The 57,671-nt window shown below is 62.6% G+C and carries 43 protein-coding genes and 1 tRNA gene; 21 read left to right on the plus strand and 23 right to left on the minus strand.

What is annotated here, in order from left to right:
• Positions 1–101 precede the first annotated feature (101 nt).
• The 4 genes from AC1DVS_RS11340 to AC1DVS_RS11355 all read left to right on the plus strand — a co-directional run bounded on the left by AC1DVS_RS11340 (position 102) and on the right by AC1DVS_RS11355 (position 15,928).
• Positions 102–13,961, plus strand: a complete 13,860-nt coding sequence (locus AC1DVS_RS11340) for a LysM peptidoglycan-binding domain-containing protein (RefSeq protein ID WP_478023032.1) — start codon at positions 102–104, stop codon at positions 13,959–13,961.
• Positions 13,961–14,482 (plus strand): hypothetical protein, encoded by a 522-nt coding sequence (locus AC1DVS_RS11345; RefSeq protein WP_478023034.1) that lies wholly within the window; start codon positions 13,961–13,963, stop codon positions 14,480–14,482. The genes AC1DVS_RS11340 and AC1DVS_RS11345 overlap by 1 nt, the downstream gene beginning before the upstream one ends.
• 299 nt (positions 14,483–14,781) lie before the next feature.
• Positions 14,782–15,456 carry a transposase gene (locus AC1DVS_RS11350; protein WP_478023036.1) on the plus strand — a complete coding sequence of 225 codons (675 nt, stop codon included), beginning with the start codon at positions 14,782–14,784 and terminating at the stop codon, positions 15,454–15,456.
• Positions 15,457–15,508: 52 nt separating this feature from the next.
• Positions 15,509–15,928, plus strand: a complete 420-nt coding sequence (locus AC1DVS_RS11355; protein ID WP_478023038.1) for a hypothetical protein — start codon at positions 15,509–15,511, stop codon at positions 15,926–15,928.
• A 78-nt stretch (positions 15,929–16,006) separates the two neighbouring features.
• Here AC1DVS_RS11355 and AC1DVS_RS11360 read toward each other — a convergent pair whose 3' ends face one another.
• From AC1DVS_RS11360 to AC1DVS_RS11385, 6 genes are all read right to left on the minus strand, one after another.
• Complete coding sequence (locus AC1DVS_RS11360) at positions 16,007–16,342, minus strand: hypothetical protein (RefSeq protein ID WP_478023040.1); 336 nt, start codon at positions 16,340–16,342, stop codon at positions 16,007–16,009.
• Positions 16,343–16,528: 186 nt separating this feature from the next.
• Entirely contained in the window at positions 16,529–16,897 is a 369-nt protein-coding gene (locus AC1DVS_RS11365) for a YybH family protein (RefSeq protein WP_478023042.1), read from the minus strand.
• Positions 16,898–16,950: 53 nt separating this feature from the next.
• Positions 16,951–17,709, minus strand: coding sequence for an SDR family oxidoreductase (locus AC1DVS_RS11370; protein WP_478023044.1), 759 nt, complete (start codon positions 17,707–17,709; stop codon positions 16,951–16,953).
• 169 nt (positions 17,710–17,878) lie between these two features.
• Entirely contained in the window at positions 17,879–18,367 is a 489-nt protein-coding gene (locus AC1DVS_RS11375; protein WP_478023046.1) for a GNAT family N-acetyltransferase, read from the minus strand.
• A gap of 41 nt (positions 18,368–18,408) precedes the next feature.
• Complete coding sequence (locus AC1DVS_RS11380; protein WP_478023048.1) at positions 18,409–19,209, minus strand: AraC family ligand binding domain-containing protein; 801 nt, start codon at positions 19,207–19,209, stop codon at positions 18,409–18,411.
• 46 nt (positions 19,210–19,255) lie between these two features.
• Positions 19,256–19,717: a hypothetical protein gene (locus AC1DVS_RS11385; RefSeq protein WP_478023050.1), complete on the minus strand. Its 462-nt coding sequence runs from the start codon at positions 19,715–19,717 to the stop codon at positions 19,256–19,258.
• Between the two features lie 207 nt (positions 19,718–19,924).
• Here AC1DVS_RS11385 and AC1DVS_RS11390 point away from each other — a divergent pair, with 207 nt between their 5' ends.
• Entirely contained in the window at positions 19,925–20,362 is a 438-nt protein-coding gene (locus tag AC1DVS_RS11390; protein ID WP_478023052.1) for a MarR family winged helix-turn-helix transcriptional regulator, read from the plus strand.
• Positions 20,363–20,737: 375 nt separating this feature from the next.
• Here AC1DVS_RS11390 and AC1DVS_RS11395 read toward each other — a convergent pair.
• Together AC1DVS_RS11395 and AC1DVS_RS11400 are read right to left on the minus strand one after the other, a co-directional pair.
• Positions 20,738–20,811 (minus strand) — tRNA-Gly (locus tag AC1DVS_RS11395).
• 192 nt (positions 20,812–21,003) lie between these two features.
• The gene (locus AC1DVS_RS11400) at positions 21,004–21,729 is read right to left on the minus strand and encodes a FadR/GntR family transcriptional regulator (protein WP_478023054.1); all 726 of its coding nucleotides are present in this window, start codon (positions 21,727–21,729) and stop codon (positions 21,004–21,006) included.
• A gap of 158 nt (positions 21,730–21,887) precedes the next feature.
• Between AC1DVS_RS11400 and AC1DVS_RS11405 the strand changes: the two genes are divergently transcribed.
• The 3 genes from AC1DVS_RS11405 to AC1DVS_RS11415 are packed head-to-tail and all read left to right on the plus strand — an operon-like array spanning position 21,888 to position 24,458.
• Positions 21,888–22,775 (plus strand): 2-dehydro-3-deoxygalactonokinase, encoded by an 888-nt coding sequence (locus tag AC1DVS_RS11405; RefSeq protein WP_478023737.1) that lies wholly within the window; start codon positions 21,888–21,890, stop codon positions 22,773–22,775.
• Positions 22,759–23,394 (plus strand): 2-dehydro-3-deoxy-6-phosphogalactonate aldolase, encoded by a 636-nt coding sequence (locus AC1DVS_RS11410; RefSeq protein WP_478023055.1) that lies wholly within the window; start codon positions 22,759–22,761, stop codon positions 23,392–23,394. The genes AC1DVS_RS11405 and AC1DVS_RS11410 overlap by 17 nt, the downstream gene beginning before the upstream one ends.
• Positions 23,391–24,458, plus strand: a complete 1,068-nt coding sequence (locus AC1DVS_RS11415) for a LacI family DNA-binding transcriptional regulator (protein ID WP_478023057.1) — start codon at positions 23,391–23,393, stop codon at positions 24,456–24,458. Before AC1DVS_RS11410 ends, AC1DVS_RS11415 begins: the two co-directional genes overlap by 4 nt.
• A 12-nt stretch (positions 24,459–24,470) precedes the next feature.
• Here the strand turns inward: AC1DVS_RS11415 and AC1DVS_RS11420 are convergent, their stop codons facing one another.
• Both AC1DVS_RS11420 and AC1DVS_RS11425 read right to left on the minus strand, forming a co-directional pair.
• Entirely contained in the window at positions 24,471–25,202 is a 732-nt protein-coding gene (locus tag AC1DVS_RS11420; RefSeq protein WP_478023059.1) for an SDR family oxidoreductase, read from the minus strand.
• 21 nt (positions 25,203–25,223) lie between these two features.
• Positions 25,224–26,204: an aldo/keto reductase gene (locus AC1DVS_RS11425; RefSeq protein WP_478023061.1), complete on the minus strand. Its 981-nt coding sequence runs from the start codon at positions 26,202–26,204 to the stop codon at positions 25,224–25,226.
• A gap of 257 nt (positions 26,205–26,461) precedes the next feature.
• On the opposite strand from AC1DVS_RS11425, the gene AC1DVS_RS11430 reads away from it, so the two are divergent.
• Positions 26,462–27,265, plus strand: a complete 804-nt coding sequence (locus tag AC1DVS_RS11430; RefSeq protein WP_478023063.1) for a GDSL-type esterase/lipase family protein — start codon at positions 26,462–26,464, stop codon at positions 27,263–27,265.
• 104 nt (positions 27,266–27,369) lie between these two features.
• The gene (locus AC1DVS_RS11435; RefSeq protein WP_478023064.1) at positions 27,370–27,933 is read left to right on the plus strand and encodes a hypothetical protein; all 564 of its coding nucleotides are present in this window, start codon (positions 27,370–27,372) and stop codon (positions 27,931–27,933) included.
• Between the two features lie 27 nt (positions 27,934–27,960).
• Here the strand turns inward: AC1DVS_RS11435 and AC1DVS_RS11440 are convergent, their stop codons facing one another.
• Positions 27,961–29,493 carry a tryptophan halogenase family protein gene (locus AC1DVS_RS11440; RefSeq protein ID WP_478023066.1) on the minus strand — a complete coding sequence of 511 codons (1,533 nt, stop codon included), beginning with the start codon at positions 29,491–29,493 and terminating at the stop codon, positions 27,961–27,963.
• Between the two features lie 77 nt (positions 29,494–29,570).
• Positions 29,571–32,513, minus strand: coding sequence for a TonB-dependent receptor (locus tag AC1DVS_RS11445; protein ID WP_478023068.1), 2,943 nt, complete (start codon positions 32,511–32,513; stop codon positions 29,571–29,573).
• Positions 32,514–32,818: 305 nt separating this feature from the next.
• On the opposite strand from AC1DVS_RS11445, the gene AC1DVS_RS11450 reads away from it, so the two are divergent.
• The 4 genes from AC1DVS_RS11450 (at position 32,819) to AC1DVS_RS11465 (ending at position 39,215) form a co-directional block, all read left to right on the plus strand.
• Entirely contained in the window at positions 32,819–33,607 is a 789-nt protein-coding gene (locus AC1DVS_RS11450; RefSeq protein ID WP_478023070.1) for an IclR family transcriptional regulator, read from the plus strand.
• A gap of 219 nt (positions 33,608–33,826) precedes the next feature.
• Positions 33,827–35,179, plus strand: a complete 1,353-nt coding sequence (locus tag AC1DVS_RS11455) for an L-fuconate dehydratase (protein WP_478023072.1) — start codon at positions 33,827–33,829, stop codon at positions 35,177–35,179.
• A gap of 178 nt (positions 35,180–35,357) precedes the next feature.
• Positions 35,358–37,580 carry a WD40/YVTN/BNR-like repeat-containing protein gene (locus AC1DVS_RS11460; protein ID WP_478023073.1) on the plus strand — a complete coding sequence of 741 codons (2,223 nt, stop codon included), beginning with the start codon at positions 35,358–35,360 and terminating at the stop codon, positions 37,578–37,580.
• Positions 37,581–37,592: 12 nt separating this feature from the next.
• Positions 37,593–39,215, plus strand: a complete 1,623-nt coding sequence (locus AC1DVS_RS11465) for an alpha-L-fucosidase (RefSeq protein WP_478023075.1) — start codon at positions 37,593–37,595, stop codon at positions 39,213–39,215.
• On the opposite strand, the gene AC1DVS_RS11470 is transcribed toward AC1DVS_RS11465, so the two are convergent.
• Positions 39,212–40,051 carry a helix-turn-helix domain-containing protein gene (locus AC1DVS_RS11470; RefSeq protein ID WP_478023077.1) on the minus strand — a complete coding sequence of 280 codons (840 nt, stop codon included), beginning with the start codon at positions 40,049–40,051 and terminating at the stop codon, positions 39,212–39,214. The genes AC1DVS_RS11465 and AC1DVS_RS11470 overlap by 4 nt on opposite strands.
• 178 nt (positions 40,052–40,229) lie before the next feature.
• Complete coding sequence (locus AC1DVS_RS11475; RefSeq protein ID WP_478023079.1) at positions 40,230–40,841, minus strand: glutathione S-transferase family protein; 612 nt, start codon at positions 40,839–40,841, stop codon at positions 40,230–40,232.
• A 105-nt stretch (positions 40,842–40,946) separates the two neighbouring features.
• Between AC1DVS_RS11475 and AC1DVS_RS11480 the strand changes: the two genes are divergently transcribed.
• Together AC1DVS_RS11480 and AC1DVS_RS11485 are read left to right on the plus strand one after the other, a co-directional pair.
• A complete protein-coding gene (locus tag AC1DVS_RS11480; protein WP_478023081.1) occupies positions 40,947–41,657 on the plus strand; it encodes a helix-turn-helix transcriptional regulator in 711 nt (236 codons plus the stop codon).
• Positions 41,658–41,771: 114 nt separating this feature from the next.
• Complete coding sequence (locus AC1DVS_RS11485) at positions 41,772–42,152, plus strand: hypothetical protein (RefSeq protein WP_478023082.1); 381 nt, start codon at positions 41,772–41,774, stop codon at positions 42,150–42,152.
• A 71-nt stretch (positions 42,153–42,223) separates the two neighbouring features.
• On the opposite strand, the gene AC1DVS_RS11490 is transcribed toward AC1DVS_RS11485, so the two are convergent.
• A complete protein-coding gene (locus AC1DVS_RS11490) occupies positions 42,224–43,192 on the minus strand; it encodes an alpha/beta fold hydrolase (RefSeq protein ID WP_478023084.1) in 969 nt (322 codons plus the stop codon).
• A 276-nt stretch (positions 43,193–43,468) separates the two neighbouring features.
• Positions 43,469–44,083: a TetR/AcrR family transcriptional regulator gene (locus AC1DVS_RS11495; protein WP_478023086.1), complete on the minus strand. Its 615-nt coding sequence runs from the start codon at positions 44,081–44,083 to the stop codon at positions 43,469–43,471.
• A gap of 109 nt (positions 44,084–44,192) precedes the next feature.
• On the opposite strand from AC1DVS_RS11495, the gene AC1DVS_RS11500 reads away from it, so the two are divergent.
• Entirely contained in the window at positions 44,193–44,870 is a 678-nt protein-coding gene (locus AC1DVS_RS11500; protein WP_478023088.1) for an SDR family NAD(P)-dependent oxidoreductase, read from the plus strand.
• Between the two features lie 78 nt (positions 44,871–44,948).
• Here the strand turns inward: AC1DVS_RS11500 and AC1DVS_RS11505 are convergent, their stop codons facing one another.
• Positions 44,949–45,263 carry an NTF2 fold immunity protein gene (locus tag AC1DVS_RS11505; protein WP_478023090.1) on the minus strand — a complete coding sequence of 105 codons (315 nt, stop codon included), beginning with the start codon at positions 45,261–45,263 and terminating at the stop codon, positions 44,949–44,951.
• A gap of 185 nt (positions 45,264–45,448) precedes the next feature.
• On the opposite strand from AC1DVS_RS11505, the gene AC1DVS_RS11510 reads away from it, so the two are divergent.
• Together AC1DVS_RS11510 and AC1DVS_RS11515 are read left to right on the plus strand one after the other, a co-directional pair.
• Positions 45,449–46,051, plus strand: a complete 603-nt coding sequence (locus tag AC1DVS_RS11510; protein ID WP_478023092.1) for a hypothetical protein — start codon at positions 45,449–45,451, stop codon at positions 46,049–46,051.
• 63 nt (positions 46,052–46,114) lie between these two features.
• Positions 46,115–47,077: a polysaccharide deacetylase family protein gene (locus tag AC1DVS_RS11515; protein ID WP_478023094.1), complete on the plus strand. Its 963-nt coding sequence runs from the start codon at positions 46,115–46,117 to the stop codon at positions 47,075–47,077.
• A 316-nt stretch (positions 47,078–47,393) separates the two neighbouring features.
• Here AC1DVS_RS11515 and AC1DVS_RS11520 read toward each other — a convergent pair whose 3' ends face one another.
• Together AC1DVS_RS11520 and AC1DVS_RS11525 are read right to left on the minus strand one after the other, a co-directional pair.
• Positions 47,394–48,908 carry a S8 family serine peptidase gene (locus tag AC1DVS_RS11520; RefSeq protein ID WP_478023096.1) on the minus strand — a complete coding sequence of 505 codons (1,515 nt, stop codon included), beginning with the start codon at positions 48,906–48,908 and terminating at the stop codon, positions 47,394–47,396.
• A 39-nt stretch (positions 48,909–48,947) separates the two neighbouring features.
• The gene (locus AC1DVS_RS11525; protein ID WP_478023098.1) at positions 48,948–50,579 is read right to left on the minus strand and encodes a hypothetical protein; all 1,632 of its coding nucleotides are present in this window, start codon (positions 50,577–50,579) and stop codon (positions 48,948–48,950) included.
• A 531-nt stretch (positions 50,580–51,110) separates the two neighbouring features.
• On the opposite strand from AC1DVS_RS11525, the gene AC1DVS_RS11530 reads away from it, so the two are divergent.
• Both AC1DVS_RS11530 and AC1DVS_RS11535 read left to right on the plus strand, forming a co-directional pair.
• Positions 51,111–51,698 carry an Imm42 family immunity protein gene (locus tag AC1DVS_RS11530; RefSeq protein ID WP_478023100.1) on the plus strand — a complete coding sequence of 196 codons (588 nt, stop codon included), beginning with the start codon at positions 51,111–51,113 and terminating at the stop codon, positions 51,696–51,698.
• A 98-nt stretch (positions 51,699–51,796) separates the two neighbouring features.
• Positions 51,797–52,312, plus strand: coding sequence for a hypothetical protein (locus AC1DVS_RS11535; RefSeq protein ID WP_478023102.1), 516 nt, complete (start codon positions 51,797–51,799; stop codon positions 52,310–52,312).
• Positions 52,313–52,340: 28 nt separating this feature from the next.
• On the opposite strand, the gene AC1DVS_RS11540 is transcribed toward AC1DVS_RS11535, so the two are convergent.
• The 4 genes from AC1DVS_RS11540 to AC1DVS_RS11555 form a co-directional block, all read right to left on the minus strand.
• Positions 52,341–52,772 carry a hypothetical protein gene (locus AC1DVS_RS11540; RefSeq protein WP_478023103.1) on the minus strand — a complete coding sequence of 144 codons (432 nt, stop codon included), beginning with the start codon at positions 52,770–52,772 and terminating at the stop codon, positions 52,341–52,343.
• A gap of 383 nt (positions 52,773–53,155) precedes the next feature.
• Positions 53,156–53,836 carry a transferrin-binding protein-like solute binding protein gene (locus AC1DVS_RS11545; RefSeq protein WP_478023105.1) on the minus strand — a complete coding sequence of 227 codons (681 nt, stop codon included), beginning with the start codon at positions 53,834–53,836 and terminating at the stop codon, positions 53,156–53,158.
• A gap of 97 nt (positions 53,837–53,933) precedes the next feature.
• On the minus strand, positions 53,934–54,218 hold the full coding sequence (locus tag AC1DVS_RS11550; protein WP_478023107.1) for a hypothetical protein: 285 nt from the start codon (positions 54,216–54,218) through the stop codon (positions 53,934–53,936).
• A gap of 465 nt (positions 54,219–54,683) precedes the next feature.
• The gene (locus tag AC1DVS_RS11555; RefSeq protein WP_478023109.1) at positions 54,684–57,557 is read right to left on the minus strand and encodes a TIM-barrel domain-containing protein; all 2,874 of its coding nucleotides are present in this window, start codon (positions 57,555–57,557) and stop codon (positions 54,684–54,686) included.
• Positions 57,558–57,671 lie beyond the last annotated feature (114 nt).

Here is a 57,671-nt window from a genome sequence, read left to right on the forward strand (position 1 = left end):
GCTGGTTTCGAGCGCGGGCTGGTTTCGAGCGCGGTTCGGGTTCGATCCTGGGGGGCGCGGGGCTGCTCGGCTCCGGGTCGCTCGGGCGCAACAAGGAGCAGGTGCTGCTGAACGCGGCGACCGGCAATCTGTTGATCAGCCAGCAGGACGAGTTCCTGGTGGGGCTGGGTCCGGATTCGACGATCGGCCGGACCTATAACAGCATCGAGAGCGTGTCGGACGGCGACAATGGCGACCATTGGCGCCAGAGCACGACGCGCGCCGTGCACGGGCTGACCGGCACGCTCAACACGGCCGGCAGCACGATCAAGCGAACCTCGGGCGACGGCTCCGACATCACCTATACCTATCAGACGATCAACGGCGTCAGCGCCTATTTCGCGACCGATGGCTCGGGTGCCTATGACAAGCTGGTCAATGCCAGTGGGGTGTGGACCTGGACTGACGGGGATACGCAATTCACCGAGACCTATGCCGCTTATGGCGCCGACAACTGGCGGATCACCGAAGCGGCGAATACGATCGGCCTGAAGCTGACCTTCGCCTATACGGGCGCGAACCTGACCCAGGTGACGACGCAGGACGGCAGCTATGAGCAATATAGCTGGTCGGGCAGCAATATCACCCAGGTGACCACGGGCTATACCGATCTCGTCACCTCGACCGCCAAGACGCTGACCCGTACGCGCTATGGCTATGACACCTCCAACCGGCTGACCGCGGTTACGATCGACCTGTCGCCGGGCGACAACAGCATCGCCGATGGCAAGGTCTATACCACCAGCTATACCTATATCGGGGCGACCAAAATGGTCGCAACAATCACCGAGACCGACGGCTCGTCGTTAACGATCGGCTATGACGGCTCGAACCGGGTTCATACACTGACCCAGGCAGTGGCGGGCACCACCACGCGTGTCACCACGATCGATTATTATTCGGGTTATTCGACCGTTACCGATGCAACCGGCCAGGTGACGCGGCTCGATTATGATGCGAGCGATAACCTCACGAAGATCACCGCGCCTGCGGCCTCCACCGGCCTCGCATCGCAGGTCACCAAGTTCACCTATGATGCGAACGGCAACGTCACCAGCGTCACCGATCCGCTCGGCAATATGACGGCCTATTCGAATTTCACAGCCTGGGGTCACGCACAAACCATCACCGATCCGCTCGGCAATGTCACCGCGCGCACTTATGGTTCGAAGAACGAACTCTTGACCGAGACGGTTACGGGCGACGACCAGTCCGGGACAGCGCAGTCGCACACGACTCGCTATGTCTATGATGCGAGCAATCGCCTGGCGTTCGAGGTCAGCCCCGACGGCAATGTCGTCGAGCATCGCTACGCTCAGACCGGCGAATGGCTGGCACTCACCTATGTCGGGCAGGTCTATGATACGAGTGGGCTGAGTTCCAGCACCATCAGCACCAACCTGAAGCCCGACCTCACGAACGCGAGCCAGTGGACGAAGGGCAACGTCACGATGGCCGCGGCCGGCACCATCGGGGGGGAGCCAGCGACGCAGTTCACGACCCAGACGACCGGTACCGGAGCATCGATCGGGAGCGCGTTTACGGTTGCAGCCGGCGACACCCTGACCTGGGAGGTCGCGATCAAGGGCTCAGGCACGACGCTTCAGGACGTGCTGGGCTTCTACGGCTCGGCAACCGGCTGGGGTGATACCATCAATACCACAGCGACGGTCCTCTCGGGGCCGGGCTCGTTCACGGGCCAATATAATTCGCTTTGGGTTATCGGGAATCTATCGACGGCCACTGAAACACGCGTCCGGATCACGCGCACCTTCACCCAGGCCGAGACGGTCTATGGCTTTTTCTACGTCAGGACCTCGGGTGGCGACGCAACGGCGGGCGACTCGGTGATCCTGGCCTCGCCCAATATCGTCAAGACGACAACTGGCCAGGCGCCGACGCTTGCCCAGATGAACGCCTGGGTGGCGGGGCTAAGTGATCCGACCGCAGTCAACCAGACCTACACCCAATATGATGCCCGGGGGAATGTCACAGGCGTATATGGCTACGCCGCGTCCACCAATCCGGGCACTGGGTCCACCGCCAACGGATATAGTTTTACCAGCTACGTCTACGATCAGGCCGGCCAGTTGCTGTCGCGGAAAGACGATCAGCATAACGCCGAGACCTATGTCTATGACGGCTTGGGACGCGTGGTCGCTTCGGTCGACCTGCAGGGTAGCACCACCAGCGTGCTATTCGATGACACCAACGGCCGGACCATCGTCACGCTGGCCAACGGGCTCACCCAGACCTCGACCTACAACAAGGCTGGGGATCTCATTTCCTACACGCAGTCGACGGCGTCCATCAGCGCCAATCTGAAGCCCGACCTCACGAACGCGAGCCAGTGGACGAAGGGCAACGTCACGATGGCCRCGGCCGGCACCATCGGGGGGGAGCCAGCGACGCAGTTCACGACCCAGACGACCGGTACCGCAGCATCGATCGGGAGCGGGCCGTTTACGGTTGCAGCCGGCGACACCCTGACCTGGGAGGTCGCGATCAAGGGCTCAGGCAMGACGCTTCAGGACGTGCTGGGCTTCTACGGCTCGGCAWCCGGCTGGGGTGATACCATCAATACCACRGCGACGGTCCTCTCGGGGCCGGGCTCGTTCACGGGCCAATATAATTCGCTTTGGGTKATCGGGAATCTGTCGACGACCACTGAAACACGCATCCGGATCACGCGCACCTTCACCCAGGCCGAGACGGTCTATGGCTTGTTCTACGTCAGGACCTCGGGTGGCGACGCAACGGCGGGCGACTCGGTGATCCTGGCCTCGCCCAATATCGTCAAGACGACGGCGGCTGACGCGCTGGTCACGGTCGCGACTTCGACTTATGGCTACGACCAGCTGGGCCGCTTGCGGATGGTGACCGATGCGACCCAGCACAACAGCTACATGATTTACGACAATGCCGGCCGAAAGGTCGGAGACGTCGATCATTATGGCGTGCTGACCGAGTATAAGTACGACGCAGACAATCGGGTCGTAGCGACGGTCCGATACGCGACCGCGCTCACGTCAACTCAGCTCGCGACGCTCCAGACTTTGACGGTCGCATTCGATCTTGCGACCAATCGCCCAGCCGGCAGTGCCAGCGATCTTTGGACGTTCAATGTTTATGACAAGGACGGCCGCACGATTCAGACGGTCGACGGTGCCGGCGATGCGACTGCCTACAGCTATGACGCCTCAGGCAAGCTCACCGGCACGACCGCTTATTTCAACAAGCTGACCGCAACGCAAATCGCCAACCTCAAGGCAGCGGTGTCGGTGATCAATCTCGAGCCGGATTTGTCGAACACGAATCAGTGGGGCCTAAGTGGTCTGACAAGAACCGGGACAGGGCCCTACACCTTCACCGCAACCGGCACAGCCGGCAATTTGTGGGCGGGCAACTTTACCGTGGCGGCCGGTGACACGCTGGTCTGGGACGTGACGGTGAGGGGCGCGGGCTCCACCCTGACAGACGCGCTCGGATTCTACTCGGAGACCGGCTGGGGCGACAGCAGCACGGTGACAGCCAGCATTCTGTCCGGCCCCGGCTCGATCACCGTGAACACCTCCGCCCCCGTGACGCTGACCGGCCTTCAGACAAACGCCGACACGCGTATCCGGATCACCCGCACCTTCGCCACGGCAGCCACGGCTAGCGCGTTCTTCTACGTTAAGGGTTGCAACACTGCGACCGCCGGCGACGCCGTCACCCTGTCCGCGCCGTCTATTGCATATCTACCGCGCTACACCAGCGCGAGTGAGGCGCTCAACCGGATCAGCAACAGTCAGTTTGACGGCACCACAGGGTGGATGACCGGTTATGATCCCCAGAACATCGTCAACAGCGGCTCCCCCTATACTGGGACATCGGGCGGACATTCGTACATCAAAACCGGATTCACCGCCACGGGCAGCGGGCAGGTGGCATCGATCTCTACCGGCGCCAGCGACTGGTTCAAGGTCGTGCCTGGAGAGCGATTGTCGGCTAGCGCCGGGTTTGAGGGCATTGGGCCGATCTCTTCGCTGAGGTTCGTTTTCAACTGGCGCGACGCCAACGGCAACGCGCTTCCGACCACTACCATCGGCCAGATCAGCGGAACTGCCACCTTCAACTCGAAGCTCTCCGGGTTCGCCACCGTGCCGGTCGGCGCGGTCGATGCGCGGCTCGAAGTCTATATGACAAGCTCGGCCGCGGGCACCGGTTCATTCTCGATGATCGAACCGATGGTGAGTACGGCAAGCGCTGCCCAAACCGACCAGCCGCCGTTCTTGCCGACACCGATATTCGATCCCGTCCACGACAAGACGTCTCGGATCTTCTACGACAAAACCGGGCGCGTGGTCGGTACGCTCGATGGCGAGGGCTATCTCTCGACGGCCACCTATGACGCCGGCGGTTTCAAGATCGCCGAGACGGCTTATGCCAGCCAGGTCGCCAGCGGCGACCGTGCGTCTGCGAGCCTGGTTACGATCCAGTCGCATCTTGGCACGAATTCGGCCAATCGCACGACGCACTATGTCTACGACAATGAAGGCCTGCTCACCTTCGTCGTCGATGCCCAGAATCACGTCACCGAATACGCCTATCCTGGCCAGAGCCTTGGTGACGTCATCGGCAGGCCGACCAAGACAATCCAATATGCCGGCACGGTCTCGTCGCCGAACGCCTGGACCGTTGCCGGCGTGCGCGCCGCGATCAATGCCGTGAGCGGCCTTGCATCGAACAGCGGCAACCGGATCAGCCAGGCCGTCTATGATGCCCATGAGAACCTAAGCTATGCGATCGATCCGGCAGGAGGTTTCACCGCGTTCGCCTACGACAATATGGGGCATGTCACCAGGACGGTGCGCTACGCCACCCTCTGGGATGGCTCGACGCCTGCAACCTTCGCTTCATCGCATATGTCCGACGCCGACAATCGTACGACGCGCTCTTATTATGATGCGCGCGGTGACCTGACCTTCACGATCGATGGTGTGGGGTATGTCACGCGGTACGATTACGACGCGGAAGACCGGCAGGTCGGGAGCGTCCGCTGGGACAATCCGATCTCGCTGGCCTCGGTCACCGACGCGACGCTGGTCACCGACATCCCGGCTTTGGTGTCGGGGATCTACACCGCGACCGCAACCAGCTATGATATGGACGGCCGCGTCGCGAGCATGACCGACGGCGAAGGGGTGGTCACCAGCTATGTCTACAACGCCAACGGCACGCTCAACACTAGGATCGACGCCTATGGCACGTCGGACGCGGTCCAGACCTATTACGTCTACGACACGGCCGGCCGGGTCGTCTCGCGTTACGATGCCTATGGCGCCACCGAGCAGACGATCACCTCGTTCACTTATGATGGCCTCGGCAACGTCGTAACGGTTACGGACCCGCTCGGAAATATAACCTACAGCTATTATGATCGGCTCGGTCGCGTTGTCTCGACGCGCGATGCAGAGAATTACGTCACTGAGACGACATATAACGCGTTCAACGAAGCTGTGTCGGTCACCCGCCGCAGCAACCGCGCGACCAACACCGCGTCCGTCTCAACTCTGCCGGTATACACCGCGGATTCCGCCCACGACGCCACCTCCTATAGCTATTACAATATCCTCGGCCAGGTGACTGCCACCCGCGATGCCGAGGACTATGTTACTGAATATTCCTACACGAATTTCGGCGAAATCAGTTCCACCACGCGACGCGCCAACAAGGCGACCAATAGCGCCAGCGCAACCGCCTTGCCGACCTATACCGCCGACAGCGCCAGGGATATCGTCAGCTACAGCTATTATGATATGCTCGGTCGCCTCGCGACAACGCGCGATGCCGAAAGCTATGTAGCTGAATTCGCGTACAATGCGTTCGGCAATACCGTCTCGGTCACGCGGCGCGCCAACAAGGCGACCAACACGGCAAGCGTCTCGACGCTCCCGACCTACACTGCCGATGCCGTCAATGATGCGACCAGCTTCTCCTATTACAACCGTCGCGGCCAGGTCACGACCAGCCGCGATGCTGAAAACTATGTAACCGAGACCGCCTATAACGCGGCAGGCGACGCAGTTTCGATCACGCGCCGCGCGAACAAGGCGACCAATACCGCCAGCGCCACGACGCTACCGGTCTATACCGCCGACGCAGTCAATGACGCGACCAGCTACGCTTATTATAACCGTCGCGGCCAGGCCACCACGACCCGCGATGCCGAGGGTTACGTCACCGAGACCGGGTATAACGCCCGCGGCGAGGTCGTTTCGTCAACGCGCCGCGCCAACAAGGCGAGCAATGGCGCGAGCGCCCTGGTCCTTCCGACCTACACCGCGGACACTGCCAGGGATCAAACCAGCTATCTCTACCGCGACCATCTCGGCCGCGTCACGATGACGCGCGACGCCGAAGGTTATGTAGTCGAAACCGCCTATAACGCGGCAGGTGCGGTTGTTTCAGTCATGCGCCGGGCGAACGCGGCGACCAACACCGCCAGCGCCACCATTGTCCCGACCTACACGGCCGATGCCGCGAAGGACGCGGCGAGCTATAGCTATTACGACAAGCTCGGTCGCCTCACCACCATGCGTGACGCCGAGAACGACGTCACCGAGATGGCCTATGACACACTGGGCAACATCGTCTCGATCACGCAGCGCGCGAACAAGGCGACCAACACGGCCAGCGCCTCGACCCTGCCGGTTTATACCGCCGATACGGCCAAGGACGCGACCAGCTACAGTTATTACGACCGACTGGGGCGGCTCACCACGAGCCGGGACGCCGAGTCCTATGTCACTGAGACTGCGTATGATTCAGCCGGCAATACTGTGTCCGTCATGCGCCGTGCCAACAAGGCGACCAATAGCGCCAGCGCCGCCGCCCTACCTGTCTATACCGCGGATTCGGTAAATGATGCTGCGAGTTATCGCTATTACGACAGGCGCAATCTGCTGACGGCCAGCCGCGACGCGGAAAATGACGTCACCGAAATGGCATATGACGCCCGAGGCAATACGGTCTCGGTCACCAGGCGCTTCAACAAGGCGACCAATACCGCCAGCGTCACGACCCTGCCGACCTACACCGCCGACACGGCGAAGGATGCCACGAGCTATAACTATTATGACCGGCGCGATCTGCTGACGACCAGCCGCGATGCCGAAAGCTTCGTGACTGAAATGGCGTACAACGCATTCGGCGAAATGGTCTCGGTGACCCGCCGCGCCAATGCCGCGACGAACACGGCAAGTGCAACAACGCTGCCGACCTACACCGCCGACACAGCGAGGGATTCCTCGAGATATAACTACTATGATCGGCTCGGTCGCCTGGTTCTCCAGGTCGATGCCGAGAAATACGCGACGGCAACCAGCTATACCTTCACCGGCAAGATCGACACGGTCACCCGCTACGCCGCGCACGTCACCTGGACCGGCACGCCCGGCCCGGCAAATCTGCCGGCTGTTCACCCCGACAGCACCAAGGATTCCAAATCCAGCTTCATTTACGACAAGCTCGATCGCGTCAAATCGACCTCGCAGGCGACCGATAGCAACACAGCCAACAACATCACCGAATCCTACAATTACAACGCCTTTGGTGACCGCGAGAGCGTCACCAACAAGCTCGGCGGCCTCACCACCAACAGCTTCGACAAGCGCGGCCTGCTGACCAGCGAGGTCATCCAGGTCACCGCGGCTGGTGCAACGGTCACCAACACCTATGACTATGATACCCGCGGCAACCGCATCAAGATGGTGGAGGCCTTTGGTGCCGCCGAGGCACGGACGACCCTTTATGATTATGACAAGCTCGACCGGCTGAACAAAACCACAGGCGATGCCGTCACCATCGTGAACGACGATCTGACGGATACCGCCGGTTTCGTGCCGATCACGAGGATCATCTATGATGGTCGCGGCAACGCCATCGAACAGATCGATCCTGCCGGCGCGCGCACGCTCGCCTGGTATGACAAACTGGGTCACGCCCTCTGGCAGCTTGTCCAGACCGACAAGCCGTCGGGCGTCGAAAAAGGCGTGCTTACCCGCAACACCTATGATGCCAATGGCAACGTCACATCGGCCAAGATCTATGGCGATCTGGTCACGCTGCCGGCCGATGCGACCGGATCGGCTCCCGCGCCGGTCGATGCGAACAATTATCGCCTGACCGGCTTTACCTATGACCGCAACGATCGGCTGAGCAAGACCACGGTATCCGGGGTGGCCACCGGCGAATGGAACGGTAGCAGCTACGTCACCTCAAGCACCGACATCACCGTCTCGCAGGACTATGATGCTGCCGGCAATGTGATCCGGCAGGGCGATGCCCGGGGCAACTCGCTCTACACCTGGTATGACATGCGCGGTCGCAAGGTCGCCCAGGTGGATGCCGAGAATTATCTCACCACCTGGCTGCTGGATGCTGAGGGCAATGTCAGCAGCGAGACTCGTTACGCCAACAAGGTGACAGGCGCGTTCACGACCGCCACTGCGGCGTCCGCGCTTCCGGGTCTGCTGGGCACGGGGGCTACCGACGCCAACCGCACGACGCTGTTCCTCTATGACCTTGCCGGCCGCCGGATCGAGGAGAAGCGCCTCGCCGTCGCCTATACCGCGATCAGCGCCGCGGGTGTGGCCACCGATGTCGCCGCGACGGACTCGACCGCGGTCTCGAAGGTCAACTACACCTATAACGCCCTCGGCCAGGTGCTCAGCAAGACCGAGGCCACAGGCGAGCGCACCGATTATACCTATGACGTGGTGGGTCGCCTGACGCTTGAGACGGATCAATCGTTCAAGGACTATCTGTGGACTACAGGCAACGACAATGCCGCGCCTCGGACCTCCTATGTCTATGATGGCCTCAACAACCTGAAATCAAGCCGAGTTCAGGTCGACGCCTCCGGCACGAATAGCAACGATCACGTCACCGGCTACACCTACGGCGCTGGCGGCCGTCTCGCCACGATGACCGATGCCCAGGGTTTCACCCACAATTACGGCTATGACGCCGCGGGGCGGGTCGTGCGCGACAGCTATACCAGGCTCAAGTCGGACGGCACCACCAGCGTCACCGAGGCGCAGGTTACGCGTTACGACCTTCGGGGTCGTGCCACGACGCAGACAATGGCTCGGCTCAGCGGCTCCACCTGGGTGTTCACGAGCGAATTGGTGGGCGCGCCGAGCTACGAGGCGGTGCGTATCCGCTACAACGCGTTTGGCGAAGTCACGGGGCGTGGTACGACCGTGAGCGCTGCTGCGACCGCAGTTTACCAGGAGACATTCGACTATGACGCCGGCGGTCGCCTGTGGCGGTCGAACACCGGTGACGGGGCCCTTAAATTTTTTATCTACGACAAGGCCGGCAATTCGACGCTGACCCTGACATCAACCGGCGCGGATCTTTCCGCGCTCACTCTCTCCAACTATGCCGCGTCTATCGATACGACAGGTGATACCAGCACTGCCAATGCGACGACCAGTATCACTGTCTATGACAAGCGCGGATTGCAGACAGGAAAAATAGCACCGGATAGAATTCTTGCGGTGGGCGCCGCTAGCGTTACCATTACCAGCACAAGAGCCTATAACGCTTTCGGTGAAATGGCATCCTCGACTGACGAGCGAAACTACACCACCTCTTTTATATATAACACTATGGGGAGAGTGCTTTCGAAAATTTCGCCCCAGGTGAGCGTTACATCGTCTACCGGCGTAGTTTCCAACGTAAATCCCACCGAAATTTATGGGTATGATCTTTCGGGTCGGCTTGTTTCCACGAGCAACGCCAATGGCTATCGCACCACGCGAATGCTCCTCGCCGGAACCGGCTTTGACGGGCAGGATCCGCTGATCGCCAGGGAATTCCATGCAGACGGGGGTGTGTTCGAAACCAGATATGACGTGTTCGGAAATGCCCGCATTCTCCGGAACGAACTTTATAACGGCACCAACGCGACCAATACCGATCAGGTTCAGACGTTCGACAAGATGGGGCGGCTCACCGACGTCCAGCACCGCGGCAATCTGCTCACGGATCACTACAACTATGACGGCCTGGGCGAGCGGATCAAGCATTGGATCACGGAGACCGGATCAACGATCACCGGCATCGGCGCCTATGTGGACACCACCGATTACGACAGCAGGGGCCGTATCATCAAGACCGTGGCGGCCGGTGGAGACGTCACCGGCTATGCCTACTCCTGGGACAGTGCGCTTATAACTTCCGGTCTTGGCACGTTCGGCGGCTGGGTGAAGACAATTACCTTCGCCAACACGCGCCAGACGACGGAATCCACGGACTATTTCAGTCACACCGCGGCACGGACCGATATGAGCCCGACCGCTACGAACCTTACCTACGACAAGGGCGGGCGACTGACGGCAACCGCCACTGGCGGCGACAGCACCAGCTACACCTGGCTCAACTCAGGGCTGATCGGTACAGTGACCGCTGTCGTTGGCGGCATTACCACGATCCAGACATCGACCTATGACGCCGCGAATAACAAGCTGACCGAATATCAGACGCGTGCGGGCGCAGTGATCGAAAACGCGACGGTCAGTTACGACGCGCTCAATCATATGGTGAACTGGGCAGAGGCCGGTGGAGGGATCGCCATCCAGGCAAATGTCGCTTACGCCTATGACACTGCTGGCAATGTGCGGCGAGCGAACTCGACCTTTTCGTTATATCGCGATGAATGGTTTGCCTATGACAGCATGAACCGGGTCGTGATCGACCGTGGCGCGCTTGTCGGTGGGCAGATTGTGCGGGCCAACGATAATGGCCTGCAGATGGCGGGAACAGGCGCCGGCGCTGGTACCTATTATGACTATGATTTGGCGGGAAACAGAAAAACCGCGATTCATACTGAACGTACATTGGTAGATAGTGTCGACATCGGCGATGGTAACGGCCACGTAAAAAATACGTACCGCGATCTGAATGTCACAGAGACCTATGGTTACAATGCTGACGGACGGCTCACCTCCGTTTACGTTGCCACCGACACCTATAATTTGACCACGAAGGTCGTTGAAGCCGGTGTGGCGCAGCTTCGCGCCAGCTATACAAATGATGCTCTGGGACGAGTGGCTCGACAAATCGACTGGATCGGAAACGGCACCAATGCCGGGTATGATCGGCAGGCGTTCTACAATAGTGCCGGGCAGGTAACGAGCGAAGTCGTCTCCTCGAAGCAGGGCACCGACACAATCGCCAGCACCACGACAAACAATTATGGCGCCACTGGCACCACAGGCTACGCACTTGGCAGCATAACCTATTCGGAAACCGCGAGCGCAACCAATGGCGGCAGTGCCGTTACGTCCAGCACAACCAACAACTATGCCTGGATCTCAGGCCCAATGATCAGCTCGACCTACTACAAGCCGAATAAGAACCAATCGACCACATATATCAGCACCTATACACTGAGCGCCCTGGGCCAGGTAAGCTCAGTGGTGATCACTGACGGCCGGCCGCGCACCGTCACCTTCACCAACGATGTGACGGGGCTGGTCCTTCGGCGCGAAGAGGCCGATAACGATCCGAACCTGCCCAATCCGCTTGACGTCTGGTACCGCTTCGCCGGCCGCGAAATGGGGCATGTCAGCAATAATGGCACGCTCGAGACGGATTATTCCAGCTCGATCGACAGTCGCATGGCGCCGGTCTCAACCGGGAACTTCGCCAACGGGAGCAACTTTCCCACCGCCTACAGTGATTTTTCGCAGGGCCTTTCACCGATCAATAGTTACAGCCAGGGCGGCGGTAGCGGCACCTACACCGTTCAAAGCGGCGACACGCTGGCCGGCATCGCGGCCGCCACCTGGGGGGATGCCAATCTCTGGTATAAATTGGCCGAAGCCAACGGCTTGGGCGCCAATGCAACGTTGGTGGCGGGAACCCGGCTGACCATTCCTTCGAACATAATACGCAACACTCATAGCGCATCGACCTTCAACCCCTATGACCCCGCCCAGACCCTGGGCCAGAACAGCCCCACCGCGCCGAAGCCGGCGAAGGACAATGGCTGCGGGGTGATAGGCCAGATTCTGATGCTGGTGGTGGCGATCGCGATCACGGCCATTATCAAGGTGCCGGTAACGCATTTCATTGCCGGAATTTTTGCTGGCCCGACCGCGGTCGTCGCGGCGACCGCGGCGGGAACGGCGGTTGCCCTGACCGGCGTCACCGCCGTTGCCGCCGGCGTCGTCGCGGGTGCGGTTATCGGGGCCGCCGCAAGCATTGGCAGTCAGTTGTTCGGCATGGCCATCGATGCGCAGCACGGATTTAATTGGAAAGCGGTTGCCATCGGCGCCATCGCCGGGGGAGTGGGGGGTGGCCTCAACACCCCGCTGTCAAAAACCGGCGGCAGTATCTTCAGTAAAATAGGGCTGGGCGGCACCGGCTGGGCAGCCCAGGCGGCGCGTGCGGGGATATCCGCCGGGGTGAGCGGCGGGATCGATGCCGGGCTCGGACTGGCGAAGTTCGATTTCGCCGGCGTGGCGGCCGCCGCGGTTGGCGCGGGGGTAAGCAGCCAGATCGGCTCACTGGGCATTATTGGCGAGAATGTCGCACTGGGCCTGACTGAAGCAGCGACGCGGTCGGTCCTCACCGGCACCGACTTTGGTGACAACATTCTCGCGGTGCTTCCGAATGTCATCGGCAATACCATCGGTGGTTTCATTGGGGAGGGGATTGCTGGTCGAGGTCGGGCGCCGCTCACTCCGGACAGCAAGGCCATCAAAGGAAAGTCAGCCGACGAGGTGCGCGCGATTGTCGTTGGTCGCATGCTCGATTCCGCCGGATCAGGAGGAGGCTCGCAGGCGCGAGAAGACCTCGAAGCATTGATCGAGGGCGGCGATCCTGGCGTCAATGGGGTGATCGACGTTGCGACGAGTGGGCTCGTCCTGGGCCGAGATCGCGGAATCTCGATTGATGATCCGGGCGGCTTGCTTGCGATGTCGAGTAGCAGACGGGCGCCGCCGGTTATGGATGCGTCAAACCTCGATATCAACCTCGTCGATCACAGAACCTGGGGCGACGATGTTGCGACTGCCGCCCTTGGATTTCAACAGCGTTTCAACACTGTTTACACACCGGAAGCGCGCACTGCAGTCCAATATGGCATGGCAGCTCTCAAGGGCGGTCCGGTTGGCGTAGCGATAACCTACGCGGTCAATCAAGGCATCGAAGCAGTTGCCTCCAACCCCTCTGTCCGAGCCGTCTTGGAAAGGGCGACCACGTTTGTCGGCACGTCGATTCTGAGCGCCACAAGTTCGAAGAGCCAGTCCAATGAGGCGGAAAGTCGGCGCGCGGAAAGTGACTCTGGGCTTATCATTGAGTTCGGGGTCAACATGTTCGGTATCACCGCCCTCGCCAAATATCTGCCGAAGGGCCTCAACTCTATTCCCAAGGGGCGCACTGGTAGCCGCCTCATCTACGACGAGCCGATTGGCCCCAGGCTACCAGCCGCAGAGAGGCCTATCCTCAGCATATCCGGAACCGGAAAAGCCTCCGTTGATACGAGACCCCCTCTGACACCCAACAGCGTAAAGGTAACTTTCGGAAATGCCGCAAAGGGGGCGGGAGCAAAGCGTGGCCCAAAAACCGATCCGAACGCGCCTCACAACGCTAGAATTAGAGCAGAGGCAGCAAAGTTAGAAGCGGATGGCTATGACATCCTCGCCGGAGGCGGGGGAAGGGAACGTCTCATACCAACGCCAGGCGGAAAAAAGTCAGGCCGTAGACCGGATATCCTGTACGGTAAGCCAAATGAGAGCCCAAAAGCAAGAAATGTCGGAAGGACCAAAGCGGACGGGACTCCTGTTACACGCGAACAAGATGCGTTAAACGACCTAATCAAAAAAGGCGGCATTGAAACCGATTTTGTGGGGTATGACGACTGATGACGCTTTCTATTCAATATCACGCGATGCCAGACGAATATATTGTCCTTCTGTCAAATATAATAGCGGATAATAATTTGTGGGTGAGCGAATACTGTGAAGATAGTCCAAGATTTAGAATCGTTGATAGGGTAGATGGGTCCCTGAGTGTCAGAAGCAGAAGAGCGATAATGTTTACTCCTGCGGAGCCAAATCTATCGGGTGCAACGATGCGTCAATTTGCAGAGCTTAATCCGGATGCCTTGGTACTCGAAATCGGAGAGTTATCCGAAAATGGGCTGGGTGAATCTTTTCTATGGTCGAATACCCGTGACAAGGATTTGGTCCGTCGGTGGCGAGAGGCTGCTAAACAGCTAAAAGCATCTTTGCTTTCTGGCGCAATTGCTGTGAATCCTGACACCGGTGAAAGCGCACCTATGAAGTGGCACCGATTCACGCGGAAAGCGCAAATGGCTTACGCTGATGGTGTCGCTATGCGGCCTCCCGCAGGAACCAGTGTCATCCGGTTGCCTGACGTTTAAAGACCGGTGAAGTGCACCCTTCGACTGAGACACGCTAAAGGGTGACAGCCCTGGAGTGCACCCCTGTGTTGAGACCCAGCTAATTGAGGACGTCGTCAATTTGAAACGCAACAGTCGGTGCTGAGCGCCGCTTCGGTATGTATTACGGTGCCACGTGCAATAACCCCCAATTCTTGACCTGGACGAAGTCAAGAATTGTGAGTGGATACGTACAATGTTCTGTACAGATAGAGTTACGGTGAGTTACGGTGACAGTGCACTTAATTGCCATCGCCGCGCCGACCTGATAACGGGCCCGTATGGCTCGCCTGGCACGCGCAGTTTTTCCGGGGCACCCGCATCATGTCACGCAGCGAGGCAACGGTCGTGCCAAGACCTTCTTCGGCGACGAGGACTATGCGCTCTATCGCGATCTGCTCGGCGCGCATTGCGCCGGCGCGGGCGTCGAGATCTGGTCCTGGGTTCTCATGCCCAACCATGTTCACCTGATCCTGGTGCCGAAGGATGAGGACGGCCTGCGCCGTGCGCTCTCGGCGGTGCATCGTCGCTATGCCGGCCATATCCACGCCCGGCTCAAGCGTAGCGGACATTTCTGGCAAGGGCGCTTTGGCTGCGTCGCAATGGACGAGGCGCATCTCGGGGCGGCGCTTCGGTATGTCGCGCTCAACCCGGTGCGCGCGGGGCTGACGGATCAGGCAGTGGATTGGCCTTGGTCGAGCGTGCACGCGCATCTTGGCCGCATCGACGACGGCATCACGGCCACGGCGCCGATCGCGTCACGCTATCCGGATTTCGCGGCGCTGTTGGCCGCAGGCGAGGAGGACGAGATGCTGTTGCGGCTGAGAAGGGCCGAGAGCATTGGCAGACCGATCGGCGATTCCGCCTTTCTCGACAGGCTGGAGGTCGAAAGCGGGCGCACGCTCAAGCCCGCCAGACGTGGCCCACGGCAGAAGTTAAATGCACTGTCAACGTAATTTGCACCCTAACTCGATGCTCTTTGGCAGGACGATTGAAGAAAGTTGGACGATGAAGAAAAATATCGAGGGAAGCTTAGTCACGATTCCAACGGAAGGCGGCGTGGGCGTAGCGAAGGTCATATTTCTGTCCGAGTATTTCGCGGAAACGATATGTCTGAAAGTCTATAAAAAGAGGCTGCCGGATAACGGCTCGATTGGACTGAGCGATTTTTCCGGGCCGTTCGATTTATACTACTCAAGCCTCGACGGCTTCAAAAGGAAGCACTGGTCAATCGTTGCGAACGAGCCGATATCCGATGATGAAAAGGGATTGACCCGCAGAACATCGGGGGGTGAGCTCTGGGTCGAAGATACGCATCTGGGGCCTGCTACTGAAGCTGATCTAGCCGCTCTTCCGAAAATGCTGGTACATGGAGGTGGGCTGATCGAAAAGTATGTAGGCCGCTATCCCGTTGTGGTGGCTGATTAACCGCGGCGAGGATATCGGAAGGCCGCAGAGGGCCGCGTCAATTTTGAAGCGCAACAGTTGGCGCCGAACGGCAGTGTTTCAGCCCACCCGATACCCCAGCGCCGTAAACTGGCGGTCGAACCAGAAAAAGCCCGCCGCAGCAGCGAGCGCGACGATCGTCATCAACACCCAGCCGGCGCGGGTGAGGCTTTTGGTCTCGACGTTCCGATAGGGCCATTTCGCACCGCCGATGACGAAGAAAAGCCCGAACACCAGGCACGCCGGCACCAGCGCAAAAATGCGCGCGTCGTATTTGACTTCCGGCGCATGGGCATAGGCCGCCTGGAGCGGCTTCATGATGAAGAACCAGCCAAAGCCGATCCCCAGCGCAATCGCCAACAGTCCGCCCAGACGATATTGCAGATTCTTGCCCATCTTGTGCCCCGTTTCTTGTCGGATGGATATGCCGCGACGCCCCGTCGCTTGGCAAGGCGTAGACGGGCGGCGACATCACAACCAGACCAAAGGGGTTATTTAAGATGAGGTTATCGCACGGGCCGCCGCAAACCTGGGTATTCGGCCCGCTTGCGCGGCGCTGCCATGCCTAACCGGGGCACGCCCTCAGGGATATCGAGCGATCGCCGGCTGATCGATGACCCAAAGCCAGCTTCCGTCATCTTGCCGGCGAGCGACTTCGGCAGTCACCGCCCCACCCGGAAGGCGCGTTGAGGTGAGTGCCAGGTCGCCGCAGATCATCGCCGGACGCTGTTCTCCGAGGTCGAATTTTCTGCCGCTTGCGATCAGCTCAGCGTAAAATGCGCGGATAGCCGTTCTGCCCCGGGCGACCTGTCCGTCGCCGATATCGAGGATCCCATCGGGTTCATAAAGGGCGGCCATTCCGTCAACATCTCCCGCTTTCGCGCGAGAAACCAGCAGGCGCGCCAGATCCTGGGGATCGCGTACCGGCTTATGGGTTGCCTCACCATCCATTGATGGACTCCTCGAACAGGAATTCAGCGGAAGACATTGCTCCAGCCCGACGGCTACAACAGCCGCACGGACATGCCGCCATCCACGATCATTGGACTTCCGGTCATAAAGCTCGATCGGTCGGAAAGAAGAAAAAGCGCGGCCTGGGCAATTTCCTTCGCACTGGCCATCCGCTTGACGGGATGGAGGTTCGCGATGAACTCCATGGTGCTCGGGTCGCCTTCTCCTCCGCTGGGCGTGATCGTACCGCCAGGCAAAAGCGCATTTACGCGAATGCCTTCAGCCGCGTGATCCGATGCAAGGGATTGCGTCAACCCGATCAACCCGGCTTTGGAGGCCGCATAGGCGCCCATGCCAGGCATCCCACCATTGCTGAACCCGACAAAAGACGATGTGAAGACGATTGATCCCGCACCCTTTTTCTTCAACGCCGGAATCTGGGCCTTCGCAGCGAAAAAGGCCGACGTGAGATTGACGGCGATAACATTGTTCCAGTTGCTGATCTGCATATCGGGGATCGAAGTCATCTCTCCCACAACGCCCGCATTGTTGAACGCGCCATCCAGACCACCGAAAGCGGTCACTGCGAGCTCGACCAGATCGCCGGCAAAGCTTTCGTCCATGACATCCCCGGCGAGATAGACAGCCCGGCCCGGTCCTCGGTTGATGTCTTCGGTCAGCGTCGCAAGCTCCGCCGAGCGGCGCGCACCGAGGATCACATTAGCTCCCTCACTCGCAAAGAGAGATGCAGCGGCGGCACCAATACCGCTGCTTGCACCGGAAATAATGATGGTTTTGTTTTTCAATTCCATGAGTATTTACTCCTGATATTGCGTCACGAAGAGCATATGCTCAAGAAAATTTCGCATCTATCCGGTTCTTGCTTTCAAATCATCTTTCAGATTGGGCACGTCACAGGTACAGAATGGCGAAGCCTCCTGGATTTCACTGCCAGGCTTGCGAGAGAAGCCCACGGGTAGCTTAGGGACCTCGTGACAATACGACTGACATTTCGATCTGCCGTTCGGTGATTGACCAGTAGCGGCGGAGGAGGGCAGGGACCTCGGCCGGCACCGCGACGACAAAATTGTGACTCTGGTAAAAGCGAATGGCCCAATCGGCCGCCGCCCAGGTGCCAATCAGGATCGGGTGGGTGACGCCCGCGCAAAGGCTCTTGAGCAATCGGCCACCGATCCCCTGGCCCTGCCAGCCCGTGGCGACATAGGCGTGGCGGATCAGGAGGACATCGCCGACTGCCTGCTGCCCCATGACGCCGACCAGCTGGCCGCCATCGAACGCGCCGGTAAAGCGGACACCGGCAGCCAGCTCGCTCTCGAATGTGTCGGCGGCCATATAGGGGTCATGCCACAGGTCCGGGGGAAGGATGGCGCGATAGCGCTGTGCTGCATCGTTGATGATTGCGAGCATGGCGGGTTGCTCCGCGGCGACGCAAAGGCGGATATCTGACATGAAAGCTCCTTTCCGCGCTCTATTCGCGCGAAAGGGCGGCTTCAGTCTTGAACGATATTGCGGGCTGCCGCCAGGCGACCGGGCGTAAAGCCGTAACGGGCGGAAAAGGCGCGCGTCATGTGGCTCTGGTCGGCGAATCCGGCAATGGCGGCGGCTTCAGCCAGGCCGGTGCCCGCGAGGATCCGTTGTCGGGCATCATCGACACGCCGTTGAATAAGATAGGCGTGCGGAGTCAGACCGGTGGCGCGCCTGAACATCCTGATCAGCTGGAAGCGGCTGAGGCCCGCAGCGGCGGCAAGCTCGCCCAGCGACAGCGGCCGGGCGCTGTCGTCGTCGATCAGGCGGACAGCATGGCGCACTGACGACGGGTAGCCATGGTCCCGTCCCGGCCTGCGTACGCCCAGCCGCGCCAGCAGCACCGTCAGCAAGCTTTCACACAGCAACGAATCTGCCCCGGAGTCGGCGAGCTGGTCGAAGAGGCGGCGCAGGTCATGGGCGGCCCAGACATCGTGACTCGCTGGAGAGACGAATTCGTAATCCGCCGCGCTGTCATGGGTCAGGCGCATGGCATCCGCCGGATCGAGATAGATCATGCGCCACGATCGCGATCCGCCGTCCAGCGGACGGCCGTCATGGACTTCGCCGGGATTGACCGTGATGACCTGGCCGGCGACCACCTCAACCTCGCCCCGTCCGCTCAGCGATCTGTGTGCGCCCTGGTCGATAAGGCCCAGGCCATATTGATCATGGCTGTGGCGGCCGAAAGCACGGTTGGTTCGGGCCCGGACCAGGGTCAGTCCAAGCGCTGAATGGCGCGCAACGGTGAAATCGCTTGTCGTCATGCCGTCATGTCAACGATCGTCAGGAATGTCCTCGTGGTTGGCGCCCTTATGCGCAATGTTCCGCCTGGGATGCCAGCACTGCCGCAAAGGCCAGTCCGGTAACGGCAAGCGCGAAAGGCAGGCGCATGAGGCTGCGCGCCGTCCAGGCCCGGGCAGCCCTTTCGGAAACCGATTCCGGAGCCATGCGCTCGAAGGCGAGCGCCTTGGGAATGAAGTCCATGAAGGACCAAAGCCGCGTCATCACCTGGCAAGCGAAGGCGGAAAGCAGCAAAAAGCGCATGTGGCTGGACGACCAGTTGAGCGCGATCGCCGCGATCAACGTCAGCTCCAGCGCGACATGGGCCGGAATCCAGAAGCGCGTCCGCAGCACCCCACCCTGCTGCGGCTGAATCAACGATGGATTCTTCGGCCAGGCCGCATCGATGACGAGCGCTTCATACAAAGCTCCGCCAACGCCGATGGCACTCAGCAAGGCGGCAAGGCTCGCCATCAATAGGGGGAAACTCATCGCATTCCTCGATTGTCACGCTTCTGGGATTCATGGGCAGGCCGGCGAAGTCGATTCCACCGACAACCCGCCCGAACGCCGGCTGGCATCGGCCCATCGACAGCCGCGGCGGGATTATGGTATTTCTCAATGGCAAAGTATCTTGGTGACTAAGAATAAATGACTCAAAGAGAATGTCAAGCGCCTCAGGACGCCACGTCACGCCTGATGATGGCCATGCGCCAGGCCTCCGCGATCGGCGTGATATTGAGCCAGGCCGTGGCTCGGAAAGCCGGGCTGAATTCAGTCGATCTGGAATGCCTTGATTTGCTGGCCACGGGCGGCCGGGCGACGGCCGGTCAGATCGGCCAGCGCACCGGCCTGACCAGCGGCGCCGTCACGGGCCTGATCGATCGCTTGGAACGGGCGGGTTTCGTTCGCCGCACGCCCGACCTGGAGGACCGCCGCAAGGTGTTCGTCGAGGTTCTGCCCGATCGCATGGCGACACTCGACGCCCTGTTCGTTCCGGTCAACGAAGCCATGACGGCCTTGTTGCGCACCTATCCCCCGCAAGACCTGGAGCGCTTCGCGGATTTCCTGGAAAAGGCGGCCGATGCCAGCAGCGCCTGCGTCAAGATCCTGACGGAAACCCAGGCCCAGCCATGAACCGACATGGGTGTCCCTTGTGGTGGGGACATGTACAATGTTCTGTACAGATAGGAAATGTCAGTGACCCCTCATGACATTCCCAACAGGCGTGGTGACCCTGATCGCCGTCCCAACACCAGCCCGCCTCGTGATCAGAGCGCTACAGGCCCCCGACAGGCATGACAAAATTCTCCAACCCGCGGAACGCCATTTCCCGCGTTTCCCCTCGTGAAGCTCCGACGCGGCCGTCCGAATCCGTACTGAATTATGTCACACGTCCAACATCGGTGTCGTCCCGCGATGCCTCTATGGCGAGCTGATTCAAACAGCGCGACGGCTGCCGTAGAAGTCCCAATCGACAGGAGGCAAATCGATGCGCGCTGGAAGAGGAAATGGAGCGGGTGAAGGGAATCGAACCCTCGTCGTAAGCTTGGGAAGCTTCTGCTCTGCCATTGAGCTACACCCGCGTGCCGCTCGCCGAGTGGCATAATCTGCCCCGCCCGGTCAACGCCTCAATGCGGTCTCGCGTCGACATGCTTTATATGATATATATGGTTTCCGTTGGCCGAATGCCGCGCCGGCGTCGCGGCGCAAGGCAGGGATCGGCGGCACTGGCGGGGGCTAGAGTAGAGCAGATGAAGGATTTGCCGCGCGCAGTTTCAGGCCGCTACGGCCGTGCGGCTGATCACCACCATCACGTCATCGATGATATGGAGCATGGCCGCATGCGCCGCGCGCCCGTCGCGCCGCTCGATCGCGATCTTCACTGCCTCATGCGCTTCGAGATCGGCATTGCGGCCCCGGATCCGATTGGTGAAGCGGATCGATGTGCGCAGCGCCGTCGCCACCACGTCGCGGAATTGCATGAAGAAGGGATTGGCCGACGCATGCAGGATCGCCAGATGAAAGGCGATATCCGCCTCGAGCGAGTCGTCATCGCCAACATCAGCCGCGGCCATGCGGGCGAAGCCGGCGGCGATTGCGTCAAGCCCCGCCTGATCCGCCTCGCGCGCGGCAAGTTCAGCCGCCGCCGGCTCGATCGCAGTCCGCAACTCGCTGAACTGGCGCAGCAGGTCGAGCGAGAATTTCCGTTCGAGCAGCCAGCGCAGGATATCGGCATCGAACAGGTTCCACGAGCTGCTCGGCTGGACGATCGTGCCCTGGCGCGGCCGCGCGCTCAGCAGGCCTTTCGCGGTCAGCATCTTCACCGCCTCGCGCGTCACCGAGCGGCTGACGCTGTGCTGGATGGAAAGCTCGGCCTCGGTCGGGAAAGGCCGGTCGTCATAGCCGCCCGTGACGATCATCTTACCGAGATGATCGAGCATGCCATAAGTGAGGTTACGGCCGAGCGAGGTCCGCACTTCGGAGGGCTGGGGTTGGGTCATGCTCGGTTCCGCTCGCATTCGCTGAGTAAAATAATATCAATGTCATAAATGGTCGCTGCCACCCAACGCAAGGGCAGACGGTTCCAAGGGAAGTAAAGCAATGGATTTGGTGACGATCGCAAACGTCATGGCCACGGTTACGTGATCTGGTGACGAGCATGGGTGAAGCGGCCTTTCTTGCGGTCGATTGGGGCACCACCAACCGGCGCGTCTATGCGATTGACGCGGATGGCGGCGTCGTCGCGACCGAGCGGGACGATCATGGCGTGCTGGCCATCGCGCCGGGCGCCTTCGCCGCTGAGCTTGCCGGTATCCGCCAGCGTTTCGGCGACAAGCCGGTGCTGTGTGCCGGGATGGTCGGCTCGGTGCGGGGTTGGGTCGAGGTGCCTTATCTCCAATGCCCGGCCGATCTCGGCGCGCTTGCCGGCGCGCTCCATTGGGTCGGGCCGCGCGTAGCGATCGTGCCCGGCCTGTCGATCCTCGATGGCACACGGGGCGACGTGATGCGGGGTGAGGAAGTACAGCTGCTCGGCAGCGTGCCGGCCGGACTGGCGCCGTCCGACGCCTTGCTCTGCCAGCCAGGCACGCATTGCAAATGGGCCTGGATGGCGGCTGGCCGCGTCGATCGTTTCCGCACCACGATGACCGGCGAGATGTTCGCGCTGCTCCGCGGCCACAGCCTGCTCGCGGATTTCCTGAAAGGGGAGGTTGCCGATGGCCCAGCGTTCCGCGAGGGCGTCGCCGCGGCCGCCGACGCGACACTTCTCACGCGCCTGTTCGGGGTTCGCGCCGATGCGCTGCTCGGCCTGCGCGACCGCGAGGATAGCGCCGCCTTTGTCAGCGGCCTGCTGATCGGAACCGATGTCCGCGAACAGGCGCTTGCACCGGGGCAGGCAGTGCATGTCCTCGCCGATCCAGCGCTTGGTGCCCTTTATGCAGCCGCGATTGCGACGGCTGGCGGGCATGCTGTACCGGTTGACAGCCAGGCGGCCTTTGTCGCGGGGATCACCGCAATCTGGAGAATGGCCGATGCGCCTCAATTCTGACTTCGGCGCGGCGATGGCGCGGTGCCCGCTGGTCGCGATCCTGCGCGGGGTGGGCCCGGAAGAGATTGAGGGCATTGCCGATGCGCTGGTGGAAGCCGGCTTCTCGATGATCGAGATTCCCCTCAACTCGCCCGAGCCGCTGACCAGCATCGCCCGCATCGCCAAGCGTTACGGCGATGATGTGCTGATCGGCGCCGGCACCGTGTTGTCAGTCGAGCAGGTCGAGGCAGTCCGCGGCGCAGGGGGCCGGGTCATCGTCTCGCCCAACACCAATGTGGCGGTGATCGCCGCCAGTGCCGCAGCGGGACTGGTATCGCTGCCCGGCTATGCCACACCGAGCGAGGCGTTCGCGGCGATTGCGGCGGGCGCGAGCGGGTTGAAGCTCTTCCCCGCCGAAGCTGCCACCCCCGCGGTGCTGCGCGCGCAACGCGCCGTGCTGCCCGCCGATATGGCGGTGCTGGTGGTTGGCGGCATCACGCCCCAAAGCATGGCGCCATGGCTCGGCAGTGGTGCGCAGGGCTTCGGGCTTGGCTCGGCACTTTACAAGCCTGGCGACGGACCCGCGATCGTTGGCGCGCGCGCGCGTCACTTCATCAACGCATTGAAGGAACTGGCGTGAACGAGCAGGTCCTCACCACGCGACACGGCGTGCCCACGATCGCTGACGTGGCCAGGCTGGCCGGCGTCTCGACCATGACGGTTTCGCGCGTCATGAACGGCCGGGGCAGGGTCCGCGAGGACACGCGCCAGACCGTCAACGCCGCGATCTCGGCGCTCAACTACACGCCGAGTTCAGCGGCGCGGAGTCTGGCCGGCGTCAACACGATCCGCATCGGCCTGTTGTGCAGCAAGCCCAGCGGCTATCTCAGCGAGTTGCTCCTCGGCAGCCTCGAACAGGCAGGGCGGATCGACGCCCAGCTGATCGTCGAGAAATGCCAGATCGGGGATCATGAGGCAGACATTGCCCGGCATCTGATCAAGAGCGGTGTGGACGGCGTGATCCTGCCGCCGCCGCTCTGCGATTCCCGGGCTGTCCTCGACGTGCTGCTCGCGGCCGGCATACCCGTCGTGGTCGTGGCGTCCGCCGCACCTTCGGAGGATGCCCTGGCGGTGATGATCGACGATTTCCGCGCCGCCTTCGCGATGACCAGCCACCTCCTCGCGCTCGGCCATGAGCGGATCGGCTTTATCGGCGGCGACCCCCATCAGACCGTCAGCGAACGCCGCCTCGCCGGCTATCGCGCCGCGCTCGAGAGCCACGGCATCGCGCTGGATGATCAGCTGATCACGAGGGGATTGTTCACCTACCGCTCCGGTCTCGATGCGAGCGAAATCCTGCTCGATATGCCGGTTCCACCGACAGCGATCTTCGCCTGCAATGATGACATGGCCGCAGCGGCGGTCGCTGTGGCGCAGCGCCGCGGGCTCGATGTGCCGGCCGACCTCACCGTCTGCGGCTTTGACGACACCCCGATCGCAACGACGATCTGGCCAGCGCTGACGACGATCCTCCAGCCGACCGCGGCGATGGCGCGCGTGGCGGTAGAACTGCTCGGTGCGACCATTCGCGGCCGGCCGATCGGGGAAGGTGGCCGCCACCGGTCGATGGAGTTCACCCTTGTGCGACGGCAATCGGACTCAGCCCCGCGCCGCCGCCCGATCATGCGGTCCGCTAGTGGGTGATGCTACAGATCCTCAGTTGATCCAGCCGCCGTCGATGACGTGGATCGCGCCGGTGGTGAAGCTCGACTCGTCGCTCGCAAGGTAAAGCGCGAGCGCGGCGATCTCCCCGGCCTGGCCGAGCCGGCCCATCGGCTGGCGATCGATAAAGGTCTTGCGCGCGGCTTCGTAATTGCCGGTATCATGCAGCCGCTGTTGGAGCGACGGCGTGTCGATGGTCCCCGGGCAGATCGCGTTGCAGCGGACGCCCCGCCCGACGAAATCGGCCGCGACCGCCTTGGTGAGCCCGATCACTCCTGCCTTGGTCGCGCCGTAAGCGAAGCGGTTGGGGATGCCCTTCACCGAGCTCGCGATCGAGGACATGTTGACGATGGAGCCGCCGCCTTTATCGAGCATGCCAGGTAGGAAAGCACGGATGGTGCGGTACATAGCGGTCATGTTGAGGTCGCAGGAAAAGGCCCACTCCCGCTCGTCGCATTCCAGGATCGTGCCGTTATGGACAACGCCTGCGACGTTGAACAGGATATCGATCGGCCCGATCGCATTGCGTGTCGCAAGGACGCCAGCGAGATCCGTCACGTCGAGCGCCCGGCAATCGCAGCCATCGAGTCCAGCAAGCGTCGCCGGATCACGGTCGGTGGCGATCACCCGCGCGCCCTCGGTGGCGAACAGTTCGGCAGCCGCACGGCCGATGCCCTGGCCGGCGGCGGTAAGCAGAGCGGTCTTGCCGGCAAGTCTTCCCGTCATCGGGCGGCGGTCCGGTTCGCGTCAGGATACAATGCGGTTCTCCTCTTCATCGAGTGCGGCCCATAGGGCCTCAGGAATGGGCGTCGCCAGCCGGGCGATCGAAGCTGCGATCTGGTCGGCACCGACCATGCCCGGGATCACTGTCGGGACCTGTTTCTGGCGCAAGGGAAACTGGAGCGCGGCTGCGGGCAACGGCACGCCGAACCCGGCGCAGATCGCTTCGATCCGGATGGCGCGGGCAAGCACATCCGGGTCCGGGGGACGATAGTCGTAATGCAGGCCGGTGGCCGCGCTGACGCCCTCCCGCGCGAGGATGCCGCTATTATAGGGGCCGCCGATGATGACGCGTACGCCGCGCTTTTCGCAGATCTCGAACAGCGCGGTCGCGGATGTGCGATCGAGCAGGGTGTGCCGCCCGGCGAGCAGGATCAGGTCGAGATCGACACGGCCCAACAGCTCCTCGCAGATCGCGACTTCATTCACGCCGATGCCGATCGCGTCAATCGCACCAGAATCGCGGAGCGCACGCATCGCCGCATAGCCGCTGTCGAGAAAGGTGCGGAGATGTGTGGGGTGAAGTTCGCCATGCGTCATCCGGCCGAGATCATGCGCGAGCAGGATCTGGACCCGGTCGCGGCGCAAACGGCCAAGGCTCGCGTCATGCGACCGGCGGATCGCGTCAGCGCTATAGTCGAAGACCGGCTCAAAGGGATCGGCATCGACAAAGCCGTGGCGTTCGCCAGTCAGATCCGTCGGCACGAGACGCCGGCCGACTTTGGTGGAGATGATCGCGGTGCCGCGTGGATCGACCTCGGCAAGCGCGTCGCCAAGCCTGCGCTCGGCCAGGCCAAAGCCATAATGCGGTGCGGTATCGAAATAGCCGATGCCCGAAGCGAACGCCGTCGCAACAGTCTCACGCGCCTCGGCATCGCTGGTCGCCTGGTAGAGATTGCCGATCGCCGCAGTGCCCATACCGAGACGGGGAAGAGGAACGACTGTCACCACGCCCTCGCCGCTTCCGTAGCAGCGGCTGGCGCATCATCGTGCGCGACGTGGATCGACGCTGCTCCCATTTTTCTCCCCCGCGTTGTTTTCGGCGATCTGACCTTGCTACACTGGGCTGCGGGTTTGTGAAGTATGAAAACCCTTTGCACGGGTGCACGGCGCCTGCGTAAGCCAGGATATGCTGACGCCGATAGATCGGCGCTCGGTATGGAGGAAGGATGATGGGGGCTGTTGCCGCGCAAAGAGGTGTTTGCTTGAAACCCCTCGCCGCTCTCCTCGCCGGGGTGCTTGTATTCGCCGCCACGGCGGCGTCGGCGCAGGACCGGTATCAAAGCTCGCCCGAGCGGCGGGTCGTGGTCGAGAAGGACTGGGGGCCGTGGCTCGGCCCATTCCGCGCCCAGCTGGTGCCGAGCCTGATGCGCGATTTCGGCGAGCGCTATCTCTACGCGCCGGCCAACGCCGCCTTGCCCGCACCGCGGCCGGGCGAGCACCGCGTGGTCTTTCTCGGCGATTCGATCACTGATCTGTGGGAGCTGGCCCGCTTCTTCCCCGGTAAGCCTTATGTGAACCGCGGCATCGGCAGCCAGGTGACCGCGCAGATGCTGCTGCGCTTCCATCAGGATGTGGTCGCGCTGAAGCCGTCGGCAGTCGTCATCCTCGCCGGGGTGAACGACGTGCACGGCTTCCTCCAGCAGGAGACCGCGGCCCAGATCGAGACCAATTACGAGGCGATGGCGGACATCGCCGATCGTCACCGCATTCGCGTCATATTCGGGTCGATCCTGCCGGTGAACAATTATACCGACAATGCGAAGTCGATGCTCGAGGATCGCCACCCGGAGGAGCTGCGGGCGATCAACCAGTGGCTCAAGACCTTTTGCCGGGAGCGCGGTTACCAATATGCCGATTATTACAGCGCGCTGGTCGACGGTCACGGGCTGCTGCAGCGCGACCTGACGACCGACGGCATCCATCCGCTCGCGACCGGTTACGCGCGCATGGCGCCCATCGCGGCCGCAGCGGTCGCGCGGGCGCTGCGGTCGCATCGGCGCGGATAGGGCAGGAGCCTGCACCGCTTCTGCACCGGGATTCCTCGGAAGCAGTGCTTCCATTGGGGGCATTAGACGGCCTAGCTTGTCCCGAGACGCACGGAGGCAAGGCAATGGCGGGTGTTTTTCAACAGGATCGCGGTCCGCACACGCGGCGACTGAGGATAGCGGCCTGGGGCGGCGCGGCGGCGCTCATGCTGGTGCCGCTCATCGCGATGCAGTTCACCAGCGAGGTGGCTTGGGATCTGGCCGACTTCATCTTCCTCGGCACGCTTCTGCTCGGCGTCGGCGGCGCCTATGAGTTCCTGGCACGGAAGACGGGCAATACCGCCTATCGGGTCGCGGCCGGCCTTTCGCTTGCGGGGATCTTCTTTCTCGTCTGGCTGAACGCTGCCGTCGGCATCATCGGAACCGAGCGCAACGAAGCCAATTTGATGTTTGGCGGGGTAATCGCCGTCGGCGTTATCGGTGCCATCGTCGCGCGGTTCCAAGCCGTCGGCATGGCACGGACGCTGGTCGCGATGGGTCTCGCTCAGATCTTGGTGGCCGCTATCGCGCTGATCGGTGGTCTCGGCTCGACCGGACCAGTTTGGCCGAACGATGTGCTGGGGCTGACCTGCGTCTTCACCGCCCTGTGGTTCGCATCGGCTTTGTTGTTCCGAAGGGCTGCCCGATAGCTGCCGGGCCGTCGTGGCGAATGCGGGCTATGCCTCGGCGCGGCAATAATGCTCGATGAACTCCTGATGGGTCGGCAGCGCGGACACAGCCTCCAGCACGTCTTTTCTCATTTGCGACAGGCGCTTCCGGACCGCGGCCAGATCCTGGACGGCTGCGAGGGGATCATAAGCTTCCGGCATGATGCCTTGCCCCATGAACACCGCCACCCAACTCGGCTCGATGAAAAGCTGGTCGTCGAAGCGGGCAACCCGTCCCCTGCTGCGGAAAAGGTCGATCTTGTGTTGCAGCGTCTCGGGTATCGCCATCGTCCGGCAATAATTCCAGAACGGGGAATCGTCGCGCTCGGTTGCCTTGTAGTGGAGGATCAGGAAGTCGCGGATCTGCTCATATTCGAGCTGGGTCAGCCTGTTATATTCAGCAACGGCCGGCGCATCATGATCATGGGCGGGCAGCAGTGAGAGCAGCCGGAACAGCGCCGTCTGCACCATATGGATGCTGGTCGACTCCAGCGGCTCCATGAATCCACTCGCCAGTCCGAGCGAGACCACATTCTTGTTCCAGGATTGTTTCCGTCGACCCGTTGTGAAGCGAAGCAGCCTTGGCTCCGCGAGCGGCTTTCCTTCGAGATTCTGCAGCAATTCGGTGCGCGCGTCGTCGTCGGAAATGAAGTCGCTCGAAAAGACATGGCCATTGCCCATGCGGTGCTGCAGCGGGATGCGCCATTGCCAGCCCGCTGACCGCGCTGTCGAACGGGTATAGGGGAGAAGCTCGCCCTCATTCTCGGTAGGCACCGCGAGCGCACGGTTGCAGGGCAGCCAGTGCGACCAGTCCTCATAGCCGGTGTGCAGGGTCTCTTCGATCAAAAGACCGCGGAAGCCCGAGCAATCGATAAACAGGTCGCCGGCAAGCACCCGATCGCCCTCCAGGCAAACGCTCTCGATAAAACCGTCTTCGCCGCGCTGTTTGACGCCCAGGATCTTGCCCTCGACCCGCTCGACACCCTTTCGCTCGGCATAGCGGCGGAGATAGCCAGCATAGAGGCCGGCATCGAAATGATAGGCATAAGCGAGATTGGTTGCGCTTGGCGGCTGGTCGCGGCGCGGCGGCGCGAAGCGCCGCATGCGCGCGCCGACCGTCGTGGGGGAATAATCCCCAATTTCGCTGGTATCGCCGAGCTCGCGCAGCCTCAGCCAGAAATGGTGGAAGGAAACAGCCTCGATGCTCACGCCGTGCGTGCCAAAGGGGTGGAAATAGCTTTCGCCACGGCGAAACCAGTCCTTGAACTCGATGCCAAGTTTGAACGTCGCTTGTGTCTTGCGGATGAAATCCAGCTCGTCGATGCCAAGCAACTGGTTGAAGAACTGGATGGGAGGAATTGTCGCTTCGCCTACACCGACCGTGCCGATCTCGTCCGATTCCACGAGCGTGATCGAGGCATATTGTCCGCGCAGCGCGTGCCCCAGGGCGGCGGCTGCCATCCAGCCCGCTGTGCCGCCGCCAACGATCACAATTCGCCGAAGGCCTGAATCCGCCGCGTTGGTCATATGCGTCGGGAGCATAGGATGGCGATCATCTGGCTGTCCAGTTCACGCGGATGGCTCCCGTACGCGGCGGGCGCCGCGCACGGGAAACTCCATCAGAACTGACCGCGCAGCACGAAGGTGTATCGCCGATCAGTGACAACATAGTTGTGCTTGGTTCGGGCATTCGCCTGGCCGACGTCCACGATCGTGGTTGCGTTGAGCAGATTGCTGCCCTGCACACCGATCTTGATGTGCTTGTTGACGCTGACCAGGAAGGAGGCGTCGAGCTGGCCATAGCCCTCCGCCCAGGCCGGGATATTGAGGTTGGCGGCGCTGGTCGTCATCAGATAGTCGCTGCGCCAATTATACGCGGCGCGAGCCGAGATCGGCCCCTTGTCGTAAAGCAGCGCCACGTTGTAGCTCGTCTTTGACAGCCCCTCGAGCGGCAGATTGACCTTTGAATTCGCCACCTGGGTCGGGTCATAGGGGTTAGCCGCGGCGTTGCGGGCGCCGCCACTGTCCACATAAGTGAAGTTGGCCTGAGCGCCGAACCCGCTCAGCAAACCGGGCAAGAAATCGAAATAGCCGTTATAGGCCACTTCGAAGCCCTTGATCGTGCCATGGCCCGCATTGACCGGTTGCGTCGCGAGAACCGTCTTGGTTACGCCATTGTTGGTGAGGGAGATATTCTGAACGTCGTTGGTGACGAAGTCGTAGATGTCTTTGTAGAACAGCGTGCCGGTCAGGCTGCCTGTCTGGGAGAAATACCACTCGGCCGCGAGATCATATTGATTCGATCGAGTCGGCTTCAGATTCGGATTGCCGGAAAAGCCCGTGTATCGGACGACGCAATTGCCGCCCCCCGGCACACCTTCGGTGCAGGTGCCGCCAACGAGCGTTCCAGTCGTTGCGCTCACACTTGCGACCGCGGCAAGGTCGCCGAAGTTGGGCCGCACGAAGGATTGCGCCGCCGCGAACCGAAGCTGGAACTTCGGAGAGAAGCGCAGCCGAAGATTCAGGCTGGGTAGCGCCTTGGTATAGCTGTGGCTCGCCACGATCGGTGATGTTGAGCCGTTGCCGAATGCAATGTCGCTGGCGTTGGCTGCTGTCGGGATCAGTGTGACGCTGTTGAACTGGCCCAGACCCGACGCATTCACTTCGGTCCGCACAACGCGGACGCCGATGTTGCCGTCGAGAGTCGTGCCACCGGCAAAATCATGTCCGAACCGCAGTAAGCCGAAACCCGCCAGGGTTTGTTCGCTTTGAAGGTTTATGGCGCCGCCCGCATTGCCGAGCACCGAGTTTGAATAATTGCCGTTGAAAGGTGCCCAACCACCGCAACAACCCGATTTTACCGCCGCTGCAATCGCAGCGGAGGAGTAAGCATAGTTGCTTACGAACCGGCTGGTCGGCACGATGAAACCGGCGCCCGGCAGCGCGACTGACCCCCGGAAGAAGTCGGGGAACGTGAAGAACTCGGTCGCGTTCGGCAGGGAGTTTGCCGGTGTTGCAAGCCCGCCGCCCGTCCAGGGCTGGCTGACATATCCCCAGTTATAGTTGGTCTCGCGCGTCGTCAGGCTTTTGTCGGTGCCGCGAACGCCAAAGCGGAACGACTTCAGCCAATCGCCGTCGAAGCTATATTCGCCGTCAGCACGCCATGCCCATTCATGCGCTTCGTTATTGTTGTGATAATCCATCGCCGCCGAGAAGAAATAGGCAGTGGGATCCTTCAACCGGGCTGCCGGCGTCGCATTGGTGATGACCGGAATCTTGCCCGTCAAATCGATATTCGAGGCAACCAGCGGATCGTTCGTGCTCGTGAAAAGGGTGAAATCCAGAAAATCCGTCGTCGATTTCACATATTGCACATCGCCGCTCAGGGTGAGGTGATCGGATACATCCCATTTCGCATTGAGCGAATAGTCAGTCGTCTTGGAATGGCGGACATTGTCGCGCTCATCGGCCACGCTGAGGGAATTCGTTGTGCCGCCAGGGCTGTCGGCATAGGTGCCCTTGGTGAAAAAACCAGCGCTGTCATAGGTATAGGATGTGCCGGCTGCGGGGCCATTGCCGCTGCTGCCGATGCCGATAGCATGTTCGGCAACCTTCTCTGAGGCTTTCGACTGGAAGACATGCCCGGTGATCTCGAGGTTCGATGCCGGGCGCCACTGGACGACCGCGTCGAAGCCCTGGCGATCGCGATCGAAATTGAGCGTGCGATAGCCAAAATCATTGGGGGTATAGACGGTTTTGCCGGGCACCAGATCGGTCCGGGCCGTATAGGGGCCGACGGAAACCGTGTCGGTCCTGCTCACGAGCGTGGAGCTGGAGAAATCGACAAGCACGCCGATTTCGCCGATCGGGGTTTCCCAGCGGTCGCTGAGGAGAATCGATGCGGACGGCCGCCCCTTCTTGCGCAGGTCGCCATAGGTGTAATCGGCTGAGAAGGCCGCGACCAAGCCCTTTGAATCGAAAGGCATCCGCGTGCGTAGATTCACCGTGCCGCCGATGCCGCCCTCGATAAGGTCGGCGGACGGATTCTTGTAGACGTCGACGCCCGCCATCAGCTCGGACGGCACATCCGCGAAACCCAGCACACGGCCGGACTTCGCCGCGAAGCCATCGCGGCCGTTGATCTCACCGCGTACGTAGCTCAGGCCGCGGACCTGCACGCCGCTGCCTTCGACGGACAGACGATCGGCGTCGCGCGCATCCGAGAAACGGCTGATCGTAACGCCGGGAATGCGCTGGATCGCCTCAGTCACGCTGCGATCGGGAAGCGCGCCGATATCGACCGCCGTCACCGAATCGACCATTTGCTCGGAATTCTTTTTGATTGCCTGCGCGCTCTTCAGCGCGGCCCGCTGGCCGGTGACGACAATATCGTCCTGAGAGGCGGCCGGCTCTGCCGCGGCCTGAGTCGGCGCGGGCGTTTCCTGCGCCCACGCCGGAGCGCCGATCATCATCGCGGCAATCGTCAGCATTGACGCGCCGAGATAGCGCCCAGCGTGAAGCTTCGCGCGGTTTCGTTCTTGATTGTCCTCAAAGCGCGTCATGAGACCTCCCCCATTTCTGACACAATTATTCATAGGTGCGCCGGTTTTTCACCAGTCACGTCCGACTCGGATAACACTAATGAAAATCTTTTCCAAGCATGAACGGAAGATTTGTCTGAGGCTTTTTGGATGCGATCTGGCGCGCGCCAAAACGTGCAGGCAACGGCAACAAAGGCGGTAGCGAGTTTTGGCGGGCGGGATCGGTGCCGAAAACATCAGCTGGCCACGAAACAGTTGCCGCCGGGCCTCGCCTCGCCCTATCTGATATGATCTATCAAAAAGAAACGCATAGGGGAGGGGCTGGCGTGTCACTGGACGAAGCGAACATCGACGACGACCGCCGCTACAAGGCGCCCGCGCTCGAAAAGGGACTCGACATCCTCGAGCTGCTTGCGACCGCGACCCAGCCGATGACCCTGACCGCGATCGTCAACGAGCTCGGCCGCTCGCACGGCGAGCTGTTCCGCATGGTCCAGGTGCTCGAGTTTCGTGGGTATATCGAGCAGGACAAGGCGAACGACGGCTATCTGCTCACCGACCGCCTGTTCTCGCTCGGCATGCAGCAGCCCCGCACGCGCAACCTGATCGAGATCGCGCTTCCGATCATGCGGCAGCTTTCGCTCGATATCGGACAGGCCTGCCACCTCGCGCTGCACACATTGGGCGAGATGGTCGTCGTGGCACGGATGGAATCAAGCGAGCAGCTCGGTTTCTCGGTGCGGGTCGGCTATCGACGGCCGCTGGTGAAATCGGCCTCGGGGGTCGTGCTGTACGCATTCCAGTCCGACGATGTTCGCAGGCACTGGGAGGGGATGATGCAGCCGCCGCTCGGTGATGCCGAGCTTGCTGCCTTTCGCGCGCATGCCGATGAGGTGCGCAAGCGCCATGTCGAGCTGACCCCCAGTCAGTTCGTCGCTGGCGTAACCGACATTTCCGCGCCGATCCTGCGTGGCGGATACGCCGCGGCCGCGCTGACTGTGCCGTTCCTCAAGAAGCTCGAACCGATGGTTGGCAGGTCGGCCGCCGCCCAGGCTGTTCGTCAGGCGGCGGACCGCATTTCCGAACAGCTGGTCGAAGGCGACAGCCGGGCCTGAGAAACCGCCGATCTGGTCCATTTTCCGAAACCAGCCAGCGCAAAGGCGGGCTTGCGCGATAGTGCATTTACACATATGAAAATGCTGAGCACCCACGAACGTAGTTCGGGGGATTGCAAAAATACAGCGTCACTTCGGGGGGAGGGCTAGTTTGCACATCATGGTCGATCTCCCGCATTGGCGGATCGCGGCGACTGCCGCCTCTGACGGGACTGCCCCATGACGGTGATTACCGGGGTGCGCGTCCTCGATATCCGCTTCCCCACGGGCCTCAGGCTCGACGGTTCCGACGCGATGAATCCCGATCCGGATTATTCGGCCGCTTATTGCATCCTCGACACCGACAATCCGGGGCTCACCGGGCACGGCCTGACCTTCACCATCGGCCGCGGCAACCAGATCTGCTGCGCCGCAATCGAAGCACTGGCGCCGCTGGTCATCGGGCTCGATCTCGACTGGATCCGCGAGGATGGCGCGCGCTTCTGGCGGCACATCACCAGCGACAGCCAGTTGCGCTGGATCGGTCCGGAAAAGGGCGTGATCCACCTCGCCACCGGCGCGATCGTCAATGCGGTGTGGGACCTGCTCGCGAAGCAGGCCGGCAAGCCCCTATGGCGATTGATTGCCGACATGAGCCCGGCCGAGATCGTCCGCCAGATCGACTTCCGCTACATTACTGATTTCATTACGCCCGACGAGGCGCTGGCGCTGCTCGAGCAGCGCTCCGTCGGCAAGGCCGAGCGCGTCGCGACGCTGATGGAAAAGGGCTATCCCTGTTACACCACATCGGCTGGCTGGCTCGGCTATTCGGACGAGAAGCTCAGGAGCCTCTGCGCCGAGGCGATCGCCGAGGGGTTCGGTTTCATCAAGCTCAAGGTCGGCGCCAATGCCGAGGATGATCGCCGCCGCGTGACGATCGCGCGCGAGGTGATCGGGCCCGACGCCAAGCTGATGATCGACGCGAACCAGGTGTGGGAAGTCGAGGAGGCGATCGAACGGGTCAACGCGCTCGCCTTCGCGAACCCGTGGTTCATCGAGGAGCCGACCAGCCCCGACGATATCGAGGGCCATCGCCGCATCCGCGAGGGCATCGCACCGATCAAGGTCGCGACCGGCGAGATGTGCCAGAACCGCATCCTGTTCAAACAGTTCATCAGCCGCGAGGCAATCGATGTGGTCCAGATCGACGCCTGCCGGCTCGGCGGCGTGAACGAGGTGCTCGCGGTGCTGCTGATGGCGGCAAAGCGCGATCTCGCCGTCTGTCCGCACGCCGGCGGGGTCGGCCTGTGCGAATATGTCCAGCATCTCTCGATGATCGACTATCTGTGCTTTTCGGGCACGACCGAGGGCCGGGTCGCCGAATATGTCGACCATCTCCACGAGCATTTCGTCGAACCCTGTGTGGTCCGCAACGCCGCCTATATGCCGCCGATGGCGCCGGGCTATTCGATCGAGATGAAGCCGGCGACTTTGGCGGCGTTCGAGCATCGGCCCAACTTGGCGGGCGGGCTGGAGGTTAATTTGGAGGTGGATGCCCGGCATTCCGGCCTCGCGGCGGCGGACGTGTCTTAGTGGCGCTCCAGCACTCTTCGCCGTCATGCCGGACGTGTTCCGGCATCCATCGCTCCCCGTGCGCAACAGCCGTAGATTTTTGCGGCACGATGGATTCCGGGACTAGCCCCGGGATGACGATGTGATTTGACCGAGGCGAATACGATTCAACATCTGTTCGGATGAAGGCTGAGTGAAGATGCGCAGGATCTTCTGGACCGCTCTCGCGCTGGCGCTGGCCTCCGGGAACGCATCCGCGCAAGATCTGCCGACCGCACCCTATCACTGGCAGAACGCAAAAGTCGGCGGCGGCGGGTTTGCGCCGGGCATTGTCTTCAGTCCGGTCGAGCGGGGCCTCGTGTATCTGCGCACCGACATGGGTGGTGCCTATCGCTGGGATGCCGCCGCCGCGCGCTGGGTGCCGCTGCAGGACGGCATGGCGGAGGGCAGCTATATGGGCGTTGAGAGCATCGCCCCCGATCCGGTCGATCCGGATATCGTCTATCTCGCTGCGGGCATGAGCGCACGGTCGCCCGCCGCGATCCTGCGCTCGGCGGATCGCGGGCGGCACTGGGCGGTCGTGCCGGTGCCGTTCCGCATGGGCGGCAACGAGGATGGCCGCGGCCTCGGCGAAAGACTGGCGATCGATCCCAACCGGACGACGACCTTGTTCTTCGGGTCGCGCCATGACGGCCTGTGGCGCAGCGAGGATTCCGGTGCGCACTGGGCGAAAGTTGCGGGCTTCCCGGCAGGCGGCCTCGGCGAACCCGCGGCACGGCAACCGCATGCCGGGGTGAGCTTCGTCCTGTTCGATGCCGCGAGCGGATCGGCGGGGCAGGGCTCCCGCACGCTCTATGCCGGCGTTGCCGATCCGGGCGCCCACCATCTGTTCCGCTCGAGCGATGGCGGGGTGAGCTGGCAGGCCAACGACGGAGCCGCCACGTCGCTGCTTCCAGTCAAGGCGGCGGTCGATGCGCATGGCACGCTCTTCGTCACCTATTCGGACGCGATCGGCCCCAACGGTATCGCCAATGGCGCGGTGCGGCGGCGCGACGGCGCGAGCGGCCGCTGGGCCGACATATCGCCACCCGATCGGATCAGCGGCGGCTTCATGGGGGTGAGCGTCGCGCGCTCCGCTCCCGGCATTATCGCAGTGAGCAGCATCGATCGCTGGAACCCCGGCGACACGGTCTGGCGCTCGACGGACAATGGCGCGCACTGGACCAACCTGCGCGATCGTAGCACCCGCGACACGAGCGCCACGCCATTCCTGCTTCACGAAGGAAAGGGCGCCGATTTCGGCCACTGGATCGCCGGACTCGCGATCGACCCGTTCGATGCGGGCCACGCCGCCTACACTACAGGTGCCACACTGTACGGCACGACTGGCTTCTCCGCGAAGGTCCTGAAATGGGCACCCTGGACCGAAGGCGTGGAGCAGACCGCGATCATTACCCTGACCAGCCCGACCGGAGGCGCCCACCTCGTCTCCGGCTTTGGCGATCTCGCCGGCTTCGTCCACCAGGACCTGAGCCAGTCGCCGCAACCGACCTTCGCCAATCCCTATCTCTCGAACACCAACAACATTGATTATGCCGGCCAGGCGCCGATGATCCTCGTCCGCAGCGGGAGTCTCTATGAGAACCGTCCGCGCGACGCGACACTCGGCTGGTCGAACGACGGCGGCATGAGCTGGCAGCCGGTCCGCACCCCGGCGATCAGCGCCGCTAAGGATGAGCCGGCAAGGCGCTACGACCTGAAGGGCGATGCCGCGATCATCACGTCAGCGGACGGCGGCATTTTCATTATCGCCACCCCGGTGCCGCTCCTCACCCGAGACCATGGCGCAAGCTGGGAACCGGTGAAGGGGCTGAACCGCGACGCGCAGCCGATCTCTGACAAGGTCGATCCGCAGCTTTTCTATGCAGTCGATTTCCCGGGAAACCGGCTCCTTGCCAGCAGCGATGGCGCGCGGAGCTTCATGCCCGTTGCGGGCAAGGGGCTGCCGGCGGATCTCGGCCCAGCCAGGATCCATTGGCGCGAGCAGCAATATCGGCTCGTCGCCAGCCCCTATCGCGCGGGCGACCTCTGGTTCCATATCGGCGACGCGCTCTGGCACAGCATCGACGGCGGCCAGTCGTTCGAGCAGTCGAGCGGCGCGCTGAAGATCGACCTGTTCGGTCTCGGCAAACCCGCCGACGGCAGCAGGGTCGCAGCGATCTACGCGATCGGTGCGCTTGACGGAAACAAGGGCGTCTATCGCTCGCTCGACGGCGGCAAGGCCTGGGTTCGGATCAATGACGACGATCATCAATGGGGTCTGCGCTTCCGGGTGATCAGCGGCGATCCGCGCATTTTCGGCCGCGTCTATATCGGAACTGACGGGCGCGGCGTGATGTACGGCGATCCGGCCTGGAATTAATCGGGAATGAAAATGAACAGAATCGATCGCCGCCATTTCATGGCCGGAGCCGCCGGCCTCGCCGGAGCATCGCTCGCCGCGACGGCGCAGTCTGCCGAGGTCGACGCCAACTGGTCGTCGGTCATCCAGGCCTTCGAAACGCCGCGCTGGTTCGCTGACGCGAAGTTCGGGATGTGGGCGCATTGGAGCGCGCAGTGCGTCCCCGAATTCGGCGACTGGTACGGGCGCTTGATGTACCTCCAGAGCAACCCGGCGTACGAGCATCACCTCAAAAATTACGGCCACCCCGCCGACACCGGCTTCATGGAGATCGAGAACCGCTGGACCGCCGAGCATTGGGATCCCGAGGCGCTGATCGCGCTCTACAAGAAAGCAGGCGCCAAATATTTCATGGCGCTGTCCGGCCACCACGACAATCTCGACACCTGGGACAGCAGCCACCACGCCTGGAACACGCTCCGCGTCGGGCCGAAGCGCGACATCATCGGCACCTGGGAGAAGATCGTCCGGCGCGAGGGCCTGCGCTTCGGGGTGAGCAACCACACCTCGCACGCCTGGCACTGGTGGCAGACCGCGTATGGCTATGACGCGACCGGCCCGCGCGCCGGCCAGCGCTACGACGCCTACAAGCTGCGCAAGGCGGACGGCCTGGGCAAATGGTGGGACGGGCTCGATCCGCAGGAGCTCTATACCGGCGGCTCCTTCGTGCCGCCCGACGGCATCACCTCGACTGCGTCGATGGACGCCTGGCACGACGTGCATGACGGGCGCTGGATGGAAGACTCGCCCCCGGCGCCGCGCGGCTTTGCCGAGAACTGGCTGCTCCGGCAAAAGGAGCTGATCGAGAAATACCGGCCCGACATGGTCTATTTCGACGATAGCGCCCTGCCATTCGGCTCCATCGGGGTGGAAGCGCTGGCGCATTATTACGCGCAGTCGAAGGCCTGGCACGGCAAGGTCGATGTCGTCGCGACCGCGAAGCTGCTCTCGCCCTATCAGCGCCGCGCGATGGTCGAGGATATCGAGCGCGGCTTCAGCGACCATCTCCGCCCCGAGCCATGGCAGACCTGCACCTGCATCGGCGACTGGCATTACAATCGCGGCCGCTTCGACAACAAAAGCTATGTCCCCGCCGAACAGGTCATCCAGCGGTTGTGCGACGTGGTCTCGAAGAACGGCAACCTCCTGCTCTCGATCCCCGTCCGCGGCGACGGCACGATCGACAGCGAGGAGGAGAAGATCGTCGCCGGCATCACCCATTGGACAGCGCGCAACGGCGAAGCTGCAATCTACGGATCGCGGCCCTGGCGCATCTATGGCGACGGCCCGACGAAGATCAGCGCGGGCCAGATGAACGAAGGCAAGACCGGCACCTTCACCGCAGAGGATGTGCGCTTCACGGTCAAGGACGGCAAGCTGTTCATGGCGCTGCTGCGCTGGCCCGAGGCACCCGTGACGATAGCGGCTCTCGGCACCTCGGCCCTGCCCGGCGCGACGATCGAGCGCGTGACTTTGGTCGGCGGCGGGCCGGTCGCGGTCGAGCGCGGCGCTGCGGGCCTGAAGCTTACCCTGCCGCGCGCAAAGGCCGGCGATTTCGTGCCCGTCGTGGCGATCGAGGGGCGGGGGCTGGTCTAAACGTCGCCTGGCGTCCCGCCGGCCGCCAACGTGGCGCAGATCGCTGCGGTACGCGTGTCGACCGGAAACGCGCAGTCGATCCGCAGCTCGTCCAGCGTCACGTCGAACGGCGATGCGAAGGTGGTGATCGTCTCGAAGAAGCGCAGCGGCCCCGCAGGGCTGCGGAAATCCAGCGTCAGCAACGGCTCGGTTTCTCCGCCGATCCCGCCAAAGCGCCACTCCTGCGGCACATCCGGATAGCGCAGCAGCTCGGACAGGAGATTCTGCCCCCGCTCGTCGCCGGGAGTCGCGGCGAGATGGTCATGCAAGCGCCGCAGGAACCCGGTCGCGACCTCATGCCAGTTGGCGATGATCGGCCTGAAATCGTCCGGATCGAAAATCTGGTGGAGCAGATTGCTATGCCGGCTCTCCCGGCCCTGCATCAGGAACGGGTTGATCCGCGCCGCGGCATCATTCGCCCGGAGCACGTCGAAATGTCGGTTGAGCACGAAAGCCGGATAGGGCTCCTGATGGTGGAGGATCAGGTCGATCGCCTCGCGCATCCGCTCCAGCGCGGGCGTGGCGAGATCCCGTTCCTCATATTGCGGCGCATAGCCGGCGGCGAGCAGCAGCGCGTTGCGCTCGCGCAAAGGCACCGAAAGCGCATCGGCGAAACGCCCCACAGCATCGCGCGAGGGCCGCGCCTTCCCCGTCTCGACAAAGCCCAGATGCCGGGTCGACATGCCGCATTCGAGCGCCATGTCGAGCTGGCTCATCCGGCGCGTGCTGCGCCACGCGCGCAGCAAAATGCCGATCGGCGGATAGCGCGTTTTCTCAGCCGAAGATGATGCGACCATGGCGTGCTCCCGTGTCGTTGCGAGATAAGCCATCCAGTGTCACCGGCGCCAGATCAACGACTTGAGAGGTAGTTGAACGTCGCACAGTTGGATGCAACCGGCCAAATGCTACCACAGGCATCGCGGCGACATTCCACCTCCGAAGAGGCAAAGCGCCGCCACAACCCTTCACAATCCCCTAGGCCGCCCGCTGCAACCCATTGGCATCGTCAAGCCCCGCCGCGCGGATCGCCGCGGGGCGGGTGGCGCAGCGCGCGACATAGGCGTCGAGCGCAGCACTTTCCGGGAAGACCTGCCGCGCGAACTTGATCGCGCTGGCAACCAGCAGATCGACCGCCGAGAAACGCTCGCCCAACATATAGGGACCCTGCGCCAGCGCGCCCTCGATCCGCTTGATCACTGCGTCATAGCCGCGCTGCTTCAGCGGCGAGCCCTCGAGTTCGCCACCAAAGGCCGCGAACATCGCCGGCTCCATCGCGGCGGCATACCAGCTGACCCAGGTGAGAAACGTGCCGCGACCGGGATCGCCGGCCACCGGCCCAAGCCCGGCCTCCGGAAAGGCATCGGTCAGGTACAAGACGATGCCGACCGACTCAGCGACAAGCTCGCCCTCATGGATCATCGCCGGCACCTGCTTGTCGGGATGCGGATTGGCCGGATCGGGAGCGCCAGCCCCGGTCATCGGCCTGAAGATCGAGACCGGGTGGATCTCATAGGGCGCGCCCACTTCCTCGAGCAGCCAGATGATCCGGGAAGAGCGGGATTGGGGCGCGTGATACAGGGTGATCATGATGCAAACTCCTTGGCTGGGGCTGCGCGAGGCCTGTCCTTGCGCGACGGACTGGCTTGTAGAGGGGGGCTGCTGACAGCATGATGTCAGCAGTGAGGACCCGTGATGCGCCGTGCCGACCGATTATTTCAGATTATCCAGATCCTGCGGAGGTCCCGCCAGCCGATCACCGCCGACAGCATCGCGGATGAGCTCGAGACCTCGAAGCGCACCGTTTACCGCGACATCGCCGATCTGATCGGCCAGCGCGTGCCGATCCGCGGCGAGGCGGGCATCGGCTATGTGCTCGACGGCGATTTCGACATGCCGCCCCTGATGCTCACCGCCGACGAGATCGAGGCGGCGGTGCTCGGCGCGCAATGGGTCTCCGGCCGGGGCGATCCGGTGCTGGCCGGCGCTGCGAGAGACCTGATCGCGAAGATCAACAGCGTTGTCCCCGAACATCTCCGCCCGTTCATCGCCGAGCCGGCGATCGGCACGCCGCCGGGATGGGCGATCGCGGCCGACGGCATCGATATCGCCCGGGCCAGGGCGTGGATCCATGCCGGCCGCAAGATCCGCATCACCTACCGCGACGAACGCGGCGATGCGAGCGAGCGCGTCGTCTGGCCGGTGATCATCGGCTATTTCGACGCGGTACGCATGCTCGCCGCATGGTGCGAGCTGCGGCAGGATTTCCGCAGCTTCCGAACCGACCGCGTCGCGGCGGCCGAGTTTCTCGACGAACGCTATGGGGCGCGGCCCGCGGAACTGAGGACGCGGTGGAAGCGGCATATGGCTGAGCGGCATGCGGGGAGGGGCTCGGCGCTCGCGTAATCTGCGTGGCCGCCATCCAGTGCGGGGCAGGCGCCCATCACATAGCGCCCGCCCACCGCGCGGTCAGTTCACCACCGGCCTTTCGGCGTGCCATGCAACTTCCGCACAGCGGTGTTGCGTACAAAGACCGCTGCCGATGATCTGGCGTCGGACCCAATTGGCTCGGGCAGGCGCCACGCCGGGTTCGAACTCGATAAAGAGGTGGCCGCCTTGCTGGCTTGCAAGGTCGCCGAGATATCCCGTGAAAACAGTGTCGCTTACACGCATCCCGCTCCAGGTGATGTCACCTTGCCGGAAAACGTCCACGCCGATGCCATCAAGGAAGCCAGTGCTGTTGTCGAAGGGCAGGCGCGGAGCCAGGTCGTCGGCATTCGAACGGGCAACGGTCGATTGGGATTTTGGCTGTCCGCATCCACACAGCGCTATCGCGACAAGGAGAACAACGCGCCTCAGCATGGCCCGCAGGATGTCACAGCTTGCTGTCGACCGCTATGAAAGAAGCGAAGGGCGAGGCAGCGCGATCCAGGGGCCACGGTTACAACATCCCCATGCACCAGCCTCCCCCTTCAAGCCCTCCACAGCCGGATTGCCTCTTCGGCGACAAGGTCCGGCATCTCCTCGGGGAAGAAGAGCTGCGCCTTCGGGACGATGCGGACTCCGCGCGAATGGGGGAGCGTGCGGTCGAGCCACTCAGCGCCTGCGACCGGAAAGCCCGACGCCGCGCCGCTCCAGACCATCCGGGCGGGCGCGGCACACCGCTTCAGCTCGGGCTCGATCCCGGTCAGGACGTTGGGCTCGAACGCGACGGTATAGGCATTGAACTGGGCGGTGCGCGCCGGCGTCGCGACCAGGGGGGCGAGATAGGTCTCGATACATTCGTCGGTGAAATTGGCTGGATCGGTATAGGCGCCCCCGAAGCTCTGGGGCGAGCGGGCGAGAGCATGGTTGGCGAGCGAGGGGCGCAGGATGAATTTCTCGATCAGCCCCTTTCGCGCCAGGTCGATCACGGGGCGAAAGCCGGCCGGGGGGTTGTTGTCGTTCACATCGCAGGTCGTGAACAGGATGGTGCGGACCCGCTTGGGATAACGCACCGCGAAGAGTTGTGCGACCGTGCCGCCGCTGTCGTTGCAGATGATATCGGCGGCGTCGACACCAAGCACATCGAGCAGCGCCGCCATCATATCGGCCTGAGCGCCGGGGGAAACATCCTGGTCGGCCGGGGCCTCGCTATAGCCGAGCCCGACGAAATCGGGCGCGATGCAGCGGCGATGCGGCGACAGACGCTCGAGCGCCCCGCGCCACTGGAAGCCGTTGAGTGGCCAGCCATGGAAGAAGAGCGCCGCCCGCCCGGCGCCGCGCTCGACATAGGCGATGCGGCCGAAGCGCGTGGCGGCGAAGCGGCGCATTGCGTGGAAGGCGGTAGCGTCGATCCGGCTTTGCGGGGCCGGGCTGGCAAAGGCGGCACGGGAAGCGCCGAGGCAGCCGAGCGAGACTGCGGCCGCAGCCCCCAGGTGCAGAAATTCGCGTCGTTGCATGCGTCCCTCGCTGGTTCCGTGACTATACAGTGTATAGTGCTATACGCCGTATAGTGAGCAACTGCAAGCACCGCGCTTCGGTTCGTGGGGGACGAATTCGATGAGACCAGCGTCAGGCCGGACTTGTTCCGGCATCCACTGTTCCGCACGTTTAACGGCGATTTGGTTCGCGGCACGGTGGACCCCGGAACACGTCCGGGGTGACGGTGTGGTTTAACCTGGGCGAACGCGACACCAGCGGCGGCGGGGAGTTCGGTATTCGAACGCAGGCCCAGCCTATTCAGGCCCAGCATTCAGCCCTTCGAGCAGCCGCGTAACCGCCCGCCGATACAGCGCCCGAAATGCCGTCTCGTCCAGCGTGAACCAGCCCGAGCGATACAGGGTAAGATAGCCATGGGCGTGGGCCCAGAACTGAAGCGCCACTTCCCAGGAATCGCCCTGGCGGAGCTCGCCCCGCGCCATCGCTGCCGCCACCTGATCGTGGAGCGCCGAGAGGGCAGCCGACTTTCCGGCATGGAAGTCCTCGGGATAGCGCACAGGCCGGGGGCGCTGCGCCGAATAGATATAATCGAACATATGCGGCCGCTCGAGCGCATAGGCGACGAAGGTGTCGGCGGCGGCGATGAAGTCACCCCGCTGGCCCTCGGGCAGGGCGCGGCGCGCCACCCGCGCCGTGATCTCGTCGATCTCGCGATAGACCAGCGCCTGGAGCAATGCCTCGCGGTTTTCGTAATGATGGTAGATCGCCATCGGCGTCACACCGACGTCCTGCGCGATGCGGCGCATCGAAACGGCTTGCGCGCCCTCGCTTTCGAGGATGGCGAGCGCTGCGTCGGCGATGCGCTCGCGCATGTCCTTCGCTACGGTCTTGCCCTGAGTTGCCCGCGCCATGGTCGCCGCAATAGGGGCAATGGCGGCGCGAACGAAACCGATTTTTCTGCCCGGCGTTCCACCAACGCCATCCCATAGGCGCCTATATTCCCGACAAAGGAGAGTGCCCGTGCCGACTGCCCTCATCATCGGTGCCTCGCGCGGCCTTGGCCGGGCGCTGGCGGAAGAGCATCTGAAGCGCGGCTGGGCGGTGATCGCCACGGTGCGCGATGAGGCCGCGCTGGCCGATCTCTCCGCCGCCTATAGTAACGCACTGCGTGTCGAGACGCTCGACACCATAGATTGGGCCGGCGTCGATGCGCTGCAGGGGCGGCTCGCCGGCACCGGGCTCGACCTGCTCTTCGTCAACGCCGGCATTTCCGGGCCGGTCACGGCGCCGATCGGCGAGGTCGAGCCTGATGCCTTTACCCAGCTGATGCTGGTCAACGCGCTCGCCCCCTTGCGCATCATCGATCGCTTCGCCGAGCTGCTCGCGCCCGATGCCACCGCGGCGGTGATGACCTCAGGGCTTGGCAGCATCACCAACAACAATGGCGGCTGGGAGGCCTATCGCATGAGCAAGGCAGCGCTCAATACGGGCTTTGTCAGCCTCGCCCAGCGCCGCCGCGCCAGACGCCAGGCCTGGCTGACGATCGCGCCCGGCTGGGTACGCACCGATATGGGCGGGCCAGCCGCCACCCTCTCGGTCGACCAGAGCGTCACGGCAATCACCGATCTGCTCGAGCGCCGCCATGGGGCCGGTAGCGTCGCCTATGTCAATTATGACGGGCAGGAACTGCCCTGGTGATGGGGTGGCATGGCGCCAATTTTCATGAGGAATTCCGATGACAGGAATGCCGGTGGCATCGCCTGGGTTTGTCTGGAGTCACTCGCCGTGAAAGACTCGCAGCACTTGCCCGTTCGATTGGCATAGATCGATCTCTGCCACCCCGCCGACCATGAGTTGCCGGGAATGACCTCTCAAATACCAGATGCCGTCTTGAAGGCTGGCCTGGAGGGGAAGCTCGCCCTTGAGCTCTGCGCCGTATATCTTGGTTAGGTAGATTTCCGCGATCTGCTTCGCGGTGTTCTCGTTGTCGATCATGGCACGGGGTGTCTGATCGCGCTGGACCGGCATCGGGCATCTCGCCGCGTCGGTATCGGCTCCGACCACCGCCAGCATCGTCAATAGACCGATCATCGCGCCCTCCCGAGGATTCGCCGCATCCTAGCGGCTGCGATATCTCGCGCAAATGCCGGGGCTGTTTCATCCGCCAGTCAATTCACCGTCACCGGAATTCCCCGGCCCTGCTTCGAGGACGAGCGCCGAAAGGCCATCGTGGCGCAAGATTGCGGTGACGCAAATGCCGTGTAACATTCGTCGTCATGGTCAGTCTTCTTGCCCTGGCGTTGCTCGTTCAAACGCCCCTAACGCCTCAGGTTCTCAGCTGCTTTGCCTCGTTCGGCGATGGCGCTCGGACGGGAAATGTGAGTCTTCTCGTCGATGGCGGCTATCGGCCGTATTGGATGCGTCTCTGGCTTTACGACACGGATGGTTGGACCAAAATTGAGCTTGAACTTGATCCGAACACCCGCAAGTTGCCCGGGCGCCTTTCATACATTTTCGGTCTCCTGCGATTTTCGAAGAAACCTGCGTATCCCCTGGCGTTGAAGGCGTATGCGGATGGCCAACTGCGTTGGCAGCAGACGATCAGCGTGCCCTTCTGGCCTACCACACCGCTAGCTGGAACCGTCCGGCCCGGTGAGGGCACTGTCTACTCCCTGGGCCACGCAGACGATGGCCTTCCGGTGTCAACGCCACATGAACTGCATATCATCGTGACTGATGCCGAGGGTCGGCCGGCGGGTGAATTGAGTTACCCGTTGCTGACGCCCGAGACTGAAGCTGCTGTGTCGCACGTGTTGGCTGCAGTGGAGACCAGCTTCGATAAGCGAAGCTGTAGTCCTCCGCCGCCGCCGCCTGACTAGAGCGTGAAGCGGGGGATCGACAACGAGACACGCCCTTGTTCATCATCTCGCCGTTCGAGGAAGATGAGTCTGCGCTTCGTTGCGGCCATCCTGCTCGCGATGGCCGCCGTCCTCGCCTGGCCGCCGGCGATGGCGCAACAGGCGCCCAGGTCGGTGGCATTGACCTTTGACGACCTCCCCCTGGTGGATTCGGACGATATCGATAAGCGAAGCCATGGGGCAGCGGCGCTGCGGGCGAGCAAGAGGATTCAAGCAGCGTTGCGCCGTCAGGCCGCGCCGGCGACCGGCTTCGTGAATGAAGACAAGGTCCAGAAGCTGGGCGGCACCGGCATCGCCATCCTGAGATCATGGAATCGCGGCGCCTTCGAGCTCGGCAATCACGGGTTCGCGCATGTCGACAGCAACAGCCTCTCGCTCGCCGAGATCGAGCAGGAAATCGTGAAGGGCGAGCGCACCATCAGGCCGATGATCGAGGCTTCCGGACGGCGCCTGCGCTTTTTCAGATTCCCGTACAATCATGTCGGCGATACCGAGGAGAGGCGCGTCCGGATCGAGCAGCTATTGGCTGCTCACGGGTATCAGCCCGCCGCGTCGACGATCGACACCTCGGATTATATGTTTGCCCAGGCCTATGACCGAGCCGTCGCACGAAAAGATACCGCGACGCGCCGACGGATCGAGCGAGCTTATCTCGACCACACGCGCCAACAGATTGAATATTATGCATCCCTCAACGCCAAGGTGCTCGGCTATCAGCCTCCGCAGATCCTGCTGCTGCATTTGAACAGCCTGAACGCGGCCGTCATCGAGCCCCTTCTCGGGATATTCGAGAGCCTCGACTACCGGTTTGTGAGCCTTGCCCAGGCCCAGTCAGATCCTGCGTACCAACGCTCGCCCGCCTTCGCGACCAGGTTCGGCCCGATGTGGGGATATCGATGGGCGCGCGAGCGCGGCGTGAAAGTCGACGGGAGCCTCGAGAAGGAGCCGCCAACATGGGTCGCGCGCTATGCGGAGGGGCAGCCTTGAGCGCATCGATAGGTGACCTAGCCACATTCTCGCCGTTCTCCCTGTGGAATGGCGGTTGCAGCGCAGTCGATTGATGGAGCGGGCGGGGGAGACAGAAGGAACGGGTTTATCGAACGCGGCACCGTAGTTGCACAACGCAGGAATAGAGCGCGCGTTCGATGCGGGCATCGGCGTGTTCCTGCCGATCACCACCGCTTGGGCGAATGTCCCATGGGTGCTGCGCCAGCGATAAATGGCGCGGACGCAGACCTTGAAATAATCGGCGAGTGCCTCGTCGGTTGTGCCGAAAGCACATTTCCGTTCGCCTCCGCACTACCTATGGATGGGCAAGTGCCGCCTGCACAGCCGCAAATACGTCGAGCCGGCCCGCGCCGAAGAAGTCGTTACGGCCACCGGCATATGGATAGGACCCGACCTTCGCAGCGCTGCCGGTGATCAGCCGCACGACCTCGTTGCCGCGAAGCCGCGGATTGGCGGACAGCACGAGCGCGCAGGCCCCCGCAACGATCGGCGTGGCAGATGAGGTGCCATTGAAATCCGCGATATAGTCGCCCGGCGTATAGCCGTCTCCGCCGCTGATGTCTGTGGTCATATTGTGTACCCCAGGCGCGGCGATATCGATCTCCGGGCCGTAATTGGTGCCCCACCAGGTTTCGCCATCCTTGCTCGTCTTGGTCTTGGCCTCGTCGAACTCGTTGCTCGCGGCGACGGTCAGGACGTCGGGCAGGGTGCCGGGAAAGCTGACCGCGCTGAAGTCATTGCCCGCCGCGATCACCACGACGCAGCCGAGGCCGCCGCGCCCCCGGGTGCGCGCCTTGTCGAACTCCTCGGCAATGTCATTCGACGGCGCACCACCGCCCCAGCTATTGCTCAGCACGTCTGCACCCGACTGCCAGGCCCAACGGATGCCGTCGCGGATCTGACTGTTGGTGGTTACCCAGGGCCCGTGCGCAAAGGTCGAATAGGCGATCCGGACCGCGAGCAGCGAGGCCCCGGAGGCGACACCGGAAATGCCGATGCCGTTGCCACCCGTCGCCGCGGCAAGCCCGGCGCAGGACGTGCCGTGGCCATCCCACGGATTGGGCTCCTGGTCGCTGTCGCCCGCCGTCGCATCGAAGGTGCCGACGATCGCCGCCTTGAGGTCCGGGTGAGAGGTCTGCACCCCTTCGTCAATGATCGCGATCTTCACCCGCGGATCACCCTGCTGCAGCGCCCAGGCATCTTTCGCGCGGGTCAACGTCATCGCATATTGGCGCGGCACCAGCGGATCGTTGAGGATCGGCGGCAGCGGCGGCGATACGCGCTTGGGCACATGACGCCCGATGGTCACGAAATCGGGTTCGGCAAAGCGAACCCCCGGCTCGGCAGCAATCGCGGCGATCACCGCGAAGGGATCTGCGCCGTCAGCTACCCGAGCCAGCAGGCGGTCGTCCTCGGCCTTGAGCACATCCAGTCCATGCGCCTGTGCGAGCTTTTCGCCAGTGGCGGCGGAATCGATACCGACGACAATGCGATCCGTGGTGATGACCTGATTGCCCGAAACCCGGAAGACCGGCAGAGCGTGGCGTACCTCGGGCAGTGCGCTCAGCGAGGCCATGGCGGCCGTTGCTGAATGGGTCGTGGGCATGGTCGGGCCGGTCGCCGCCTGGCTGGGCACCAGGGTCAAGGCTTCACCGGGCACCTCGAAGCGCTGCGCGAAGGGACCGATGCCGGCCGATGCGACAGCGCCGGAGCGCAGGCTTTTGGGCCCTTCGTGGAAGTGGACCGCGACCACGCTGGGATCGAGTTCGAGTTCGACCGTCTTTCCACCGACATCATATTGATATGGCATTGAATCCTCCCAGGCATGTTTTCAAGGACGCTGCGTCGCTCATTCGAGGCAGGAATCGATTGGCTGGCCGGCGGCGCGCTGCGCCGCCAGGCACGTGTTCAGCTGCTGCAGCCTGGCCTGACCCTTCAGTGCCTTGACGGTATCGGTGACCCGATTGTCCAATATCTGGGTCGGCGCATTGGTTTGAGCGATGATCAGGTTGGTCTGTTGCTGCAGCAGAGCCGCCTGCGCGTCGGCCAAGCTGCCCTGGCCGGCGAGCCCGGCCTTCGCCAGACCCACCTGCGATTCGAGCGCGGCCTTTTGCGCGTCGTTGATTGTCGCGCTGCCCTTGATGCGCGCCGCCAGCAGGTCATACTGCGCAGCGACCTGATCCTTCTGCGCTTGCGACAGCCCGGTTTGCGCCTTTGCGACTCCGGTACGCAGGCTGATGACGTGGCTGATACCGTCGAACACGCCGTCGATTATCCGTATCGGCATGCCCGCAAGCTGCAGCGCTTCGCTCGGTCGATCGTCGTCATAGCTGGTCAGCATGCCGTCCTGGAACGCGGCATTGTAGCTGGTGCGGGTCAGGAAGCCGGCATTTTGCGGCAGGTAGGAGATCGGCCCCGCCTGGGGCAGCGTCAGCGCGACGACCTGCGAGGTCCGCCACATCGGCGTGGCGGGGTTAACCGAGGCTTCCTGGGGATGGCAGTCCTTGACCTTCTCCATGGCGCAGACCTGGATCGCCACCCACTGCTCGACCGGCGTGCGATAGGCGATGCCGTCGAAAGCGGCGGTCGGCTGGCCCGGGAAGCCTGGGGCGGCAGGGTTGGGCGAGACGATCTCGAACCGGACTCCCATGCAGCTCAGTTTGCCGTTCGCCAACCTGTTCACCTCGTCGCTCGAGGCGAAATCGACGATCAACGTCACCGTGTCGGGTACATTTAGACACTCGTCGGGCTCGGGCTCCTCCCCAAACATCGCCATGGGGCCTATGCCTCCTCCGCCGCCGCCCGCAGCGATCGCGCCGACGCCCTGGGCCAGCGCCACGACAATATCGCCGGTGCGGTCGACGGCGACGACATTGCTGCTCGTCAGCAGCCCGGTGTGGGAAAGCGTCAGGCGGTGAGTGTCGTCGCGCAGCCAGGAATGGCGCGGATCCATCCGGAATCCGTGCCTGGGATCGGCGCTTGGCGGCAGCAGGGTGATCTCGACCGTGGCGAGATAGTCCTGCTGGACGGGCCCCGGAGGTGTTGCCCCGGCAGAGAGGTCAAGCGCCTTGATCGCATCGGTCGCGGTGGCGAACTTGTCCTGCGCATTCGCCAGGTCGGCCCTTGCCGAAGTGAGCGCGGTTTGCTGTTCCGTGTGCCGCGCTTCGAGGATCGCCATGCCTTCGGCTGGTGACGAGTCGGCGGTGATGATCGCATCCTCTGCCGCGGCGACACCTGCGGTCGCTTCCTCGACCGCTGCCGAGGCCGCATCGACAGCGCTCTGCGCCTTTGCCTGCGCCTTGATCGCGTCGGCCATCTGTTTGGGCAGCCTGACGTCGGCCTGCTTGATCCGCGTGACCTTGACCTTGGCGAGTTGCCGCGGGAGGAAATAGGCGATGCCCTTGCCCGGAGCCTCCGCAACGGAGTTGAACGACGATGACGGATCGTGCGCGTCGGCGGAGGCGATGGGCTCGGTCGTCACCGTCGCGCAGCCGCCCAACGCCGCTGCAAGGCAGACCGTAGAAAATAGCCGGAGTGAACGCCCCTGCGAGATTACTCCCCCCGGCGCGCGATTCAGCGGATTGACCGAAATGGCGCTCCCCGCAGCCGGAAGCCGCGTCAATGGATCGAGACCTCGGGGTGTGCGTACGATGAGAGACATGGCGATTCTCCGGCGGGTTTCAGCGGACAAAGCGCCGGCATCGCCGCGCCCCGTCATGGTTCGAACATTAGCGAGCGGCACCACCCGCGCGCGTGACCGCCGTCACGCCGGGAATTTTGGTGGCAGGTTCAAAAAACGCTCAATCCGGCACGCCGCGCGTCGGTCCTGAAGAGCGACGGCTACATCAACGCCCTCGGCGTAAATTTCACTATTCTGTTCTATCCGCAAACGCGGGCTTGCGAGGGTCGCGCAGTTTACGGCACTGCTGCCAGCTCGGGGGGCGGCATCATTCGCGTCTGCCGCTTGTGGCCGTCGGACGTGTTGGCGTTGCTCTCCACTGGAGATTGAAGCGTGATTGTCGGTGATCCGAATTCATTCGCGATCGAAAGCTCGATCACGCTGGCCTATCCTGGCCTCGGCCAACGCGCGCTGGGCTATTTTCTTATCCATATTCGAGGAACTTGCTATGGCGTGAAGGAGCCGGACGCTACCTTGCTGGCCTGTTCGTTCGAGGAAGTGAGGGACCGCCTCGCACGGCCCGGAACCCATCAGATTCCGCATCTGTCGTGCACGGACGCGTCCGAAATCGTCGAAGCCTTTCTCGACGCGATCTATCGGGAAACGTCGCGGACCGACTATTTCGGCATGTCGCAAGCGGAGTTCAGCGATCTCGTTTACGCCAGGAAAATCCCATGGGCACCGGATGGCGATGAGGCATTTGACGATAGCAGTTACGTCCTGCAGTTCGATGTCGAAGACAAGGTCCGCCTGATCGCATTCCGGAACATGGATTGCCCGGCCGATACTGCCGGCACAGTCCAGGACGCGTGGATCGAAAGCGACCAATTTTACGACGTTCTTCGCGACTGGAGCGAGCTGTTTGCCGAGGAGTGGTCGAACGACCTTCGCAAACAGGACGCCGGGCTCGGCATCAATTAGCGCGTCATGTGCGCAGCTGTCGCGCAGCCATCCCGAAGTGGCGGAAGAGGAGGCGACCGGCACTCCCGAATGCCTGCCCGATCTGCTAACGCGCCCGAATGCCGATATCCGTATTCGAAAATCACAGAGATGAAGCTGTACCCTTCATTTTGGAGCCGAATGACGAACAGTACGAGTTGCCGCCACTCGCCAGGATCGGCGTGCGCTATTCGTTCGGGAAAGGAGAGGTAGACCGGACCTTCTCCTACGTTGGAACCCACGGCATCCGCTTCTGGTGCGATAGCCAAGATCGGCAGGTCGAAATCATCCACCCGAACGCCTTCGACCTCCTGCTATGGGACATCTGTGTCGTAGAAGGTTGTTGCGGCGGTCCGGTGAACGGTCAGCCAACGCACGTAGTGGATCTCCTGCCTGCCACCGGAATGGTTACCGCCCACGAGTTTGCACAACTGGTAATCCGTGCGGAGGATGGCGAGCAAAGCGCGCCAGACCGGTATCTTCGGTGGATTGCGCGGCTGGAGGCGAGGTTCATCCAGCATATGAAAAGCGCATCCGTGCCGGCTGAGGCACTGGTGCAAAACCACACTCAGCCATTTGACGTGGAATGCCTGTGAAGGCCTGGTGCGAAGTCGTCCCTGAGCTTCAACCGCCCTTCCGCGCAGAAACCGGTTCCGCCGACCAGAGAAGGCTCAGCCGCGATCGGTATCGCCAGGCGAGCAGCGCGATACAAAGAGCGTTCGCGCTGCCCCAGACGACCTGCCCGGTCAGCACCAGATGGAAGAAGAAAATGGTGCCGATCGCCGGTGCCAGCAGGACGATGCCGAGCGGCGCAGTGCGGTTGAAGGCCAGTGCGACACCGCCCGTGATATAGGTCAGGGCCAGCAGCGGGTTGATGATCCTCGACGCGTCGAGCGCATCCGTGAAGGCCTGTGCAACGACGGTCGGCTGACGCGGGCTCGGCCACCCCATCACCGTTGCGACCGCAATCAGGCAGCCGGTGGCGGCAAAGAACAGCCCGTAGAGAATGCGAAGCACCTTCAGGCCGTTCGGCAGGATTTTATGGCGAAGACGCAATCGCTTATCCTTTCCTCCAAGTCGCGAACGGGTCGCGGTCTTGTCGGGCTGGCATTGTCCTCCACCTCACTCGGCGAACGATTGGACCGGCACTGAAATGGTCCTGACAGAAATGCCGTTGCAACGCATTTGATTTCTGAACGAAATGCTGCCGGCCGTCGCGCCCGTTGTGGTGATATGCGCGACCGGAATGCACCGGTCTCGATTCACCGTCTCGATTCAATGGATCCTGCATCTCAGATGAAATCGTCGTGCCCCGCTGCGGCGCACAAGCGGCTCACCTCCTCTCCTCCCCGGAACGCCGGGAAAGCCATCGGCGCCGGTGTTCAGCCAGCATATGAAAAGATCGTCCGTGCCGGCCGGGTGCTGCTGCCAAACCTCGCTCATTTTTTCCCGACAGCGATTCCGGAGAACTGGTCGGTTGCCGATGTGTAAGAAAAGGACATGCCAAACTCGTCGGCATGACCTCCGAAAAAGCTACCTTCGAAGCGTCCGACGTCCGCTCGGCCCATGCCTGTAAAGGTGCCATCGAACTGATGTGCGGGCGCCGTGCCGAAGACCAGGCCTGTTCCGTTGAATTGTTGCTGGGCAAGGCTCGGGCCGCCTGCGGCAATGTTCGTGCCCGTGAACGTCAGGTTCGTCGTTATTGTGGCATCGGCGAAATTGGCGTGGAGCGTTGCAGTGCCTGACAAGGTGTAGGTTTGCCCGGGAGCGGACTGATTATATGTACCATCGATGATGCCGCTATAATCCGCCGTGCCGGTCGTCGGAACAGAAGTAGTGGGCGTTCCGAAAACGAAATAGTCTCGTTGTAGAAAATGGGTGCCGTCGCCGATCGTCTGGATGCCGTACGTCACATATGTGAGGACAACCCCGCCGCCGGTCGCACCTGCCTTCCGAATGCGGAGAGCATCGGTTTGTGTCGAATCAACCGCGTCGGTGTGCCGGTAGTCGTCGAAGTCGGCGCTCGTCGTAGTGACCGCATCAGAAGGAAGATAAGATATAATGCGCCTCTTCAGCGGGACCGAAAGACTGGCGTCGCTTTGACTTGTCAGAAATGACAAGGTGTACGTTGCGGACACTGAATCATAGGATATAGTTGTTACGCAGTCGGTACACTGTTGCGTTAGGCGATAGCCGGCCGGCCCTGTCGGCGACTGGTCAGAAAAAGTTACTCCCGCAGACGTAGTCCCGGCCGCCGTTGGCGTGGGCGTGGGCGTGGGCGTGGGCGTGGGCGTGGGCGTTGGCGTTGGCGTTGGCGTTGGTGTCGGAGTGGGCGTCGGTGTCGGTGTCGGTGTCGGTGTGGGGGTAGGCGTTGGCGTTGGTGTCGGTGTCGGTGTGGGGGTAGGCGTTGGCGTTGGCGTCGGTGTCGGTGTCGGTGTAGGCGTGGGTGTCGGAGTAGGCGTCGGCGTGGAGCTCACCCCGCCTCCACCACCGCCGCTGCACGCTGAAAGTTGCAGCGCCAGCAGTGACGCCAAAGTGATATGTCTTCCGTTCATGATCGCCCCCTTCACCGGATATCTGTCCGGCACCACCGTTCTTCCCCGGCTAGATGCATATGTCTTTAGAAACAATGACATCAGCTCCGCGCTGAGAGAAGCCGCTATTTGACTGTGCCTCAACATCGTCATTCGACGAGTGCCGCTCGAGCGGGTGGTGGAGGCCCGTTCGCCGCGCGCGCAAGCGGAGGCCGTCCACATGATTCAGCCAATCCCGCATTTTTGTTTTGTGCGCCATAGTGGCAGGAGATAGAAGTATTCGGCTTGAACAGGCGCGCAGCTCACTCCGAAAATCTCGCGCGTATCGCAAATACAGCGAGATTTCGCCCCTCTCGATAGTGGGTCGCAAAAATCAGCGAATAGATACCCTCTCCCCGCAGTCACGGCGAAACCCAACACGAATTCTACGCCTCTACTGCTCCCGAACCGTGACCGCCTTCCCCTCATACACCACGCTCGTCGCACTATCGCTGAAGTCCGGTGCCACCGCCTTGCCCGGCCCGTAGAAGCGCACCGAGATCGCGCGCTTGCCCGGCATCCAGTCATAGCTCCCCTCGCGCGCGCCGATCGTGAGCGTGCGGGTCGCCTGGTTCCAGCTGATCGGCACCCGGGCGTATTTGCCCTGCAGGTAGCCGGGGCTCACCCCGTCATCCTGATAGAGCGAGAAGCTGCCATCGGCGCCGGTGAAGACGTGCAGCACGATCGGCCCGTCATGCTGTTCCCGCGTGTTCTGCACGGCCGGGCCGGTCGGGATGATCGCGCCGGCGCGGGCGAACAGCGGCATGCGTTCATAGGGCGCGGCGGCCTTGATCGTCTGGCCGCCGGCATAGTGCGCGCCGCTGTTGAAATCATACCAGTCGGCGCCGGCCGGGAGGTACACATCGCGGTCGCGGGCCTTGAAGGTCGTGACTGGGGCGACGAGCAGGCTCGGGCCGAACAGATATTCGTCGTCGATGCCCCAAGTCTTCTTGTCCGCGCCGAAATCCATCACCAGGCCGCGCATGATCGATCCGTCCTTGTGGAAGGTGTCGGCGCCGAGCGTGTAGATATAGGGCATCAGCCGGTAGCGGAGCTGATCGTACCAGATCATCGAGCTCTGCATCGCCGGGTCGTCGGCGGAAATCTCGTAGATCTCGCGGTGCGGCGTCTCGCCATGGCTGCGGAAGATCGGGCTGAACGCGCCGAACTGGAACCAGCGCAGATTGAGCTCGCGCCACTCGGCCCGCGCCTCTGGGAGCTGGCGGGTGTAGCGATCCTCAACCGCGAAGCCGCCGATATCGTGAGTCCAGTTGGGCAGGCCCGACATGGAAAGGTTCACGCCCGCCGAGATCTGGTCGTGGAGGTCGTCCCACCGCGCGGCGAGATCGCCCGACCACACCGCGGCGGTGGCGCGCTGCAGGCCGCCGAAACCGGAACGGGTGAGGATGAAGGGCCGCACATCGGGTCGCGCTGCGCGCAAGCCCTCCGCCACGCCCTGGCCGTGGACCAGCGGGTAGCTGTTGAAGAAGGCGGCGCCTGGGCCCATCGCGGTCGGGCCCATCGCGGCGGCGCGTTCCTCGATCGAGAGGTTGGAGTGGATGTCGGGCTCGGTCGCATCGAGCCACCAGGCGTCGAAGCCGTATTTCACGAGCTTCTCGCGGACCTGGCGGAAATAGATCTGCCGCGCTTCCGGGGCATAGGGGTCGTAATCGGTGTTGAGATAGCCTGGGCCGACCCAGTCCTTGCGCTTGGCGTCGAGATTACCGTGATAAAGGAAGCCCTTCGCGTCGAGCTCCTTGGCATTGTCCGTGTTCGGATAGAATTTCGGCCACACCGAGATCATGATGTTCGCGTTCAGCGCATGGACTTCGTCGACCATCGCCTTGGGATCGGGGAAGCGCTTCTTGTCGAAGTCGTGGCTGCCCCATTGATCCTCGGGCCAGTAGAACCAGTCCTCGACGATATTGTCGAGCGGGATGCCGCGCTTGCGATATTCGCGGACCACGCCGAGCAACTGCTCCTGCGTCTCGTAGCGCTGGCGGCTCTGCCAGAAGCCGTACGCCCATTCGGGCATCATCGCCGCCTTGCCGGTCAGCCCGCGATAGCCGGCGATGACATCGTCCATGCTGGTGCCGCCGACATAATAATAGTCCATCGCCTTGCCGGCTTCGGACGACATCCACAGCGAGTGGCGATCGGGGGCGGGCAGGGGATCGTTGTGGAAGAAGGCGATATAGCCTGCGTTCGGCTCCCATTCGACGCGGATGGCGACTGGCTTGCCCGCTGTCATCGGCAGCTCGAAATTGTGGAACCAGGGATTCCAGTTCTGGCGCCAGCGCTCGATCACCAGCTTGCCGTCGGCATAGACCTTCACATAGCTCGACGAATAGAGGCGGAACTTGTGGGTGCCGGTCGCGTCGGGGTTGACCATGCCGGTCCAGACGACATGCTGGGTCTGGGTGGTGACGCCCGCTGTGTTCTGGCCGCTATCTGCCGAGGCGACGGTCGAGGCCTTCGCCGCGGCGGGCCATTTCGCCTGATCGCGAATGAACTGGTAGTTGATCGTGGGTTCAGTCTGGGTGACGGCGAGCCGGTCGCCGAGATAATATTCAGCCTTCCAGCCGGGTTTGCCGTCGCTGCTGACCTTCATGTCCGCGCCGACCAGGCCGTAAGGCTTGGGGTTGCCGAAGCGGGTGATCGAGTTGTTGTCCCAGAGCAGCCCGTAATTCCTCGTCGAGACGAGAAACGGGATGGCGATATCCATATTGTGCTGGGCGAGTTCGACGTCCTCGCCATTGTAATTCATCTGCCGGTTCTGGTGCTGGCCGAGCCCGTAAAAGCCTTCATCAGTGCCGCGGTTGAACTGCTGGCGGGTCGCGAGATACGGCTTGCCCTCGACCGAGACGGGCGTGAAGGCGCCTCGTGCCGCTTCGTTCAGGACGATCTGTCCGGCTGCGTTGCGGAACTGGACATGACCGTCCGACAGGCGGATCTCGGCGGTCGCTTTCGCGGCCTTTAGCGTCACCACACCCTTGGCCTGGGTGATGGTGACTTCGCCGTGTGGCTGCTCGTTGATCATCAGGCTGTCCGGCAGGTCGAGGCTCGCATCGGGCACGGCCGTCACGCGGAAGCTCCGGTCGTCATAGGCGACCAGGCGCACACGCTTCGCCGGGCCGCTGTCGGGAGTAATGATCACGCCATGCGCGACCTTCTCGACACTGGCGGCCAGCGCCATGGTCGAACAGGTCGTGGCGAACATGGTCGCCAACAGAATTTTTTTCACGACGCGAAGCTTGCGATCAGACACGAAAATCTCCCCCGAATGTCAGCTTTCCCGGCCCGCATCGGACAGCGGGTCCCCGGAGATGATCTGTTGGAAACGGTACCGCGCAGCGTTTCCGACGTCTACATAAATATGATA

The organism is Sphingomonas sp. P3_C5 (assembly GCF_056402635.1).

Coding starts and splice junctions, on each gene's coding strand:
- AC1DVS_RS11420 (WP_478023059.1), bottom strand. CDS start 25,202: ATGACGGGAAGACTTGCCGGCAAGACCGCTCTGCTTACCGCCGCCGGC.
- AC1DVS_RS11465 (WP_478023075.1), top strand. CDS start 37,593: ATGAACAGAATCGATCGCCGCCATTTCATGGCCGGAGCCGCCGGCCTC.
- AC1DVS_RS11345 (WP_478023034.1), top strand. CDS start 13,961: ATGACGCTTTCTATTCAATATCACGCGATGCCAGACGAATATATTGTC.
- AC1DVS_RS11480 (WP_478023081.1), top strand. CDS start 40,947: ATGCGCCGTGCCGACCGATTATTTCAGATTATCCAGATCCTGCGGAGG.
- AC1DVS_RS11445 (WP_478023068.1), bottom strand. CDS start 32,513: ATGACGCGCTTTGAGGACAATCAAGAACGAAACCGCGCGAAGCTTCAC.
- AC1DVS_RS11440 (WP_478023066.1), bottom strand. CDS start 29,493: ATGCTCCCGACGCATATGACCAACGCGGCGGATTCAGGCCTTCGGCGA.
- AC1DVS_RS11355 (WP_478023038.1), top strand. CDS start 15,509: ATGAAGAAAAATATCGAGGGAAGCTTAGTCACGATTCCAACGGAAGGC.
- AC1DVS_RS11495 (WP_478023086.1), bottom strand. CDS start 44,083: ATGGCGCGGGCAACTCAGGGCAAGACCGTAGCGAAGGACATGCGCGAG.
- AC1DVS_RS11475 (WP_478023079.1), bottom strand. CDS start 40,841: ATGATCACCCTGTATCACGCGCCCCAATCCCGCTCTTCCCGGATCATC.
- AC1DVS_RS11365 (WP_478023042.1), bottom strand. CDS start 16,897: ATGGATGGTGAGGCAACCCATAAGCCGGTACGCGATCCCCAGGATCTG.
- AC1DVS_RS11390 (WP_478023052.1), top strand. CDS start 19,925: ATGATGGCCATGCGCCAGGCCTCCGCGATCGGCGTGATATTGAGCCAG.
- AC1DVS_RS11370 (WP_478023044.1), bottom strand. CDS start 17,709: ATGGAATTGAAAAACAAAACCATCATTATTTCCGGTGCAAGCAGCGGT.
- AC1DVS_RS11350 (WP_478023036.1), top strand. CDS start 14,782: ATGGCTCGCCTGGCACGCGCAGTTTTTCCGGGGCACCCGCATCATGTC.
- AC1DVS_RS11520 (WP_478023096.1), bottom strand. CDS start 48,908: ATGCCATATCAATATGATGTCGGTGGAAAGACGGTCGAACTCGAACTC.
- AC1DVS_RS11375 (WP_478023046.1), bottom strand. CDS start 18,367: ATGTCAGATATCCGCCTTTGCGTCGCCGCGGAGCAACCCGCCATGCTC.
- AC1DVS_RS11470 (WP_478023077.1), bottom strand. CDS start 40,051: ATGGTCGCATCATCTTCGGCTGAGAAAACGCGCTATCCGCCGATCGGC.
- AC1DVS_RS11505 (WP_478023090.1), bottom strand. CDS start 45,263: ATGATCGGTCTATTGACGATGCTGGCGGTGGTCGGAGCCGATACCGAC.
- AC1DVS_RS11455 (WP_478023072.1), top strand. CDS start 33,827: ATGACGGTGATTACCGGGGTGCGCGTCCTCGATATCCGCTTCCCCACG.
- AC1DVS_RS11360 (WP_478023040.1), bottom strand. CDS start 16,342: ATGGGCAAGAATCTGCAATATCGTCTGGGCGGACTGTTGGCGATTGCG.
- AC1DVS_RS11435 (WP_478023064.1), top strand. CDS start 27,370: ATGGCGGGTGTTTTTCAACAGGATCGCGGTCCGCACACGCGGCGACTG.
- AC1DVS_RS11515 (WP_478023094.1), top strand. CDS start 46,115: ATGAGTCTGCGCTTCGTTGCGGCCATCCTGCTCGCGATGGCCGCCGTC.
- AC1DVS_RS11400 (WP_478023054.1), bottom strand. CDS start 21,729: ATGACCCAACCCCAGCCCTCCGAAGTGCGGACCTCGCTCGGCCGTAAC.
- AC1DVS_RS11385 (WP_478023050.1), bottom strand. CDS start 19,717: ATGAGTTTCCCCCTATTGATGGCGAGCCTTGCCGCCTTGCTGAGTGCC.
- AC1DVS_RS11410 (WP_478023055.1), top strand. CDS start 22,759: ATGCGCCTCAATTCTGACTTCGGCGCGGCGATGGCGCGGTGCCCGCTG.
- AC1DVS_RS11460 (WP_478023073.1), top strand. CDS start 35,358: ATGCGCAGGATCTTCTGGACCGCTCTCGCGCTGGCGCTGGCCTCCGGG.
- AC1DVS_RS11490 (WP_478023084.1), bottom strand. CDS start 43,192: ATGCAACGACGCGAATTTCTGCACCTGGGGGCTGCGGCCGCAGTCTCG.
- AC1DVS_RS11405 (WP_478023737.1), top strand. CDS start 21,888: ATGGGTGAAGCGGCCTTTCTTGCGGTCGATTGGGGCACCACCAACCGG.
- AC1DVS_RS11510 (WP_478023092.1), top strand. CDS start 45,449: ATGGTCAGTCTTCTTGCCCTGGCGTTGCTCGTTCAAACGCCCCTAACG.
- AC1DVS_RS11380 (WP_478023048.1), bottom strand. CDS start 19,209: ATGACGACAAGCGATTTCACCGTTGCGCGCCATTCAGCGCTTGGACTG.
- AC1DVS_RS11535 (WP_478023102.1), top strand. CDS start 51,797: ATGCCGATATCCGTATTCGAAAATCACAGAGATGAAGCTGTACCCTTC.